The following is a 44,156-nucleotide window of genomic DNA, read 5'->3' as shown; positions in this document are numbered from 1 at the left end:
GATGAACTTCGTTCCACAACATGAACCGCCGTATACCGAACGGTACGTACGGTGGTGTGAGAGGACGGGAGTTAATCACTCCCTCCTACTCGATTCTAACATTTAAAAATTTGGCGGGCTATCTGTACCCCTTCCCTGGCATCTTTGGCGTAGAAGTCTGCCTTTATCATGTCTGCATAGCGCCGGTTCAGCACTGCACCGCCCACCACCACTTTACAGTCCAATTTTGCGGCTTTAAGCTGTTCTATTGTTTCCTTCATACTGGGAATGGTGGTGGTCATCAGCGCGCTTAATCCCACCATTTTGGCCCGGTGTTCCCGGGCGGCCCGCACTATATTTTCCGGTGGTACATCTTTACCCAGGTCTATCACATTGTAACCATAGTTTTCCAACAGCACTTTGACAATATTTTTGCCAATGTCGTGAATATCACCTTTAACAGTGGCCAAAACTATGGTTCCTTTATCCACATCACTGGAATCCAATTCCCGGCGCAGGCGGTTAAAGGCCATCTGCACCACTTCGGCGGACTGCATTAATTGGGGTAAAAAGAATTCGCCCCGCTCATATTTATTGCCCACTTCATCCAGTGCCGGAACCAGCACTTCATCTACCACGTTCATCAGCGTTTTTCCTTCAGCAAGGGCCTGTTCCACCAGCGGTATTACCCCGTCTTTCAGGCCGTTAACTACGGCATGGTACAGGTTCTCAGCCGTATTTTTTGGTGTATCTTTTACCGGCTGCGGGCTGTTTGATTGGCTGCTGAAAGCGGCAACATAGCTTTTAGAATCCACATCCCTTGCGGTTAGCACCTGGGAGGCTTTTATAGTGTCCATCATTTCGGTATCGTGGGGGTTTATAATGGGGGCATCCAGGCCCGCGGCCAATGCCATGGCCAGAAAGGTGCGGTTTAACAGCCTGCGGTTGGGCAGCCCGAAGGAAACATTGCTGACCCCCAGCACCGTGGGAGTGCCCAGGTGTTCCTTTACCAAGCGCACCGCCTTAATTGTTTCCAATACTTCCTGCTGCTGGGCACTGGCGGTGAGCACCAGGCAGTCTATTAAAATATCTTCTCTAGGGATACCGTACTGAACCGCTCTGTTTACAATGCGTTCTGCCACTTTCAGCCTGTCTTCCGCCCTGCTGGGAATGCCGGATTCATCCAGGCACAGTCCCAGCACACAGGCGCCGTAGCGTTTTACCAGCGGCAGGATGGTTTTTAAACTTTCTTCCTTGCCGTTAACCGAGTTCACCAGTGCCTTGCCGTGATAAGCTCTTAAAGCCGCTTCAATGGCCTGTACATCGGTACTGTCTATTTGCAGCGGTACATTAACCACCTTCTGCACCGCGTTAACTGCCTTAACCAGTATGGATGGTTCGTCAATGTCCGGCAGGCCGACATTGACGTCCAACAGGGTGGCTCCTTTTTCCACCTGCTGTACTGCTTCTTGAACCACTTTGGCCAGCAATCCCTGGCGCAGTTCTGCGGACAAGGCTTTTTTACCCGTGGGGTTGATGCGTTCACCAATAATTTGTACCGGCTGGCCGCTGCCGATGATCACTGTGCCGGTGCTGGAGGTGACGTAAGTTTTAGGCCGGTACCGGGGAGCCGGGGGGGTTAATTTTTTAACGGCTTCTTTAATGGCGGTGGTAAACTCGGGGGTGGAGCCGCAGCAGCTGCCCACCAGTGATGCTCCCGCTTCCACCAACCGGGGTGCATATTGGCCCATTTCACCGGCCCCAAGGGGAAACACCGTTTCACTGCCTTTCAACACCGGCAGGCCGGCATTGGGCTGCACCAATAGGGGTATTTTACTTACCTGGTACATTTCGGCAATAACCCGGCGCAGTTCTTCCGGGCCGCCGGAACAGTTGGCGCCCGCTATGTCTGCTCCCATTGACTGCAGTGTGATGATCGCCGTTACCGGGTCTGTGCCCATTAATGTACGGCCGTCCGGTTGAAAGGTCATGGAGCAGATCACCGGTACGGCAGGGGCCGCATCCTTGGCAGCCAGCAGTGCAGCCCGGGCTTCTCCCAAATCGGACATTGTTTCAATACAGATAACATCGGCCCCGGCCTGTACGCCGGCGGTTATTTGTTCTTTAAATACGTCATAGGCCTCTTCAAAGGTAAGGGAACCGCTGGGCTGCATTATTTTGCCTGTGGGTCCCACCGACAGTGCCACCAGGGTGCCCTTTGCACACCCCCTTTTAGCGGCCTTCACTGCGGCGGCGTTTAATTCTGCCACCCTTTCTTCTAACCCAAATTCTGCCAGCTTTATCCTGTTACCGCCGAAGGTATTGGTTTCCACTATATCTGCCCCGGCTTCGGCGTACATCCGGTGAATGTTTTCAATGGCCTCCGGCTGCTCCACGTTAAGCAGTTCCGGGCAGCCTTCGTTTAACAGACCCTGTTTTTGCAGCATGGTGCCCATGGCACCGTCAAAAACCAGTATTTGATTACGGATCATTTCCATTAGCTTTGGCACATTTATCACCCCTGTTTCTGTAAGCACAGTCTGTGGCGCTGCAGTACGCGCATTTGTTTGTTAACCGGGTACCGGTTTCTTTGACGTTAAAGCCAACAATACCGATGATGCTCTTTTGGGGCAGCAGCATGCAGGTTTCTGTTACGGTGATACCTATTCTGCCGGCATCAACGGCGGCGGCCAGTTTTTGATTTGTACTCAGCGGCAGATCACCATAACCGCTGCAAAAACGCCAGGTGATGCGGTAGCCCTGCTTTGCGGCCAGGGCCTTTAGCTTTTCCTGCAGCTGGTCGGCCACCTTTTCCACCGCATCACTGCCCACTGCATCCAAAATGGTGCTTCCGGCATATTCTCCCCGGTTGAAAAGCTCGGTCACTTTGTGCTCCAAGCGGGGGCCGATGGTGGCAGCTACAATACACACTTTACCGCAGTGCTGCAGGTGGCTGACAATGTTCCGGCCGGGCAGCACCAGGTCTGCTTCCGGCAGCTCAACACCGGCGGCATTAATTTTAACCCTGTTGAATATACGGTATGTGCTGTCCGGTTCCAGCAGTGTTATGCCCAGGGAAATATAGTAATCTACTTTTTCCAGCATCGAACTGCTGAGGTTGGTTTGGCCCGGCTTATATCCCAGGTATCTCAACACCTCGTTTTTATCTATGTGCAATGTATTTCACCCTCAAATATTTGCATAAACATACAATTTCCTCAAAACAATAAAAAAATCCTGTTCTTAAGAACGAAAAATTCATTTTACCTTTTAGAAATAATTACCGCTGTACTTTTACAGGATAATAAATTAAGGCGCGAATTTTCGCGCCTTAATTAAATGAGATATATGTGATGGCTTAATGGCCTGCAGCTTTTAACACCGTTTGTTGATGCTTTTTATCTTCCTGATTTGTATTGTGGGTACGGCTGTGCAGGAAATGCAGGTCAAACATGCCGTCAAAATTATTGTCGGGAACGGTATCAAAGGCATGGGGCATACCGGCCATTGATGCGGCGATCTCCCGGCCTTCATAGCTGAGTATCACTGGCCGGGTCAGCCAGGTCCAACTGCCGCCGAAAAGATTCTTCATAATGGCGGTATCCTTGGCGGTTAGCGGTTCACAATCGGCATGGCTGCTGCCGCCGATGCGATAAACCTTAAATGTAATGCCTGTTTCCAGATCCTTAATTACCCCGGTGCTCTGGTGATTAAAATGCCAGTTGGCGTATTCCCAATCCAGCAGTTCGCCGTAACCTTCTTTTTTAGGTGCCTTTGGTGCTTCAATACCGTATACCGGTTTTTGAGAATTAACAGGCACGAATAACGGCATTTCCGGGGTGATAAGATCACCTTTCAATCTATTGGTTTTTATTATCGCTTCGGTTGATGAACCGTACTGCCGGGCAATTGAACCCAGGGTATCCCCGGACTGCACGTAATGCAGGGCCACACCCGGGGGAATATTCCAACCCGCCGGTTCCCCTTCTGAGTGCCGAACCGGTACTTTTAACACCTGACCGGCGTATAAATTGTAATCAGTTAACCGGTTGATTTCCATCAGCTTGTCTACTGTGGTGCCGAACCGCTGGGCGATAAGATACAAACTGTCTCCGGGTGCTGCTGTATATTCTTTATATTCCTTGTCCCCCGTGGGGATAATTAACTGCTGCCCCACCCAAATTTCATCACCGCTGAGGTTGTTGGCAGCTTTCAGTTCGCTTACTGTAATGCCGAAATCCCTGGCGATGAAAAACAAGCTGTCTCCCGGTTTAACGGTATAAACACCGCCGGTTTCCGGCTGCTGCCCCTTATCAACGGGAATTACCAGTTTCTGTCCCACCAGAATTTCATCGCTTTTGAGGTTGTTGGCCTTTTTTAGTTCGCTTACTGTAATGCCGAAATCCCTGGCGATAAAAAACAAGCTGTCTCCCGGTTTAACAGTATAGATAATACCTTTTTCATCACCGGCACCGTCTTCACCGGGTATTATCAACTTCTGCCCCACACCAATTTCTATATCAGATAAATTATTGGCCTCTTTTAACTCATCCACAGTGGTGCCAAATTTAACTGCTATTTTCCACAGGCTGTCCCCCGGCTGCACGGTATATGTTTCACCGGCTTCTGCCATGCTCAACGGGGATAATAAAATTATTGACAAAATAGCGGAAAACAGAGAACCCTTGATAAATCGATGCTGTTTCAACACTGCTGCCCCCTCAAGTTAATTCTCTGGAATAATTCAGTAATATTTATTGGTTAATCAAATGCCGGCTGTTACCACCTCGCTTACAAAAATGAATTATGTTTGTATTATACACTAAAAAAATCCAAATAGGTAGGTTTAAGTGGAAAATGGGATAAATTACCGGGCTGGAGGCGGTGAATTTTGCCGCTGGCCCGGGAAACAATAATTTTAAAGTGCTGAGGAGGGTATTTTTATGCGCATGAAAAGAAACGAGCGTTCCATACTGGCTTATTTTTCTTCCGCGGCAGAGGCGGAGGAAGCAGCCAATGCGTTAAAGGAAATGGGCATTAGTAATGTACAGGTAGACCGGGTTTCCCGTTACGGGGTGGAAAACAACCGGGAAATAAACCAGGCCCTTACCGGGGGGCCTACCCAAACCAGTTTAACTCTGTTTTCATCAGGCCAGACAAGTAAGCTTGACAGCAGCTCGGAAAGGGTTTTGCTGGCCGCTGATCCATCGGTCAGTGGAATAGGTGCTGCTGGTTACGGGGTGGCGGGAGGCAGCAGCTTTCTGGTTACCGCGGTAACCGATGAGCAGCACTTGGATCAAGCCGTCAGTATTGTTAAACGGCACGGCGGTAAAATATAATTTATATGAGGGGGCGGCCCTGCAAATGAAACGACCGAAAAACTTTTCTCAGGCGGTGGAACGTATCAGGGAAAAGGAAGAGGCACCCGTTTTGCAGCCCCGGCAGTTAAGGGTGTGGGCTTCAGGGTATATTGACGGGATGGATGATGCGCTGGAATTGATAGAGCAGGCCGAAGCGGCTTCAGAGGTGAAGCCGGGAAAAAAGCAGAATAAGGAAAGTTAACAAGTTTTAGAGCTGTTGGCAAAAATAGCGTCAACAGCTTTTGTTTTTTGAGATTCTGCTGAAAATATTACCAATTTCGGCAAAATATCCAAAGGAATAATGATGCTCATTGCTTAACATTTTAATTAATTATTTTGTTGGGAAAGGTCTGGGGATAGAGATGAAGTATAAATTTATAGATGTTGTGGATATTTCCAAGTTACAAAACCTGATGGATGAATTTTATAACATTACGGGAATATGCAATGCCGTTTTGGATCCCGGTGGAAATTTTTTAGTTCATTCCCGCTGGCAGGACATTTGCAGTAAATTTCACCGCCGGAACTTTTTTACTGAGAAGAGATGCAGCATTAGTGAAAACATTGATGAAAATTTTTTTATTAATACTGTTAAGTCAGGCCAGCGTTATGTGATGCGTAAATGTTTAAACGGGTTGATGATGATAGCAACACCAATCATCGTTGATGGAAAACACCTGGCCACCATGTTTTTAAGCCAGTTTTTAACCAGCAAACCGGATTTTAAGTACTTCCGGCACCAGGCGGAAAGGTTTGGATTTAATGCAGATGAATATTTAACGGCGTTGACCCGGGTCCCGGTTATTTCAGAAGATGAAATTGGTACCAATTTAAATTTTCTTGTGCAGTTAGCGGAAATGATTTCTGACCTGGGATTAAAACAGATAAAATTAGAACAATCTGAAGAGGCAATGCGCAGGACTAAAGAGAACTTAGAAATTTTAGTTCAAGAACGCACTGCCCAGCTGGCGGAGATAAATAAAAAGCTGCACCGGGACATTGCCCGGCGCAAAAAGGCAGAGGAGGCACTGAAAAAAAGTGAAAAATACCTGCGCCGTATTACTGAAAACATGCTGGATACAGTAAGTGAAAGCGATTTGAATGGTGTTTTTAGATATGTCAGTCCTTCGCACAAAAATGTTTTGGGTTATGAGCAGGAAGAGTTATTGGGCCGTTCAATTTTTGAATTTATACACCAGGAGGATAAAGACAGGGTGCTTTCTGCTTATAGCAGAGCTGTTAGAACTAATTTAGTGGGAAGAGCAGAATATCGCTACAGGCATGCCGATGGTCATTATGTTTGGTTGGAGACCATTGGCAAGGTGATATATGATGAGAAAGGAGAAAAATGCGGGGCGATATTCAGCAGCCGGGATATTACCAGGCGCAAAGAGGCAGAGAAAGCCATTAGACAGTCAGAAGAAAAGTACCGCAACCTGTTTGAAACCATGAAACAGGGTGTTGTCTACTATGATACCGAGGGCAGGGTGATTTCTGCCAATCCCGCTGCTGAGGAGATACTGGGGCTGCCGCTGGAAGAGGTGAAAGGCCGGGTGATTGCTGATTTACCAGTGAAGGCAATCCGTGAAGATGGTTCCTTTATTTCTGCAGAAAATTACCCGGCTGTGATTTCCATGAAGACCGGCAGAGAAATAAAAAATGTGGTAATGGGTTTTTTAAACTCCAAGGGAAGAATACACCGGTGGGCAAATGTTAATGCCGTACCCTGGTTCAGGGAAGGGGAAGACAGGCCCTACCAGGTATATACTACTTTAGAAGACATCACCGAGAGAAAACAGTGGGAAAATGAAATGGCCCGCCTGGATAGATTGAATTTGGTGGGAGAAATGGCGGCGGGAATTGCCCATGAAATTAGAAATCCCATGACCACTGTGCGGGGTTTGCTGCAGGTAATGGCCGGCAAAACAGAGTTTAATGAGTATAAACAGCAGTTTGAACTGATGATAGAAGAACTGGACAGGGCCAATGCCATTATTACCGAGTTTTTATCGGTGGCCAAGAACCGCCCGTTAGAATTAAAAATGCAGAATCTCAACTCCGTTATTAAAGCCATATACCCGCTAATTCAAGCTGATGCCATGGAAACAAACAAGTATGTAACTACAAATTTAAAAAGTATTCCCGATTTGCTGCTAAATGGAAAGGAAATACGTCAATTAGTGCTAAATCTGAGCCGCAACGGCTTGGAATCCATGGACCCCGGGGGTAATTTAAATATAAGTACTTATGTAGAAAATAATGAAGTGGTTTTAGCAGTAAAGGATGAAGGACAGGGAATTGCCCCGGAGATACAGGAAAGGCTGGGTACGCCTTTTTTAACCACTAAAAGCAGGGGAACCGGGCTGGGAATGGTTATCTGCCTAAACATTGCCAACCGTCACAATGCATCTATTGATTTTGAAACCAGTGCAGCGGGAACCACATTTTTTGTCCGGTTTAAGTTAAAAGGGTAGAGTTGTAATATTATTATATATTGGTTAAAATGTTAATATATGTAATATTACAAAATTGGAGGCTTTTACTTTGAAAAAAGTTGTTAGTGTCAGCCTGGGTTCATCCAAACGGGATCATACCGTTACATTGGAGCTGTTGAATGAAAAGTTTATCATTAGCCGGGTGGGCACCGACGGGGATTTTAATAAAGCAGTGGCAAAATTAAAGGAACTGGATGGTAACGTCGATGCCGTTGGACTGGGTGGTATAGATATTTACCTGTATGCCGGCAAAAAGCGCTACATGATACGGGACAGCAGGCCGCTGGTGCGGGCACTGAAAAAAACGCCGGTGGTGGACGGCAGTGGTATAAAAAATACACTGGAAAGAGAAGCTGTTAAACACCTTGTAAACCAGGGTTATTTAAAACCGGGCAGCAGGGTACTTATGACCAGTGCCGTAGACCGCTTTGGTATGGCCGAGGCATTGGAAGAGGCGGGCTGCCATGTCACCTGCGGGGATTTAATTTTTGGCCTGGGAATTCCTTACCCGGTAAAAACGGTGGCCAGGCTGGAGAATATAGCCAATAAGCTGCTGCCGGTAGTAACCAAACTGCCCTTTAATTTTCTGTACCCCACCGGGAAAAAGCAGGACAGGCAGGACCCGGCCAAAGCTGAAAGGTATGCCCGCTATTACCGGGAGGCCGATGTGATCGCCGGTGATTTTCACTTTATTCGCAAGTATTTGCCCCTGAAATTGAACGGGCAGATAATAATTACCAATACCACCACCGGCCAGGATGTTCAGATGCTGGCGCAGCGGGGAGCGGGGATGCTGGTTACCACCACCCCGGAGTTTAACGGTCGTTCCTTTGGTACCAATGTTATCGAAGCCTTACTGGTGGCCATTTTAGAGAAAAAATGGGAGGATATTACTCCCGAAGAATACGGCGTACTGCTGCGGAAGCTTAATTTTCAGCCGCGCATAGTACATTTAAACGAGACAGTATTTAAAACAGAAGGATGGAAATAAAAAATCAGGGCTGTATGCGTACCGCCCTGATTTGTTTTACAGTCCCATGGCTTCAAACATTTCTCTGTCCACCCGGTTGTCCCTTAATAAACCGTGATCTTTGCGGAAGTTAAATACCGCCCGTTCCATGGCGGGTCCGAAGATTCCGTCCACTTTCTGGTTGTAATACCCCTGGCGTTTTAAGTATGCCTGAACCGCTGCCACGTCTGCCCCCTTCTCTCCCACACAGAGAATCCGGTGGGTATGTCCCGGGACGCCAAAGGGATTGCCTATAATATATACCGGGGTGTTTGTGGGCACCCAGGGATATAACTGTTCAACTTTGCTGTTGTGCATTCTGATACAGCCGTGACTGGCGTAACTGCCAATGGAACCGGGTTTGTTGGTACCGTGAATGCCGTACATTCCCCAGTACACGTTAAGCCCCAGCCAGCGGGTGCCGAAACCGGTACCCCAGTTTTTAGCCTTTCTGGAAACTCTCCATATGCCCACCGGGCTGGGAGTATCCGGTGTGCCCACGGCCACATGGAACTGTTTGTAGGGTTCCCCGTTGGCCATTAATGTCAGCGTGCGATTTATTGTGTCCACCACAAGGGCGATATCTCCGTCTGGGGGTGGCGGGGTTTCTTTTACAGCGGGCTGTTCCAGGTGTGAGGCCAGCATTTCCCAGGTGTCACCGGTGACCGTTCCGGTGACATTTAATTTTTGGTCTGCTTGAAAGGCAGATACCGCCTGGGCGGTTTTAAGGCCGTATATCCCATCAATTTTTCCCTTATAATATCCCAACTGCATTAACTCCCGCTGTAATGCTTTTACGTCCGGCCCTGTTAAATATGGCTGCTGTAAAGTTAATATCCTTTCTTTTTGGCAGGTTATCGGGCACAGGTGATATTCACCTGCTTCCGCCGTCGGGGGTAAAAAAAATAACGCTGCTGTACAAATAACAATTAAAAGAATTTTTGTTTTCATCGCCCATCCCTCCAAGTTTAATTATTTCTATTATCCCGGTAGTTTTATGCAGCCTGGCAAAATTAAATAATTATTCCATATAATGTAATATTTGGAACAAAGGGTGCATAAATATCTATATTAGTGGTAAACCGTTAAGTTTTTAGGAGGGGTATGATGTACAGGAAAAGGCAGCGATATTTAATAATTTGGGGGCTGGTTTTAGTTTTAGCCTGTTTGGCCGCCTGCGGCCAGGAAACGGCCGGTGAAGAGAATAATGTAATCGTTACTCCCGTTGATTCCCCGGAGGTGCAGGAACCGGCGGCAAAAGAGGTCGCTGTGCTGCCCGAAGTGATGGACAAAATTCCGGTGGTGCTGTATTTCGCCAACCACCGGGGGTATTTGGTGGCTCAGCAGAGGGAAATACCAAAGGTTGACGGTATTGCCAGAATGACCATGCAGGAACTGGCCAAAGGGCCGGAAGCAGATTGCGGTTTGTTACCCACCCTGCCGCCGGGTACGCAGTTGAAGGATATCAATATCAGGGATGGGGTTTGTATTGTGGATTGGACAAAAGAGCTGAAAGAAAATCACCCCGGCGGCAGCAGCAGTGAACTGTTAACGGTGTATTCCATAGTTAATACTTTAACCCAGTTTTCGACGGTGGATAAAGTGCAGATTTTGGTCGACGGCCGGGTGGTGGAAACGCTGGCCGGGCATGTGGATTTAAGCGTGCCGTTGGAAAGGGAAGATAATTTAATAACCAGTCAGTAAGCTGGTCTATTGTGAAAAATGTTATCTCACTGGGCCCGGCGGCTGCTCACTAAAAAACCTTTGCTCCTGCAGATGGCTGCCGGGGCTTTTCATTTTTTGATGGTGCTGTTTGCGGCATGAAGGTCTATCCTGAAAGGTTCATTTCCATCAATTACCTGTGGTTAAATATGGATGATGCAGGAGGTTTTTGGAACGAAATGTAGAAATATCCCGTCTACATTAGTGAACACATATTTCAGCAGGAGGATGGAAATGCACAATAAGTTTTTGCGGCAGGTGGTCAGGTCTTCGGTGATGATTTTTGCCTTGGGAACCCTTTGTTTGGCCTGGCCTGTAAATATACAGGAATTAGTATTGAAAACGGCGGCTGCGGAGGCTGCTGCTGCTAAAACGGCGGTGGTAACCGGTAAATATGTTAACCTGCGGGGAGGCCCGGGAACAAATTATCCCGTGAAGGGACGGGTGAACAAAGGTGACAAGCTGCCGGTGCTGGGTCAAAAGGGAGACTGGTATAAAGTAAAAAGCGGCGGCCAGGCTGTATGGCTGGCAGGCTGGCTGGTACGGGTGGAAAGTACACCGGTTGTAATTAAAAAGACAGCGGTGGTAACCGCTGCCGGTGTTAACCTGCGGAAAGGGCCGGGAACCAGTTACCCCGTTAGCGGCCGGGTGAACAAGGGGGACAGGCTGCCGGTGATCGGCAAGCAGGGAGGGTGGTGCCAGGTGCGAAAAAGTGATGGCCAGCCTGCCTGGGTAGCGGGATGGCTGGTGCGCATAGAAGGCACCCCGGTGCCTGTTTCCGAAACGGCAAAACCGGCGGAAAACAATGTCAGACAGCGTAAAGAAGTGGTTATCACAGCCACTGATGTAAATATTCGCAGCGGCCCGGGCACCGGTTATAAAATTTTAGACCGGGTTGATGCCGGTGCACGCTACCGGTGGCTGGGCAGTTCCGGCCGGTGGTATAAGTTGGAAATTGATGGCAGTGAAGGCTGGGTGGCCAATTGGCTGGCCAAAATAGAAGAGGTGAAAGTGCCTTCTGGTTCCCTTCCTTCAAGGGGAGATGGCGACAGGGGGAAAACTCCGTCGGCCGGTGACATGGTTAGCTGGCTGCCCAGTGACGAGGAACCTCCGGTGGATGAAAATAAACAAGACACCGATCAGGACAAAGATAAAGACGGCAGCAATTACGAGCTGACCGGTATTGAGGTGGACAAAGAAAAAGATAAAACAGTTATCACGGTGGAAGCCAACACTGTGCTGAAGTACAACAGTTTTATGCTCAATAACCCCAATCGTTTAGTAATAAATTTTGAAGGGGTAAAGCTGGGGGAATTGCCGGAGCTGAAAAAAATCAACTCAGAAACGGTAATAAGGTACCGCACCGGGCAGTTTAGCGAAGACCCGGTGATATCCAGGTTAGTGCTGGATCTGGCCGGCCCCGTTTATTATCGCCTGAACACTTCAGACCACGGCCGGGTGCTGCATATTGAAACTTATCGTACTAATTATGACCAGTTTGTGGAAGGTAAATTGATATTTATTGATCCTGGTCACGGCGGTACTGAACCCGGTACTTTGGGATACAGCCGCAGCATATATGAAAAGGATATTAACCTGGATATAGCGTTAAGACTGGCGGCCATATTAAAGCAGCAGGGTGCGAGGGTAGAAATGAGCCGTGTAAACGATGCCACTGTAGGTTTATACCAGAGAACGGAGATGGCCAATAAAATTAATGCCGATATTTTTATCAGCATTCATTCCAATGCCAATTCCAACCCGGAAATAAGGGGGACAAGCGTATATTTTTATGCCCCCTCCCACAGGGCGGAATTACATGAACAGCTGGCCGACCGCCGGCGTTTGGCGCGGGATATTCAAACCGAACTGGTGCAGCAGCTTAAAATACCGGACAAAGGTGTCAGACAGGACAATCTTGCTGTATTGAGAACCAGCGCCATGCCTTCGGTACTGGTAGAGACAGCCTATTTAAGCAACCCGGAGGAAGAAAGAATGCTGCAGGACAGCAGCTTCCGTCAAAAAGCGGCAGAGGCCATTGCCCGGGGTATTAATGCCTACTTTGCGGGCCGGTGATGAAAAAAATTAAATATTTCTTTTTCAGCAGGGGCTTGATTTTTCAAGCCCTTTTGCAGTATACAGCCGCTCAATAATAGCCGGCATAAAATAAATAATAGTTCCTGTTGTAAAGATTCAATGACATAACTGTTTCAGATACCTTATAATGTGGATAGAAAGCAGGAACATTTTATGGGCTAGAGAAAAAAATAACATATATACAAAGTACAAAATATGCCGCTTTGCTGCCGTGGAGGAGGTTTCCCGTATGGAAAAGAACAAAAAAATTACCATCGTGCTGGGAGTAATAGGAGCGGATGTTCATGCGGTGGGTAACCGGATACTGCATCATGCCTTTAGTGAAGCGGGATTTAATGTGATAAACATTGGAGTGATGGCCTCCCAGGAGGAATTTATCAACGCGGCTGTGGAAACCAGTGCCGATGTCATTGTGGTATCTTCACTGTGCGGACACGGTGAAATTGACTGCCGGGGTTTAAAGGAAAAAACAATAGAGGCTGGATTACATAACGTTAAATTATATGTTGGCGGTAATTTGGTGGTAGGCAAACAGGATTGGAAAGAAATAGAAAAGAAATTTAAAAGGATGGGTTTTGACCGGGTTTATCCCTCCGGCACCATGCCCCAGGAAGTAATTGATGACTTAAATGCTGATTTCAGTTAGAAGGTGTTAATATGAACTTGGCCCTGCTCATTGACTTTGGCAGTACCTATACCAAAGTTGTTACAGTTGATTTAGATAAAGAAACGGTGGCGGCCGCTGCCCTGGCCCGTACCACCGTTGATACTAACATCATGGATGGGTTAATGCAGGCCATGGAAGATATTTATCAAAAATTGGGCTCTAAAAAAACAGAATTTAAATATAAACTGGCCTGCAGCAGTGCAGCGGGCGGCCTGCGTATAGTGGCAGTGGGATTGGTAAAAGACCTGACGGCGGAAGCGGCTAAGCAGGCGGCACTGGGGGCGGGAGCCCGGGTGCTGGGTGTTTATGCTCACAAACTGACCATTAAAGAGATAAACGAAATAGAAAGCGCCGGGCCGGAGATTTTACTGCTGGCCGGTGGAACAGACGGCGGTAATAAAGATGTAATACTGCACAACGCCCGCATGGTGGCGGAAAGTGTACTGGATGCCACCGTTATTGTGGCCGGCAACAAGGCAGCGGCAGAAGACGTGCGGCAGATACTAACCAAGGCCGGTAAAGAGGTGCTGGTTACTGAGAATGTGCTGCCGGAACTGGAAAAGTTAAACGTGATTCCCGCCCGGCGATTAATTCGCCAGGTGTTTTTAGATAAAATTATCGAAGCCAAGGGTTTAAGAAAGGCAGAGCTGTTTGTTGAAAGAATATTAATGCCCACCCCGGCAGCAGTTTTAAATGCCGCCCAGCTGCTGGCCAAAGGTCTGGAAAATGAGACGGGATTGGGCGATCTTTTAGTGGTGGATATTGGCGGGGCCACCACAGACGTACACTCGCTGGCAGAGGGGCTGCCTACCAGGCCGGGAGTTAGTTTCCGGGGGCTGCCCCAGCCCTTTGCCAAGCGTACCGTTGAAGGTGACTTGGGTATGCGGGTGAGTGCAGCGGCATTATATGAGGCAGTGCCCCCGGCGGTGTTTGAAAAATACAGTAATGTACATATTGACCGGGTGAAAAAATATATTGATGATGTGCAGGAAAATTACAGCCTGCTGCCCCGGGATGAGGAAGAAATGAAAATTGAAACGGCTATGGCCGCAAGCTGTGCCGGGTTGGCCGTGGAGCGGCATGTGGGTACACTGGAGGTAGTTTGGACACCTTTTGGTGCCAGTTATATACAGCACGGCAAAGATTTAACCGCTGTTCCCTGTGTTATTGGTACCGGTGGGGTCATTGTCAACCATCCCCACCCGGAGCAAATTTTGCAGGCTGCACTGTTTAGAGAAGAGGAACCTACGTTGTTAAAACCTAAGACCCCCCGGTTAATGGTGGATAAAAACTATATACTGGCGGCCATGGGACTGCTGGCTGAAGTTGAACCGGAAAAATCCTTGCGGATTATGAAAAAATATATAACAACGATAAGGGGAGAAGATTAGGGTGGATGTAGAGCTGGCAAAGGAAAAGATTGACTGGGAGCAGTTTAAACAAATACGCCGGGAAGTATTGATGTCGTGGCCCACCGGGCAGGAAGTGGATTTGGATGAGGCGGTGGAGTATCATAAACAGCTGGCTGCCAACCGCCGTTTTCCGGAACTGCTGCGAGCCGCGAAAGCGGAGGGCAGAACCCTGGCTCAACCCCGCGCCGGTGCAGCTTTGCTTCACGAGCACATTGAGCTGCTGCAGTATTTGGAAAGGGAAGGGGAGGCAGACTGCCTGCCTACCACCATAGACAGTTATACCCGGCAGAACCGGTACAATGAAGCCCAAAAAGGCATAGATGAAAGCCGTATAGAAGGCCGCTCCATGCTCAACGGTTTTCCGGCGGTAAACCACGGCCTGCCGGCCTGCCGGGAAGTGGTTGAAGCGGTGGATGTACCGGTTCAGGTGCGGCACGGCACTCCCGATGCCAGGCTGCTGGCGGAAATAACACTGGCCGGGGGTTTTACCAGTTTTGAAGGGGGCGGAATTTCATGTAATATTCCCTATGCCAAGAATGTGCCGCTGGAACGATCGCTGGCCAATTGGCAGTATGTGGATCGTTTAATTGGGTACTATCAAGAACAGGGTATTACCATTAACCGGGAATCCTTTGGGCCCCTTACCGGAACCCTGGTTCCTCCCTGCATATCTCACAGTGTGGGCATTATTGAAGCCCTTTTGGCAGCGGAGCAGGGGGTTAAAAGCATTACCCTCGGTTATGGCCAGTGCGGCAATTTTATACAAGACGCGGCCGCCGTTATCACCTTAGAAGAACTGGCCCGGGAATACCTGGATAAATTCGGTTATCAAGATATAGAATTATCCACTGTTTTCCACCAGTGGATGGGGGGATTTCCCCAGGATGAGAGTAAAGCCTATGGAGTAATTGGCTGGGGAGCTGTTACCGCTGCTCTGGCAAAAGCTACTAAGGTGATTGTAAAAACCCCCCATGAAGCAATGGGTGTACCTACAAAAGAGGCCAATGCATTGGGAATTAAAGCTACCAAGCAGATACTGAACATGTTAAAGGATCAGAGCCTGCCCGAAAGTGAGGAGTTAAAACAGGAGAAAGATATAATTGTGCAGGAGGTACGGGCTATTGTTGACAGAGTAATTGAATTTGGTGAAAGTAACGTGGCGCTGGGTACGGTGCGGGCTTTTCAAGCCGGTATTTTAGATGTACCCTTTGCCCCCAGCAAAGTTAATTACGGTAAACTGCTGCCCGCCAGGGACAACAACGGGGCAGTGAGACTGCTGGACTTTGGCAATTTACCTTTTACGAAGGAAATAATAGATTTTCACCGGGGAAAAATAGCCCAACGGGGCAGAGAAGAAAACAGGCAGCCCAGTTTCCAAATGGTGATAGACGATATTTATGCCATTGGTAAGGGAATGCTGGTGGGGCGGCCGCGGTAAATTTAAGTTGAAAATAATCAATGTACCGGCCTCCCCGGGGGCATAAATAATACTATTGAGGCCGTTTTATATGCTGAAGAAAATGGTGTTGGCGCTTACCAGGGCGGCACCATTAGTTAATGAAAACCCCCGGCAGCTGCCGGGCTCATTTTAGGATAGATAGGTGTGGTAAGATGCAGAAAGTTGGTATTACCACCACCGTTCCGGTGGAAATTATTTATGCCGCCGGAATGGTACCGGTGGATTTAAACAACATTTTTATTACCGCTGAAAATCCCCAGGCCCTGGTGGAAGAGGCCGAAATGGCCGGCTACCCCCGCAACCTGTGCGCCTGGATAAAAGGGATATATGCCACCGTGCAAAAAAGAGATGATATAAACACTTTAATTGCCGTTACCCAGGGCGACTGCAGCAATACCCATGCCCTGATGGAAACGCTGGAATTATCCGGGGTTAAGGTGATCCCCTTTGCCTACCCCTACGACCGTGATTATGACCTGTTAAAACTGCAAATAGAAAAATTGATGGACGCCTTTGGAGTTAACTGGCGGCAGGTAAATGAAGCCAAAGAGCGGTTGGATGCGGTGCGCCAAAAAGTATGGAAGCTGGATGAGCTTACCTGGCAGCAGGACCGCATCACCGGGTGGGACAACCACCTTTATCAGGTGTCCTGCAGCGATTTTAACGGTGACCCCGAAGGGTTTGCCGGAGAGGTGGATGCATACCTGGCTCAGGTGCCGGAAAAACCAAAACTGAACGCCGAACTGCGTTTGGGTTATATAGGTGTGCCGCCAATAGTGGATGACCTGTATGACTACCTGGAAGAGCGTGGTGCCCGGGTGGTGTATAACGAGACCCAGCGCCAGTTTACCATGCCTTTTGCCACCGATGACATAGTGGAACAATACCGCTTATACTCCTATCCTTACGGCATTTTTTACCGTCTGAAAGACATTGAAGAGCAGACAAAACTGCGTCAGCTGGACGGGATCATACACTATGCCCAGAGCTTTTGTTACCGGCAAATTGAAGATTTAATTATCCGTCAAAAACTGAAGGTGCCGGTATTAACGCTGGAAGGAGATAAACCCAACAAGCTGGATGCCCGTACCAAGATGAGAGTGGATTCTTTTATAGAAATGCTGAGGTGACAACAATGTATGCTGGCATAGACCTGGGCAGCCGTAACGTTAAAGTGGCTTTATTAGATGATAATCGAGAATTTAGTTTACATAAGTTTGATACCGTATCCTTTTACCGGGAGCACGGCCGTTTAGAGGACGGTCAACTGGTGGTAAACCTTTCCGGGCTGGGGTTGGGAAATGTAAATTTAAAGGCGGTGGTGAGCACCGGCTACGGAAGACAAACCATAAATTTAAAGGGAGCCCGGAACATTCCGGAAATTAAGGCCCATGTAACCGGGGCGGTGCATCTCACCGGTTTAGATAACTTTACCCTGCTGGATTTAGGCGGCCAGGACAGCAAGGTGGCCAAGGTGGTAAAGGGACGGATGATAGATTTTGAAACCAATGACCGCTGTGCCGCCAGCACCGGCCGCTATTTGGAAAACATGGCTGCTGTGCTGGACATAGATATGGAAGAATTAAGCCGTTATTACGAAAACCCCGTTGATCTTACTTCCACCTGTGCCATTTTTGGTGAAACGGAATTAATTGGCAAGGTGGTGGAGGGTCACCCGGTGTCTAACCTGGCTGCCGGCGTCAATTACACCATTTTTAAAAGAATAAAGCCCATGTTAATTAAGTTGAGCAGCCCCACGGTGGTATTCACCGGTGGGGTGGCCGGAAACAGCGCGTTAAGACGAATTATTGAACGGGAACTTGACGTGGAAGTGGTGGTACCGAAGCACCCGCAGTATGCCGGGGCCATAGGCTGTGCTGTTACTGCATGGAAAAATAATGAAAAGTGAAGAATAAAAGATGTACTGGTTTGCCGGTGCTAAAACCGGTTCCTTTTTTAGAAAGAAGGTGAATATGGAAAATGCAATTAACGGTATTGGGAAGATACGCTCCCTACCCTGCTCCCGGAGGTGCCTGCTCCGGCTATCTGATACAAAACGGTGAAACAAGCATCATGCTGGAAGCGGGAAACGGCAGCTTTAGCAGGCTGTGTAAACATATAGATTTCCGTTACTTAGCGGCAGTGGTAATTACCCACCTGCATCCAGACCACTATATGGACATATTTTGTTTGCGGCATGCCATTGCCGGGGCCATCCGGGAAAAAAAGCGCCCCGGGCCGCTGGCACTGTTTATGCCCGGCAGCCCGGCGGAGGAGTACCAGCGCTTGGCTCAATATACCGATACATTTATAATCAATAAAATTGAAGATATGCCCACAGTGAATTTAACCGCCGGTGTCCAGGTGCACCGGTGCCGGGTGGGAATGCTGCAGTTGGAATTTGCTCTCAATCGCCATCCGGTACCTGCTTATGCCGTGGGCATCGATTGCGGCCGGGGGCGCATGGTGTTCTCCGGAGATACTTCCCGAACAAAGGAACTGGAGGAGCTGGCCAGGGGGGCGGATTTATTTCTCTGTGAGGCCAGTGGGTTAGATAAAGATGTGGAATTTGTACGCGGCAGCCATCTCACCGCCCGGCAGGCCGGGCAGCTGGCCAAAGATGCCGGGGTGCGTAAGCTGCTTATTACTCACCTTTACCCGGAGTACAATATTAATGAACTGAGTATTCAGGCCGGTGAAGGTTATGGAAAAACGGTTGCCGTGGCTAAAGAAGATGCTAAATACGATATAAAAAATGCTTAAAGTAAGTGTTCGAAGAGGAGCACGAGAGACACGAGAAGTTCAAGGCGGCGAAGGTTTTGAGGAGCTGAGCGTATAGGGGAGGGGTAAATGTGGTTTCCCTGGTACATGAGTACTTGATGCACGCCGTGTACTTTGCCCCCAGGGGTCGCCGCAGGCTGATGGCGTTGGGGTCCAGTATTTCACAGAGATATTTAAGTCCCCTGGACAAATTAATTGGCTTCATCGGCGATGCCGGTGCGGGTAAATCGCTTTTAATCAGGGGGATGTTTCCCGGGTTGGAGTTAACAAACGACGATGACGGTATCAATGTGCGGCCCCTGCCGCTTTTGGAAGACGCCCGCCGGGGTTTTTTCCGCAGCCGTACATATCATGTGGATATGCGTTTTGAAACTGCCTTTACCCAACCCTACGAAATAGCAGAAGCAGTTATGCAGGCCATTAACAGTGAACACCGGGTGGTGGTGGAACACTTTGACCTGCTGTACCCTTACCTAAAGTATAATTCCAGTATACTGCTGGGTATAGGGGAAGAAGTAATTGTTACCCGTCCCAATATCTTCGGCCCGGAACCCCAGGAAATAGTGGATATTGTTTTTGAATCACTTATATACCGCAAAATGGCACACAGTGCGGAAGATATTACCGGGTTCGTACTGCGGGAGATGGGTCTTGAAGAAGCGGTGGAGCATGACGATTTAAAACACGGTTTTGTGCTGGAATTTAACGAAAAGCCAAACATTGATCTGGAAGAAGTGGAAAAACAGGTTAAAGAGATCATCCAAAAGAAAAGGAGTATTCATTATTACGATGATCACCATATAAGGGTGGGGGATAATATAATTAAATGTACCGGTCCGCGGCTGCATGTTAAAAACACCGGTGAAGTGGAAAACTTCAGGCTGGTAAAAGAGTTTAAATGGGACCCGATTAATAAGCTGTATACAATAGCCGGGCTGGTGGGACCGGTAAGAGAAGAGGAAACTCCCGACCATCCCAACCAGTTTCACCTTATTACTGGGGAGAAAAAACGAGCAACAAAAACCAATTTCTAAGGAGGACTAATATCGGTGCAAAGAGTTGACGGCAGAGATGCGGCGCAAATTCGCCCGGTAAGAATCACCAGAAACTATATTAAACACCCGGAAGGTTCGGTGCTGATAGAGATGGGAGATACAAAGGTAATCTGTAATGCCACAGTGGAAGATAAAGTACCGCCTTTTTTGAAAGGAACGGAAAAAGGTTGGCTTACCGCTGAGTATGCCATGCTGCCCAGGGCTACTAATACCCGTAACGTTCGCGAGGCAGCTAAAGGCAGACTAAGTGGAAGAACGATGGAAATTCAGCGCTTGATCGGCCGGGCACTGCGTTCGGTGGTGGATTTGGAAGCGCTGGGCGAAAGAACAATTACCCTGGATTGTGATGTAATACAGGCCGATGGCGGTACGCGCACTGCCTCCATTACCGGGGCCTTCGTGGCACTAATAGATGCTTTGAATCACTTGGTTCAAAAAGGTGACATCAGCTATATTCCGGTTAAAGACTTTGTGGCGGCCATAAGTGTAGGCCGGGTCAACGGGGAAGTGATACTGGACCTTTGTTATGAAGAGGATTCCGCTGCAGAGGTGGATATGAACATTGTAATGACTGGCAGCGGCGAATTTGTAGAAGTGCAGGGAACCGGCGAAGAATATTCCTTTTCCCGCCGGGAGATGGAAAAAATGCTGGATTATGCCGAAGGCGGAATTAAAGAATTGATAGCCATACAAAAACAAGTCCTTGGTGAAGCGGCACGTGAAGTGGGAAAGGTGAGTGTATAAAAGTGTTGGAACTGGTACTGGCCAGCGGCAATAAAGGAAAACTGCAGGAACTGCGGGCCTTACTTGCACCCTATAATATTACGGTGTATTCTCTGGCTGATTACCCGGATATGCCGGAAACGGTGGAAGACGGCAGCACCTTTTTAGAAAACGCTGTTAAAAAGGCCAGGGAAGCGGCGGCCTATACAGGCCTGCCGGCTTTGGCCGATGACTCCGGTCTGGAAGTAGATTATTTAAACGGGCAGCCCGGGGTGTATTCGGCCAGGTTTGCCGGACCTCAAAAAGATGATGCGGCCAACAACAGCAAACTGCTGCGGTTGATGCAAAATGTACCCTGGGAACAGCGCACCGCCGGGTTCCGCTGCGTGATGGCCATTTGCACCCCGCAGGGTGAGGTGTATACCAGCGAAGGTACGTGCCGGGGATATATACTGCAGCAGGCCAGGGGGCAGGGCGGTTTTGGCTATGACCCATTGTTTTATGTACCGGAATATGATAAAACATTTGCTGAACTGGATATGAGTGAAAAGAATAAGATCAGCCACCGGGGTAAAGCCTTGAGAGGAGCGGTGGAAATCCTGGCTAAAATGGCCCAAGAAAAATAAGGAAGAGTGATAAGGTGCGTATTGGTGTATTAAGTGATACTCACGGCAATATGGAAGCGGCCAGGCTGGCAGTTACCAGCATGGGAAAGATTGATTTGCTGCTGCATGCTGGGGATCATTACAGAGACGCTCATCAACTGGCCAAAAGTAAAGAACTGCTGGTGTGTGCCGTGGTGGGAAACTGTGATTGGGACGTGCAGGAACCGGCTGACCTGTTGATAGACGCGGCGGGAAAAAGAATATGGCTGACCCATGGGCATAAATATAGGGTTAAAACATCACATGATGCATTGGTGAAAAAAGCGCTGCAGCACAAAATTGACGTGGTGGTTTACGGCCATACCCACGTGCCGGTGATTGAAGAGCGGCAGGGGATATTAATTTTTAACCCCGGCAGTACAACCCAGCCCAGGGGGCAGCGGGGCCCCACCTACGGGGTAATTGAAATAGATAATCAAGAGATTATTTCCCAGATATTTGATTTGTAAAAAAAATAAACCCTTGTAAAACTATAAATACTGTGTTATTATAATACTGCTGCTTTGGGGGGAATAAAAATTCCCCCTTGACGAAAAAAAAACTTTAAGTTATAATAAATATTGCGCTAAGTTAATAAAACTTTTTCCTGCGGGTGTAGCTCAATGGTAGAGCACCGGCCTTCCAAGCCGGGTACGTGGGTTCGATTCCCATCACCCGCTCCATTTTATTTTTAAGGCTATCATCTTGGTAAAAGGTGATAGCCTTTTTTAGATGTTAATTGTTAAAATTAATGTAGGCCTGGGGGGGTGTGGGCGGATTTAACATAAAGGAGTGAGATGCATGGATGAATATAATCAAAAAATATTCAATGAGGTAGTTAAGTTAAAACCGGTTCTTTGGCAGAACCCGAAAAAAGAAAGCAGTGATAAAGTTCTTGCTGCCTTGGATATCAAATTTGCAGACATTAAAGAGGCGGAAGAAAGGCTGAAACGGTTTGCACCGCTAATAAAAAAACTGTTTCCTGAAACCGGTGACGGCATTATTGAATCTCCCCTGGTGGAAATACCGGCTATGAAAAGGGAGCTGGAAAAGACCGCTGGCAGAAAAATAAAGGGTCAGCTGTATTTAAAATGTGACAGTCACCTGAAAATAGCCGGCTCTATTAAGGCCAGGGGCGGTATTTATGAAGTGTTAAAACAGGCCGAAAAACTGGCGTTAGAAAATGGTTTATTATCAGTGCATGATGATTACGCTAAATTGGCCGGTGAGAAGTTTAAAAAATTCTTTTCCCAGTATAAAATTGTGGTGGGTTCTACGGGTAATTTGGGTTTAAGCATTGGCACAATGGCGACGGCCCTGGGCTTTAAGGTAACTGTACATATGTCCCGGGATGCCAAGGAATGGAAAAAGAAGCTGCTGCGAAGCAGGGGAGCAGAGGTGGTAGAACACAGTGAGGATTACGGTAAAGCCGTTGAAGAGGGCAGAAAGCAATGTCAAGAGGACCCAAGGGCTTACTTTATAGATGATGAAAACTCCCGGGATCTTTTTTTAGGCTACAGTGTTGCAGCTTTAAGACTTGCAGAGCGGTTAAAAGAAAAGGGGATAGTTGTGGATGGGGATAACCCGCTGTATGTTTATCTTCCCTGTGGGGTAGGTGGGGCGCCGGGCGGAATAACCTTCGGTCTTAAACATGTTTTTAGAGATTATGTTCACTGTTACTTTGTAGAGCCCACTCATTCGCCAAGCATGCTGCTGGGTTTGTTAACCGGAAAATATAACCGTATCCATGTCAATGACTGCGGGATTGACAATGTTACAGAGGCCGATGGCCTTGCTGTGGGTTCACCATCAGCCCTTGTTTCCGCCATGGCGGATAAGCTGGTTGACGGTATATATACCATTGAAGACAGTAAATTGTTTAGGCTGTTGGCTGTGCTAAAGGATACCGAGAACATTAAAGTGGAACCTTCCGCTGCTGCCGGCCTTTTGGGGCCGGTGATAGTTGACAGCGGTGAAAATGCGGCTCATATATGTTGGGCTACCGGCGGGCTGCTGCTTCCGGATGAGATATACCGGGATATGTATGCCAAGGGAAAACCTTAAAAGAAAGGGGTTTTCCCCTGGCCCGGGCACGATGCTACCGGTATATTTTAAAAAAGTGATTAGTAGGGCCTACACCCCTGCCCACGGGGAAGGCGTTTTCTATGGCACCGGTGATATATTTCTTGGCTTCGGCAACGGCATTTTCTAAATCTAACCCTTTAGCCAGGTTGGCAGCAATGGCGGAGGAATAGGTACACCCGGTGCCGTGGGTGTTTTTATTTGACAGCCGGCGGGCAGTGAAAGAGCTGAACTTTTTGCCGTCATAAAGCAGGTCCACAGCATCCCCCGGCAGGTGGCCTCCCTTAACCAAGATATTAGAAGCTCCCATTGACTTGATAACCTGGGCTGCTTTTTTCATGTCATCCATTGATTTAACCGTAAAGTTAGCAATAACACCGGCCTCATGCAGGTTGGGGGTAATAACTTTGGCTAAAGGAAATAAAAAGTCAATCAGTGCCTGTCTTGCACTGGGCTGCAGCAGGTGATCCCCGCTTTTGGCCACCATTACCGGGTCCAGCACCACCGGGATGTGGGGGTATTCCTTTAAAACCCGGGCCACTGATTTTATAATCTCAGTACTGGATAACATGCCGATTTTAATGGCGTCAATTTTGATATCTTCCAAAACTGATTTCATCTGCAAAGCGACAAACGATGGCTCTATTTCTGCCACACCTTGAACGCCCGTTGTGTTTTGAGCTGTTACCGCGGTAATTATTGAAGTGCCGTAAACCCCATGGGCAGCAAATGTCTTTAAGTCTGCCTGGATGCCGGCACCGCCCCCGGAGTCGGAACCGGCGATTGTCAGTGCTGCTTTCATAAATTAAACGCCTCCCTTGTAAAGGTAAATAAAAAATTCCCTGCCGTTTTTAAAGCTAAACAGGGAATTATCAAACCACGCTGTTTAGCTTCCCTACGCAGGTGTTAACCTGATCAGGTTCAAAGGGTCGGGAATAATCCCTCTCAGCTTTTTAAGCTCCCCCAGCTAAAACGATACTTTTTCAGTTATATGATTAATTTATATTCGATGACATGGGGTGGTTTCCTTCTGCACTTTACAATATATAGTTATAAGAGGTATACTTATAAAAAATGAATAGTAATGCTGGGGGTGCCCTTGGGGGCTGAGAGGGACTGTGTCCTAACCCTTTGAACCTGTTTGGGTAATGCCAACGTAGGGAAGCATTGTTTTCTGGTGATGATTGTTAATTATGCTTACCTTTGTTGGGTAGGCATTTCTTTTTTAGGAGGTGTGGCGGTGACAGTAAAAGTAAACGGTAAAGAAGAGGTTTTGGAAAAGGAAATTTCCCTTTTACAGTTTCTGCAGTCCAAAAATATAGACCTCGATGTGGTGGTGGTGGAATATAATTATGACATTGTACAGCGGGATAAATGGGGGGAAATTACCTTAAAAGAAGGGGACAACTTGGAAGTGCTGCAATTCGTAGGGGGAGGTTAAAATTATGACGGATAAACTAATTATTGGCGGTAAAGAAATTACCAATCGCTTTTTTACCGGTACGGGGAAACATGCCAACAATGCCATTATTCCTCAACTGGTTAATGAATCGGGGATAGAAGTTATAACGGTGGCGCTGCGCCGGGTGGATTTAACTTCTCCCCAGGAAAATATTTTAAATTACATACCAAAGAGATGTATTTTACTGCCCAACACATCCGGGGCCAGAAATGCCGAAGAGGCGGTGCGCATTGCCAAACTGGCCCGGGCTTGTGGTTGCGGTAATTGGGTAAAAATTGAAGTTATTTCCGATAACAAGTATTTACTGCCGGATAACTATGAAACGGCAAAAGCCACCGAAATGCTGGTGAAAGAAGGCTTTGTGGTGCTGCCTTATGTCAGCCCGGATTTAATGGTGGCTAAGGACCTGGAAAATGCCGGTGCCGCTGCGGTAATGCCCCTGGGAGCGCCCATCGGTACCAACCGCGGTTTGCAAACCAGGGAATTGATTCGGATATTAATTGATGAGATTAACTTGCCCATTATTGTAGATGCAGGCATCGGCCGGCCGTCGGAAGCGGCTGAAGCAATGGAGATGGGGGCGGCGGCAGTGCTGGCCAATACTGCGGTGGCCACCGCCAGGGACCCTGTGACCATGGCCAAAGCCTTCAGCATGGCTGTGGAGGCAGGGCGCAAAGCCTACCTGGCCGGCCTGGGCCCGGTTAAGGTGGAGGCGGAAGCAAGCTCACCCCTCACCGGTTTTCTAGATTAAAGGGGGGATATAAAATCAGTTTTTACCAAGTTTACAGCCGGATAAAAAATTTTAACTTTGAAAATTACTGGCACAGCGTTACTGACAATGACATATTAAGAATACTGGCCAAAGACAGGATAAATGATATGGATTTTCTGGCTCTCCTGTCTCCAAAAGCGGCAGCCTACCTGGAGCCCATGGCTCAAAAGGCTCACCGCCTGACTGTACAGCATTTTGGGCACACAATACTGCTTTACACCCCGATGTATTTATCAAACTACTGCACCAACCGCTGTGTTTACTGTAGTTTTAGTGCTGATCACCGGGTGGTGCGAAAAAAATTAACACTGGAACAGGTGGAGAAAGAGGCCCAAAGCATTGCGGCAACAGGACTGAAACATATTTTGATTTTAACAGGGGAGTCACCGGAATACAGCCCCGTATCTTACATTGCAAATTGTGTACAGGTATTAAAAGAATATTTTCATTCCATATCCATAGAAATATACCCGTTGAGCACCGAAGACTATGCCCGGTTAATTGGTGCCGGGGTGGACGGCCTCACTATATACCAGGAGGTATATGACGAAGAAACCTATCGCCAGCTGCACCCCCGGGGGCCCAAGAGGAACTACCGTTTTCGCCTGGATGCGCCGGAGCGGGGCTGCCAGGCGAAAATGCGCGGGGTAAACATAGGTGCGTTGCTGGGATTGGAAGACTGGCGCAAAGAAGCCTTTTTCACCGGCATGCATGCCAATTACCTGCAAAACAAGTATTTAGATACAGAAATCAGTGTATCCATCCCCAGGATAAGGCCAAATGCCGGTGGCTTTACCCCCCGTTTTGATGTTACAGACCGCCATTTGGTACAAATAATCCTGGCCCTGCGCTTATTTATGCCCCGGGTGGGCATAACCATTTCCACCAGGGAAAGGGCCGAACTGCGCAATCACCTGGTAAAATTGGGCATAACCAAGATGTCTGCCGGTGTGAGCACCGAAGTGGGCGGCCATTACAACAGAGAAGAAAGTTCCGGCACCGGCCAGTTTGAAATTTCTGATCAACGTGGGGTGGATGAAATAAGAGCGATGCTGCTGGAAATGGGCTACCAGCCGGTATTTAAGGACTGGCAGTCCCTGGACGGGGAGAATTGATGGTGAGCAGTTTTAAAGAGGCTTTAAATAAATACCTGGGGCCGGAAAACTTAAAAAAAATTCAAAGCGTTAAAGTGGGTATTGCCGGGGCGGGGGGGTTGGGCTCCAACTGTGCCCAGCACCTTGTACGTTCCGGTTTTAGCAATTTTGTACTGGCTGATTTTGACGTGGTGGATTATTCTAATCTAAACCGCCAGTTTTATTTTTCAAACCAGGTGGGGCAGTTAAAAGTGCTGGCCTTAGAGGCCAATTTAAAGCAGATCAATCCCGGTATTGATGTGATTGCTGTAGCAGAAAAGCTGGATCAAAGCAGCATTAAACAGGTTTTTGCAGACTGTCATGTGGTGGTGGAAGCCTTTGATGATGCCAGCTGCAAGCGAATGCTAGTGGAAGCATTCATATATACGGATAAGCTGCTGGTTGCTGCCTCCGGTATAGCGGGTTGGGGAAAAAGTGACGATATTAAGGTACGGCGGGTAAAAGATAATTTTTATATTGTGGGTGACATGGTTTCTGCAGTAAGGGAGGACTGCCCCCCTATGTCACCCAGGGTAAATATTGTGGCGGCAAAACAAGCGGATGTGGTTTTAAGCTGGGTGCTGAAATAAAGGATGCCCGCCGGCATGGCATATGGTTATCATTAAGGATGAAATTAGTGGCTGACAAGGAGGTGTAACTTTGTTAAACACAGACATTTACGCCATTACTGCTGAAGAATACTCCCTGGGTCGTTCCAATATCGAAGTGGTGCGGCAGTTAATAGAGGCCGGGGTAAAAATAATTCAATACCGGGAAAAGGAGAAAAAAAAGTTATACAAATTTCGGGAATGCCGGGAGATAAGAGAAATGACCAAGGCCGCGGGAGTTACATTTATAGTAAATGACGATATAGACCTGGCACTGGCAGTGGGAGCGGACGGGGTGCATGTTGGCCAGGAAGACTTGCCGGTGGAGCAAGTGCGCCGGTTGGTTGGTAAAGAAATGATAATCGGCTTATCCACCCACTCGCCGGAGCAGGCCCGGGAAGCAGTAAAGTGTGGAGCGGATTACATTGGAGTGGGCCCGATATTTGCCACCAGCACTAAAAAAGATGTGTGTGCCCCGGTAGGACTGGAATACCTGGAATATGTGGTCCAAAACATAAACCTTCCCTTTGTGGCCATTGGTGGAATTAAAGAACACAACATATTAGAAGTTTATAATAAGGGGGCCACCTGTATGGCCATGGTTACCGAAATAGTTGGGGCAGAGGATATCCCGGCAAAGATTAAATCCATTAGAGAAAAATTGGCGGGATACCCCCGTAAAGAGAACGTGCCTTATTAATATTTAAAAGCCAAGGTTAACCATTGACCTTGGCTTTTAAATTAATCTATATGATGGTCTTGGCTGCTGTGTTTCAATTTGTTTAACCATTCTTCCTTGTATAGAATTACATTGGGCTGTTCTTTATCTTCACCTTCACGCACATCAATAACTCCCTGGGATTCCAAACGGCTTAAAGCCTGGTTAATTTCAAACTCAGAATACCCCAATTCTTTTCCCATATCCTTTGCCGGGTATATTAGCATACCATCTGGTGTAGATTTATCGGCGACAAATATTAAAACGTTGCGCGAGATTTCATCTAGTTTTGCCAGCACAGCTGCTGATTTTAACACCTTTTACACCTCCGATGGGTATGAGTAAAGGGCGCATTTCTGAATCCATATTTTAGCGGCTTTGACTTTATTATTACCTTAATTTACTGCCCAAACACCTTTTATGGATTGGTAAAATATAAATTAAAATAAAATAATTATGCGGCATTCATTAATGAAAAAATTCCCGCAAATTTTTGGCAGAGACTATTTGTAATATGTAGTTGACATAAAGATATTTTTTTGCTAATATTTTATATGCGTTGGTGATCAATTGAATACTTGTCCCGGTAGCTCAGTTGGATAGAGCAACGGACTTCTAATCCGTAGGTCGAGGGTTCGAATCCTTCCCGGGACGCCACGAATATCAAGGGTTCCAGTAAGACTGCTGGAACCCTTTTGTTATGAAATGCCACTAAATTGCCACTATAGGCTTTTACCAAACAAACTATTGTCTATTTGTTTTGCAGCTTTTTCCTGGAGACTTGGCGCGCTGGCCCCCTAATTTTGGACACGTACGGTTTATCCCCCTATGGGCTTCCTTGGAGCTGGTGTATTCTTTGAGATAACTTCTTCGTACTTAATGCTGCACCAGAGGCGCTCTGTAAAGATGTTATCAATGGCCCTGCCTTTCCCGTCCATGCTGATGCGGATACCGGCTTTTTTTAGAAGCTTTAATATATTGCGGGCTGGTAAGCTGGCTTCCCTGGTCGCTGTTCATAATCTCCGGCTTGGTTCAGGCCAGGGCAAATGCCGGCAATTCCCATTTCGCGCATGTGGCGTTAAACTGCTTTACGGTCGATAATAAAACCTTCCCGGCAAAGCAAGCTGGACAGTGATGCACCTTAAACGTAAAAAGGATATTGTGTATATGTTTCATTAATGCGGTGCTTGATGGTGATTTCTTATAGTGGCGGTTTTACCGGTTTGTAATAAAGGCTCGAACGGTTAAATTCCAGCAGCTCTGCCTGGGTTTTGATGGGGATGTCAGGGTTGTCCCACTCGACCAGGGCCGCGCGCTCAGCCCTGGTCAGACCAGAGACCAGATTTTTTCAGCCAGGAAAGTTGTATTGTCAGTCGCCCAACTTCAGCATATTCCTTCATGGCTTCAATTCTCTTTTCTTGATCTGAAAACAGCTGGGACAGCCTTTCAACGGTTTCTTTCTTCCAGCGTCTTAGCTGTGTAGTGTAAATTCCATATTCTGAAGATGTTTCGGAAATTGATTTTTCCTCTTTAAGAATTTCCAGTACAATTTTGCTTTTGAATTGGTGAGTGGTGCTTACGAACAGATATTTCTATCTTAAAACCCCCTGATTTCGTGTCTAAAATCTTGGATCCATTAAGAAAGCGGTGTTTGTCTTCAGTCTGAATTAGTATATTAGTTATTAATCTCGACAATTTTAAAACCAATTACCTTAAAATCAAATTCTTTTCCTATAACAAGATTTTCGTACATTTCTGTTTTATCAACATCAATATAATAAATATAATCGAATCCATTATCAGTCATAGTAATACGATATTTATTAAGTTCTTCATCCCAATTCTTACTTTTTACAATACCTTTTAAGTATCTACCTGACTTTTCTTCTTCTTTTGACTGCCTGCATACGTTAATGGCAAGTATAGTAATAAATAATATTCCCAGGCTTAAATATACAAACGTCTTAATTTCTAAATAATCCATAATTCCTCCTCAAGTAAATGTTTTACCTTAACATGCTGTGGTTTATGACCACACTGTTGGACTGTAAGGACCGCATGAGCACGACCACCGGCCTGGAAGTACGGGTGCCATTCTGCGACCACCGGTTGGTAGAATACGTGTGGAACATACCCTGGCAGATGAAAAACTGGAATGGGCAGGAAAAGGGTATCCTGCGCAGAGCACTGGCCGGTGTACTGCCCGAGGGCATACTAAATCGTCGCAAAAGCCCCTACCCCAAAACACACAACCCCCATTACCTGGCTGCGGTGCGCAATTGGTTAGTTAATACGTATTCTGGAAGACCCAGCATCCCCGCTGCTGCCGCTGGTTAACGCCAATGCCCTCCGTTCCCTCACCCGGGTAGAAGGAGACACTTTTAAACGGCCATGGTTCGGCCAACTGATGACCGGGCCCCAGCTGTTTGCCTACCTGTGCCAAATTGACACCTGGCTGAGGGAGTATAAAGTGGAAATTTGTTAAACCGGCCACAAATTAACACTAATAACCTGTCATATACCGCTGTTTCAAGATGTATAAATTAAAACAGATTAAATGCGCCACCAAGGGCAGGTCCCACCTGCCCGGTGGTTATTTTTTCTCAGTACAAACTTTACCAAAGGAGGTTTGGTTGTGGGCAAAGGCAAATTAAAAAAGGTATTTCCCGGCGGTAACACCTGCAGCGGCTTCTATTCTTACTATGACTATATTATTGAACCGGACGCTACCCGCATTTTGGTAATCAAAGGGGGCCCGGGGGTAGGCAAATCAACACTAATGCGCTGGATCGGCGAACAAATGCTGGAACGGGGTTACGACGTGGAATTTCACTGCTGTTCCTCCGATAATAACTCTTTAGATGGAATTATGATTCCGACCATAAAAGTAGCCATGCTGGATGGAACGGCACCGCACATAGTAGATCCTAAAAATCCCGGTGTGGTAGACGAAATTATTCATTTAGGAGATTACTGGAATGAGCCCAAATTACGCGAATCAAAGAAAGAGGTGTTAGCCTCCAATGCCAGGGTGGGCAGATTGTTTAAAACAGCTTACAGTCAGCTGGCAGAAGCTAAAATTATAAAGGATGAGCTGGACAGCTACTATGATGAAGCCATCAACTACGCCCAGGTAAACGGCATTATTCATGAAATTGCCAAATCTATTATTAGCAAAGCAGAAATTCAATTTGATCGCAAGCCTAAAGACCGCCACCTGTTTGCCACCGCCTTTACTCCTAAAGGACAGGACCACCACCTGGACACTATCCTGCAGGATGTTGAAAAATTGTACTTCATCACCGGTGCAGCCAGTGCTGCCGGTTCCTACATCGTAGAAACAGTAGCTGACGCCATACACATGCATGGATTAGACACCGAAGTGTACCATTGTGCTATGGAACCGGAAAAGGTGGACCTGGTGGTCATCCCTGCCATGAACACTGCAGTGCTTAAAGATGTTCCCGGTATAAACTTTAAGCCCCAAGAAGTGACAAATATTAAAAAGATTAAAATGTTCAACTTAGACAAATTCATAAACCAAAACATTCTGGCAGTTTACGCAAAAGAAATCAAGTGCTGCAGTGAAAGGCTGCACTCAGCCATCTGCCGGGCACTGGGCTGCATCGCCGCCGCTAAAGAAGAACACGATGCAATGGAAAAATACTACATCCCGGCCATGGATTTTGATGCCATTAACGCCAAACGGGATGAAATTTTACAAAGAATATTAAAGTATGCTGAAGAGTTCAAGTAAGCACCATTGGTTGATAAAGGCACCCAGCAGAACGGGTGCCTTGATTATTAATCTGCTTGCCGGACTATTTCCCGCACGATGTTGTAACTTTCATCCTGTGCCGGGATAAAACCTTCAATGGACGAGCTTGCTAAAGCCTCTTGCCCGGCCTTAGTGTTGGATAAATTCAGCAGACCTCGCTGCAGTTTGCTAATTATTTTAGATTCCAACCCCGGGCGGGCTGCAATACAATCTTTGGGTATGGGTTCTGTTTCTGCCAGGTAAATCAACCTGTCAACATCCAAACCGCGCTGCTTGGCATCCTCAATGGCTTCGGAGTATGTTGCCCCTGCAGCTACCGCACCGGATAATACAGCATCAATGACCCGGCTGTGGGTTCCCAAGAATATGCTCTCTCCAAGATCACTGTCCGGATCCAAACCGGCCCGGCGCAGCATCAAACGCGGGTAGGCATAACCTGATGCCGACTTGGGATCAACAAAGGCCATACGCTTGCCCTTCAGTTCCGGCAGCGAAGTGATGCCGGTGTCACCGGTGGTAATAATATACCCTTTATAAGAAGCTGCACCATTAACAACAGGGGTAGCCAAGGGAATTATCTTTTCCTTGGCAGAAGCGTTAACATAAGCCAGCGGTGAAAACCAGCCCACATCCACAATACCGTCAATCAGACTGTCGGCTAAAGCATTGTAATCCGCCGCTATCAGTACCCGGGGCCGGCAGCCGATGGTGGTACAGAGGGCAGTGATAACCGGCAGGTAAAGGCGGCGGATATTTTCCGGACTTAAAGCAGGATTAATGCCAAATATGAGTTCATCCGGCTGTTTAAAGAAGGCCGACTGTTTCTGCAGAGTATAAATGTTAGTACTCAGTTGATTGGCCAATGTCAGCAGGTACTGATGATGCCTTTCTTGATCTTCAACCAAACCTACAATTTCCTGCATACCACCGGTGAGAGAAGAAAAAATATCCGCCAGCTTTTCTGTTGTTTCTGCCTGCTGGGCCGTGGATTGAAACAACTCCTCATTCAAACCGGTAATTTCCTCAAAGGTAGAAACAATGGCAGTGAGGATATCTACACCTGCCCGAACATTTTTTTCCACAGCATTTAATTGTTTGGAACTCTCTTCCGCCCCCGAAGCCACGCTATTAATGCCCTTTGTAATGTCCTCTGCCGTTTTCTGAATCCTTTGCGCAGAAAGGGCGCTCTTATCCGCCAGCTTACGCACCTCTTCCGCTACAACAGAAAACCCTTTACCGGCCAACCCGGCCCGGGCCGCCTCAATGGCTGCATTCAGCGCCAGCAGGTTGGTTTGACGGGCAATGTCTCTCACTTCATTGACAAAATCAGAAATATATTCAGATAATTCCCTTAATTTAACGGCTGAGTCAGCATAAGCCATCACATCTTCTGCAATCTGCGCCAGGCTGGCTTTTGCCTCATTCATTGTTTCTTTGCCCCTTTGAGCCTGGGGAAGTCTAGACGAGCACACATCGGATACCCGCCGTGCCCGTTCTTCCAGCTCCCTGGCCAAACCTGTCAGTTCCTGGAGTCCTGCCGAGCCATCCATCAGTTCCCGGGTGTTTTTTTCAACATTTTTTACCAAACTTTTCGCAGCCTCTGCGTTTTCCTGCACCGTCCAGTTAATCTGATGGGCGTCAAAACTCAATTTTTCCGCCAGGGGTAAAGGATTGTACTGTTCTATACTCTTTGAAGCTGCCCGCCCGTTCCATACAGGTTTCGTTTTCAGCCCCAGCATTTATCAACCACCTCCATAGCAAATTTACAGTAAATCTACGTCACATCCGGTATAATTTAGTGTAGACTCGTTACCCTGCTGTTCTGGAACAGTACCCGGCCGAATTGTAAACAAAAACAAAGATAACCCCAATAGGCAGTTCTTATAATCTACCTCACCGTGGTTATCTCCGTTTCTCCTAACCAGACATCAAGTTTTATGATGTATTTTGTATCCAAAAATAAAAAGCTTTCTATTTCACCGGTTAAAAAATAACGGCCTATAAGTTATATTCCCTGGGGAATATTCTACTATAAGCCGTCTCCTTTTCTCCAAATTGCTATCAATTTTTATTATGTATTCATTTCAATAAATTTCTAAATATTCCTGCTGCATCAATAAAAATATTTAAAAATTCTTACACATACCCCCCTTGGAAGAAATGATCTGAAGTGACCCCTGTCAAGCAGACAGGAATAAAAAAGCACAGTTAAGCAACCTGAGTCCTATATTCATAAGGACTCAGGTTGTTCAATTTCTTTTGGAAGCGTTGGTGGTTATAAAAACAAATATATTTGTGTACCGCATCCTTCACCTCTTCGGCTGTGCAGAAAGAGTACAGATTGAAACGTTCTGCCTTGAAATGGCTGAAGAAGTTTTCCATGCAGGCATTGTCCAAACAGTTTCCTTAAATACCAGATTTTTATTGCAAACAGAACATTTGTTTGCTATTATTTTTATAAATTATTTTATATGTAATATTGGCAATAGTAGTTATTAAATATAAAATGTGTCTTAGGAGATGATTTTTTATGGCAGTTGTCAAAAGCTTGGATAAAGCAGATGAACCTTGGGGAAATTTAACAACAGTAGTTGTAGATAGCGGCTTGCTTTTAAATGAGAAGTCATATCAACGAGTTATTAATGCACTTAATAATATGCGAGGAATTTTTAATAAGGTTTTATTTTTATACCATAATTTAGAAGAAAAGGCTGGTATTGGAAATATTTCTTCGCTTAAAGATATTAATTTTGATTGTAAATTTTCAAAAGATAGGATAAATGATTCTTCAATAATTTTAAAAGATTACTTTTACGGTAAGAATCCTTCATTGGTAGACAAGTTAGATGCTGGCAAGAAAATTTTGTATCTAGGGGAAAGACGTAGCAAATTTATTGATACCTTTACTCCACCAAAAGGATTAGCTTGTCATAAATTTTATAAAGTTGTATTGGGAACTGGATGTCCATTTAATTGTTCTTATTGTTTTTTACAGCTTACTTTTAGAATGACCCCCTATGTAAGACAGTACTTGAATTTAGAATCATTATTTAAAGAAATAGATAGTATAGATAAAATTGGAAAGCCTGTTTTATTAAACTCTGGAGAATTATCTGATTCTCTAGCTGTTGACCCTATTGTTAAATCAGTAGAAGAAGTGATAGACAAAATATCTAATACGTGTAATGTTAGCTTATTACTGGTTAGTAAAGGGACAAATGTTAATCATTTACCAGATATTAAAAATAACAAGGTGATTATTTCAGCCAGCTTAACAACTCCAATTAATGCTGCAGTTTTTGAAGATAGAACAGCGGATCCATATTCCAGAATTGATGCTCTTGCTAGGGCTAAAGCTAAAGGGTATAGAATAAGATGTCGAATAGACCCAATTATTACATATAGTGATAATTGGGAAGAAGAGTACTCAGAATTAATAGATTATTTATTTGATATGGTTGAGCCAGAAGTTATAACTTTGGGTCAACTGCGTTTTTATCCAATGCTGCTGCAGTTTATTAAAAAACGTCATCCTAAAGCAGGTGAATACTTTTTAAACGCAACCAGAGAAATGGGCGGGGGGGGGCGCTGCCGTACAGAGTTTGAAAGTCGGGCTAAAGTATATAAAAAAATAATTAATCTAATTAGAAAAAAAAATAAAGAACCACTAATGGTGGCTCCTTGTAAAGAAGAGTATAGAATGTGTAATAGATTACAGATACCTTTCAAGGGCTGTAATTGTATATAGTTAAATAAACTTAATTATTGTTCCGCGAGGATATTGCCCAGGCCTTCTTTTTTTATTTTTAGTAAAGACCTGTATTTCAGGAGGATTACTTTTTTCCATTTCTCTAAGTATAGGCTTTTTAAAATGGGTTTCTCTAAATGGCGTGTTGACTACAATAAAATTTTCTATTTTCTCAATTGGTACAGTTTTGCCTTTAAAATTATCAACTAGTTGTCTTTTTAATTGGTAATAATCAGGTTCAGGCTTAAATAGTGTTAATTGGTTTTTATCAGTATAATCTGAATAAGTGTATCCACTTAAGGGATCAACTTTCCACATAGCTTCTTTCATCTTTTTTAATCCAGAATAACTGTTAGTACCAAAGAAAAGATAATATTTAGTTGTGTTCTTTTTATTCTTCATTTCAAAAGATCGCACATAATTTATATTAGCTAGATTTTTTAACTGGTTTAAATATAAGTCGTGTAATTGCTGTTTCCTGATTTTACTATCAGATATTTTGCATATATTCCTCCATTCACTAGTTCCAAAGACGGAATCATAATATTTTGCTTGATGATCAACTTTTAAAAATCTGTTAGCTTCCTCATACATAAAGTTAATCAATACTTCACACTTTGGAAATTTCATTATTCTTTTAACCATATCCATTGTGGGTTCTACATAACTAAACGGGTCAAGAAAAGCAAACGTTGGCATCGATTTGTTGCGGTTTTCAAAATTTTTTAACACCTTAGTTATTATATCACCACAAGATCCGCAGACTGTTCTAATTTTTACATTAGGTAGATCATTATATCTAGAGGTTATAGACTGTAAGTGGTGATGCTTTTTTGGATCCTTTTCAATAAATAAGCAATTAATTTGACAATTTAAATTGGCATTATGATGCTTTATGGTTTCAAGAAAGTGAACTGGAGAACCTGGTTCGCCATTCAAATACTCGCCAGGGCCGGCAAAGGCATCAATATATAAAATTTGATTTGATATTCTTGACATAATGGGTAACCATGCCTTCATGTACTGTACAAGTATATCGTGCTTGGCTTTAGTATGTTCCTCCAGTTTCCACAAAACATCAAATTTTTTAGCTACCACGAACAAGTCACTCCTTAGTTTTGAAATGAAACTTATATATTTCACAAGATGCATATGACTATAATTTGGTTGCTGAGCATAATATTCTTGAAAGGTAAGTGAACTACCCGGTCCTTCGCTTTACGAAAGGCCCGGGTTTCCCGCCGCAAACTAAGTACAGTCCCCAAGCTGACGCCGTGTGCCCCACGGCCTAAATCACTAACCTGCCCAACCTTAATCCTTCTCGAGGAATATTCCTGGCAGCATTTACATCACGGGGCTTTGCCCGGTGCGCCTTATATCCCCGGGGGCTTTGGCACGTTTGGTGAATTTTTGTAAAAGGTATGAAATAGAATCGGGACGACAATTTATGAAACTAACTTCTTTTCGTGAAGCTCGACCTGGGTTAGATAACCAGTTGTGTGATCCAACTATTGCATATTTTCCATCTATTATAAGTATTTTTGCATGATTTGGAGCATTGTATATAAGTTTTGATTTTAGAATTTTATAAAGTTGTAAAATAGCCTTGGAAGCTTTATCCCTATATGGAGATGGATAATCTCTTTTTAGTAATTTTTGTAAAAATAAACTATCAGTTAAATCACCTTGTTTATAATTTGGCAATTTGTTATACCCAAAATGAATTTGTATATCAAGATTTTCATTTGCTTTTATTGCTAACTGTTTTAAAAAATGTGTATTAACGACATCACTTGTAATCCATGGTGAAGAAATAAATAATGATTTTTCAAAGTGGCAAAGTACAAATTTTATTAATTTGTTATGATTTTCTGGTGATAATACAACACCTTTTGGAAAATTGGTTTCCAAGTATTTACCGATAGTGTCAGTGCTGTCTTTAAGCTCATCTTTTAATAACGAGCATAATAATTCCATATCTTCATCTGATAAACTATTTGCTTCAGGGCTATATAAACTAAAGACTTTACCTTTTTTACGGATAATATTGTATACTTTACTTAGTTCATTATTTGAATTGGCTATTTCTTCTAAATTACCAACTAAAATAAATTGTTTTTTAGCCCGGGATAGAGCAACATTTAGCATATTTGGCAAGCTGCCAATAAAATTAACTAAAGTACCTTGTTTTTCCACTGAATCAAATACCGTGGAAAAAATTATACAATCACATTCTTGGCCCTGAAAGCGGTGAACAGTACCAGATTTTATTCCAGCTTGCTTTCCTAGTTTTTCAGAATGTTTGCGAAATGGAGTAATAGCTGCAATATTGCTACCAAAACCGTTTTTATGTTTAGATATGTAAGAAACAATACGTGAACATACATCTAATTCATATTGATTATAATGACTATAAGGATATTTTTTTCCACGAACATCAATTGCAACTAAATTACTACCAAATGGCTTATTATGGTCATCTTTTGTGCAGATTATTAAATTATTTGCATAAACATGTTCGTTACTGTAGGTCATAATATTTGGTTCACAACGTCTATGTTCTTGTAATATTATTCCCATATATTTGGAATTAAGTTTTTCTCCAAAATTTGAACTTGCATTAACATAATCTTGTGCAGATTTTGATAAGAGGCAGATATTGTTTTTACGAACAGGATCAATATCATTAAATTCTTCCAGTAAATCTTTTTGAAGAGGTCTAATTGGCTCGATTTGAAAAATATCCCCAACAACTACTGCTTTACGCCCTCTAAACATGGGACCGCACAAATAATGGGGCATAATTTGCCCAGCTTCATCTACAAGCAAAAGATCAAACATATTAGGTATTAGCTGTTTGAAATTACTATAATTTTTTTTAAAAGAATGAAGGGTACAGGTTACTACTGGGAAACATAAAAACAAAGTTTCCCATAATGCAAGTATTTTTAATTTAGTAGTTTTATTGTAATTTTCTTCGGAATTATATAAAGCATTAAACCATCCATTTTCTTTATTTTTATTTTGGATAATTTCTTTTAAATTGGTAATAATGTATTTTTTATTAAGCAAGATAAATTGTTCAATCAACCTAATAGCAGCTTTAAATAAATCATACCGTAGATTAAATATAATTTTTGTGTTAGCCAATGAATACCAATTTATACCCCAAGGATTGTAATTTTCTTCGATTTTTACTTTAACCTTACTAGTATAATTTTTTAATTTTTCTTTGTAAGTAACTATTAAATTAGTTAACTCCATAATATCTTTTTGCAGTCTCTTTTTATGTTCTTTTTTTTCCGTTTCTTGTTGTTGGTATTTATTTAATTTTTCTTTAGATTTTTCAAAGAAAGTATAATTTTGTTGCAATTCCTTATTTATGGAAGAATGGTATTCTGTTTGTGTAATAATTTTATTATATAAAAGATCTTTTTTTTTCTTAGATTCTTGAATAACATCCTCAATATAACGCATACTTGGATACCTGGATGAAAGTTTCCACCAAGATAAAAACAATAACCGTAAAGGTCCCCATTTATTTAATCTACGGAGCTTTTCATATGCTAAATAAAGCGTTTTTAGGTTTTCTTCTTCACGTTGAAGAAATTTTTTAAAATTTTCAATCATTACTTTATTATTACTCAATAATTTTCTAAGGTTGTTAATTTCTTCTTCGTATGTCTCTACATTTTTTTGTTCATTTTGTACAGTTTCAGAAAGTTGTTTTATTTCATTAGTAATAATAAGAAGCATTTGATTTAATTTTTCTAATATTTTTTCGGGTACAGTTGTATGAATACTATATTTATTGCTTAGAGCTTTTGTTTTGCTTAATATAATAGTTCTATCTTGATACAAAGAATCAAATTTTTCTTTTATTTCAGATAGTTTTAAGTTTAATTCTTCAAAATTTTTATAAACTTGCTGTGCTTCATTTGGATCATATTCCGTACACTCTAAACCTTTGATTAGTTCTTTATATAATACTCGAAACTGCTCAAAATTATCAGATTTACCCATACGAGCACAAAAAGTGCCATTAAATTTATCATTGTTAATAAAAGTTTTACAAAAATCAATCTCTTTAGAAATTTCCTCACCGATATTATCAATAGCTGTATTATTGGTACTTGTAAGTACTATAGAATAATGATTTTGCCCTCCTAATGGAGAAATATAAATATCACGGCCTTGAACTTTTTTATTTTTCCAAGACTTATCCCAGCATTTATAAATAAGGCGAGCTTTTTCCGTTATTTCGTTAGCTATAATCTCTTTAAGAAGTGTTGTTTTGCCTGTACCTGGGGGACCACTTACAGCTATTAACTCGGAATTATTAACTGTACTAATAACACACCATTGTTTAAAGTTGACAGGATATTTGTTTGTATAACTTCCAGTATGAAAATAAGGTTTTAACTTATTTGGTTTAAATTCCTTTGGATTATGTGTATAACCTAAATACCTACTTAGTAAAGGTGGAATGGTATTTTCTCTATAAAAGTAACGTTTAATTGAATGGATTTCTTCTTTAAAAATAGGTTCATAAATTTCTTTTAACTCATCAATTGTCACAAATATATTTTCGGTTTTTACCCAATTTTCATACTTGCTAAATTTATGACAAATATTGTTACCAAGGGAAAACTCTTTATTTATACTGTCTTCAATTAAATTTATAATTTCTGTGATTGACTGATTTTGAAAAGAATTAAGTGTTATATAAAATGATTTTAGTTTCTCACCATATATTTGCTCTAAGGATACAGATTCAACGTTCAGCATCCAAGCAATAATAACTTTTAATGCACTATAATTAACAATATATTTCTTAACAATAATATCATTATTGTTGATTTCGCAGTGAAAAGTTACAATTGGTATTTTGATAATCTTAGATTTACCTTTATTATTCTCGATTATTGGATAACAGATAATACATTTACTTAATAGTAATAATTCGGTTGATAATTTAACAACTTTATCCTGTTCATCTTGGGGTATTTTGAATTTATCTAATAATTGTCTAAGTGCTTTAATATCTTGAGATATAAATACATTATTAAGTGTTTCTATAATATTTTGTTTTTGCTGTAAAGTTATCTTGCTTTTGTTTGTTTTCTTATAAACGTTAGTAATTTCTTTTTCTAGTACTTCAATGGATTTTTTTTTAATAAATTCTTTAAGATTAGTAATATCATTTAAAGAACGAAGAGGTTTATCAGAACCTTCGGTATGATTTTTTAAATTACTTTCATAGTAACGACATTGATTTTCGTAGCTAATGAAATAATCTAATACGTGTGGTAGTTCTTTATGCATGTTATACACCTCATGAATTTTTATTATCTGACCAACGTTTTTGCTAATTCCAATGGCAATTCATGTCAAGCTTCCCCTGAAAAATTAATTTTTTATTTTATTGTGGGATTATCCCTGTTCTTCGTAACTAAAGACGGGAAATTTCCAGCGATTACTCTTTGATGCGTTGTCTACTTGGTGCTCGGAATTGTTCAGGCTTTCCGTTAATTAATTCCAGCTCATAGCGGCGGCGATCTAATACTTCCAAAAATCCCATGATGTGTTGATTGTGCACATGTAGCTTTCCATCTTTTTCGAAGACTTCAACTCCAGTTCGCAGGCAAATATCTTTCAAATTTTGATAACTGATGTTTCGTGTGTCTTGTGCCGTACGGATTGATGCTAGGTAACGGGCTGCACGCGGATGATTGGCAGCGTATGTTTGAATATCGCTAAAATCTACAAAGTCAAGATCTTTTTGCAATGACGCAATGTTCTTTGGTACTGCTTCTAATACTGCCTGTTGTAACTGACCTGCAAATTCAAAAGCTGCTGGTCTTAAAATATGAATATAATTATTGTCAATGAGTACATCAAAATCTGCATCAAGCTTAAACACATTGAGATTGCTTTGATTTTAGGCGTCAGCCGCAGGGCGGAGGGGATGGCCCGCCGGCGCGCCCGGGACTAAAACCAAGCAGAAAAGGACGCCCAGCAACAAGACCTAAAGTTAAGATAACTGAAAAAATAGAAAAAATGTTTTACGGATGTTAGGTAGGGGGTATTCACCTAGAGAAGCGGCTGTGAAACACGGAATCACAAAGAGGTATGTAATTAAAATATATATGAAATACCGGCCCAGGACGTGGCCGAAAATGGATAATAAACTAAATAACGCTCAAAGGGAAATGTTTTCAATATGGCAGAGTAGGGTTACCTCAATTATTGGTGAAAAAGTGACTCTGCTGGAACTTGAGAACCTTTAGATATTGACTTGAGTAAAAATGTTTGGGCTCTTTTCCAAGTACTATATATTTGTGATTATTGCTATACAGATACAAATCTTCAAAGCAATGGTTATCCTTAGTTTTAATGGTAACTTTATAATAAGTCCTTGAATAAACTTTGGAAAAAAGAATATAGCTAAATAAATGAAAATTAAAGCAATAAAGAGAAAGAAAATCTCGAGATTAGAAGGTTGTTCTTTGAAAGCTTCTGCACATAGTATACCATTTATTATTTTTCAATTTAAGAGATTTTTAGGGCTTGAAGTATAAATTAAATTCAGTAACACTAATAGAGAAAATAAAGTTCCTGCAATGGTATTTGGGACATAGTAATAATCATAATTAGCTAGTAGGTTGAAAATTGAGTCATACGTTATAAGAAAATAGGATAGTATTAATGTAAATATTGCTAAGAAGAATACTACTTTAATATACTCTAAAATATTATCAGCTATTTTTTCTCTTTAGATATAAATAATTTTTCCACTTCAAGTAGTCCAAGTGTTGATATAAATATTTTGAAAAGTCCGGTCATTGCGCCAATAAGAGGAATAATGTAAGTAAGATCCGGATGCCATGATACAGGATGTTTATAGTAAAAAGCAACTGGAATCAGATGAAAGAGAAAAGAAAAACTTACAAAAACAAATTGGCTCGTTGAACAAAGAAAAAGAGCGTGTTTTTACTGCTTTTCGGCGCGGTATATTAAAAATGGATGACTTTGAAAAGGTAATGAAAGAAATAAAAGGTAAAATTAATTCGGCGAAAACCAGACTGGCTGAGATAGAAAAATCAGAGGTATCACAAAAATAGCTGGAACAAAGAGTGGAAGAATTGAAAAATTTGGCCCAAGAAGTACTTGGCTGTATTGATGATCTGGATCAGGAGGACAAGAAACATTTGGTGATCCTTTTAATAGGCCGGATAATAATTAGTGAAAACGAGGTGCTTATTAAAGCCAAAATACCTCAGTGATTTTTTTCATAGAATGTTTAAAAAGAGTGTCAACATGTTGTTATATAATGGTTAGAAAATAGTTAATAACTATCGAAGAATAGGAATATTTTGTACTCGAAAGTGCTGGAAATATAGTTTCCATAATGGTTATAATGTTCTTAGGAGTGATTACCTATGAATATAATAGAAAAATGAAGGCGGTGATAGTGTGGTTGGCTTAGAAGATAATAACATCAGCACTGCAATTAATGAGTTTTGCACTAAAATTAAATCCTTATTGAAAGATAATATAATTGAAATTCGCTTGTTTGGATCAGTTGCTAAAGGAACTGCAACTTCGGAGTCAGACATTGATATTTTAGTTATATTAAAAAAAGAAGATGCAGCAACAGAAGAAATAATCCTAGATACAACTGTTGATATGAATTTAAAGTATAATGTTGTTATTGCAGCTACTACAATTACGGAAAAAGACTATTCTTACCCTCCATTCCAAGACACTCTTTTTTATAAAAATATTCAAAAGGAAGGATTACCTTTATGAACCGAGACTTGGTAATGTGGCGGTTAAACAAAGCAAGGGAAACCTTTAAGGAAGGTGAAGAACTTTTATTATTGGGACATTATTCTGGTGCGATTAACAGGTTCTATTATACAACTTTTCATGCAATGAGGGCGGTACTTGCTACAGAAGGACTAGATTCTGCTAAGCATAGTGGTGTAATTGTTCTTTTTAACCTGCACTTTGTTAAAACGGGTAAAATAAGTAAAAATGCAAGTAAAACAGTTTCTAACTTATTTAAACTAAGAAATGAATCAGATTACTTAGATTTTAAAGTATTCAGTTTTCAGCAGGCCTAAACGGCTAAGGAATCTGTTCGTTTACTAATTGACGAAGTTAAGAACTTTATAGGTTAAGGGAATTAGTTGAGTTAGAGCATACCAAAAAAATTTCAAGTATGGGAACAACGCCATGCGGCGTTGTTCCCATACTTGAAATTTTTTATATAAACACTTAAGGCTACTAACAGTAGTTGTTAATAGCCTTATCATTCAATCAACTTCCTTTTAATAAGGGAGTGTAAATTATTTTGTGTAAATGGGTAATTCCGTTGAATAATGGTTAACCTTATAATGGCTCTTACCCTCTGGGAGGATAGGGCTCTGCTGGAGAGCAACCCGAG

42 protein-coding genes, 2 tRNA genes, 2 pseudogenes and 2 riboswitches are annotated in these 44,156 nt (G+C 43.7%); of the genes and pseudogenes, 32 read left to right on the top strand and 14 right to left on the bottom strand.

Features of this window, described 5'->3' with window-relative positions; genetic code table 11:
- Positions 1 to 95: 95 nt before the first annotated feature.
- From JOC37_RS09160 to JOC37_RS09150, 3 genes are all read right to left on the bottom strand, one after another.
- A complete protein-coding gene (locus JOC37_RS09160; RefSeq protein WP_204618231.1) occupies positions 96 to 2,477 on the bottom strand; it encodes a homocysteine S-methyltransferase family protein in 2,382 nt (793 codons plus the stop codon).
- Positions 2,461 to 3,156 carry a vitamin B12 dependent-methionine synthase activation domain-containing protein gene (locus JOC37_RS09155; RefSeq protein WP_204618220.1) on the bottom strand — a complete coding sequence of 232 codons (696 nt, stop codon included), beginning with the start codon at positions 3,154 to 3,156 and terminating at the stop codon, positions 2,461 to 2,463. The genes JOC37_RS09160 and JOC37_RS09155 overlap by 17 nt, the downstream gene beginning before the upstream one ends.
- Before the next feature lie 181 nt (positions 3,157 to 3,337).
- Positions 3,338 to 4,687, bottom strand: coding sequence for a muramidase family protein (locus JOC37_RS09150; protein WP_204618218.1), 1,350 nt, complete (start codon positions 4,685 to 4,687; stop codon positions 3,338 to 3,340).
- A 235-nt stretch (positions 4,688 to 4,922) separates the two neighbouring features.
- Here JOC37_RS09150 and JOC37_RS09145 point away from each other — a divergent pair, with 235 nt between their 5' ends.
- From JOC37_RS09145 to JOC37_RS09130, 4 genes are all read left to right on the top strand, one after another.
- A complete protein-coding gene (locus tag JOC37_RS09145; protein WP_204618216.1) occupies positions 4,923 to 5,318 on the top strand; it encodes a hypothetical protein in 396 nt (131 codons plus the stop codon).
- 25 nt (positions 5,319 to 5,343) lie between these two features.
- Positions 5,344 to 5,541, top strand: coding sequence for a hypothetical protein (locus JOC37_RS09140; protein WP_204618214.1), 198 nt, complete (start codon positions 5,344 to 5,346; stop codon positions 5,539 to 5,541).
- Between the two features lie 160 nt (positions 5,542 to 5,701).
- On the top strand, positions 5,702 to 7,813 hold the full coding sequence (locus JOC37_RS09135; protein WP_204618212.1) for a PAS domain S-box protein: 2,112 nt from the start codon (positions 5,702 to 5,704) through the stop codon (positions 7,811 to 7,813).
- A gap of 70 nt (positions 7,814 to 7,883) precedes the next feature.
- The gene (locus JOC37_RS09130) at positions 7,884 to 8,825 is read left to right on the top strand and encodes a quinate 5-dehydrogenase (protein ID WP_204618210.1); all 942 of its coding nucleotides are present in this window, start codon (positions 7,884 to 7,886) and stop codon (positions 8,823 to 8,825) included.
- A 36-nt stretch (positions 8,826 to 8,861) separates the two neighbouring features.
- Here JOC37_RS09130 and JOC37_RS09125 read toward each other — a convergent pair whose 3' ends face one another.
- Positions 8,862 to 9,794: a L,D-transpeptidase family protein gene (locus tag JOC37_RS09125; protein ID WP_204618208.1), complete on the bottom strand. Its 933-nt coding sequence runs from the start codon at positions 9,792 to 9,794 to the stop codon at positions 8,862 to 8,864.
- A 156-nt stretch (positions 9,795 to 9,950) separates the two neighbouring features.
- Between JOC37_RS09125 and JOC37_RS09120 the strand changes: the two genes are divergently transcribed.
- The 15 genes from JOC37_RS09120 to JOC37_RS09050 all read left to right on the top strand — a co-directional run bounded on the left by JOC37_RS09120 (position 9,951) and on the right by JOC37_RS09050 (position 23,467).
- Positions 9,951 to 10,547 carry a GerMN domain-containing protein gene (locus JOC37_RS09120; RefSeq protein ID WP_204618206.1) on the top strand — a complete coding sequence of 199 codons (597 nt, stop codon included), beginning with the start codon at positions 9,951 to 9,953 and terminating at the stop codon, positions 10,545 to 10,547.
- Between the two features lie 252 nt (positions 10,548 to 10,799).
- The gene (locus JOC37_RS09115) at positions 10,800 to 12,641 is read left to right on the top strand and encodes an N-acetylmuramoyl-L-alanine amidase (RefSeq protein WP_204618205.1); all 1,842 of its coding nucleotides are present in this window, start codon (positions 10,800 to 10,802) and stop codon (positions 12,639 to 12,641) included.
- A 250-nt stretch (positions 12,642 to 12,891) separates the two neighbouring features.
- Positions 12,892 to 13,308, top strand: coding sequence for a methylaspartate mutase subunit S (gene glmS / locus JOC37_RS09110; RefSeq protein ID WP_204618203.1), 417 nt, complete (start codon positions 12,892 to 12,894; stop codon positions 13,306 to 13,308).
- Between the two features lie 11 nt (positions 13,309 to 13,319).
- On the top strand, positions 13,320 to 14,720 hold the full coding sequence (gene glmL / locus JOC37_RS09105; RefSeq protein ID WP_204618202.1) for a methylaspartate mutase accessory protein GlmL: 1,401 nt from the start codon (positions 13,320 to 13,322) through the stop codon (positions 14,718 to 14,720).
- A 1-nt stretch (position 14,721) separates the two neighbouring features.
- Complete coding sequence (locus tag JOC37_RS09100) at positions 14,722 to 16,179, top strand: methylaspartate mutase subunit E (protein WP_204618199.1); 1,458 nt, start codon at positions 14,722 to 14,724, stop codon at positions 16,177 to 16,179.
- Between the two features lie 42 nt (positions 16,180 to 16,221).
- Positions 16,222 to 16,299, top strand: coding sequence for a hypothetical protein (locus JOC37_RS13300; RefSeq protein WP_204618230.1), 78 nt, complete (start codon positions 16,222 to 16,224; stop codon positions 16,297 to 16,299).
- 53 nt (positions 16,300 to 16,352) lie between these two features.
- Positions 16,353 to 17,330 (top strand): 2-hydroxyacyl-CoA dehydratase family protein, encoded by a 978-nt coding sequence (locus JOC37_RS09090; protein WP_204618198.1) that lies wholly within the window; start codon positions 16,353 to 16,355, stop codon positions 17,328 to 17,330.
- 5 nt (positions 17,331 to 17,335) lie between these two features.
- Positions 17,336 to 18,109: an acyl-CoA dehydratase activase gene (locus JOC37_RS09085; protein ID WP_204618196.1), complete on the top strand. Its 774-nt coding sequence runs from the start codon at positions 17,336 to 17,338 to the stop codon at positions 18,107 to 18,109.
- Between the two features lie 71 nt (positions 18,110 to 18,180).
- Positions 18,181 to 18,963, top strand: coding sequence for an MBL fold metallo-hydrolase (locus tag JOC37_RS09080; RefSeq protein ID WP_204618194.1), 783 nt, complete (start codon positions 18,181 to 18,183; stop codon positions 18,961 to 18,963).
- A gap of 116 nt (positions 18,964 to 19,079) precedes the next feature.
- Positions 19,080 to 20,015 (top strand): alanine--tRNA ligase, encoded by a 936-nt coding sequence (locus JOC37_RS09075; protein WP_204618228.1) that lies wholly within the window; start codon positions 19,080 to 19,082, stop codon positions 20,013 to 20,015.
- 15 nt (positions 20,016 to 20,030) lie between these two features.
- Positions 20,031 to 20,780: a ribonuclease PH gene (gene rph, locus JOC37_RS09070; RefSeq protein ID WP_204618192.1), complete on the top strand. Its 750-nt coding sequence runs from the start codon at positions 20,031 to 20,033 to the stop codon at positions 20,778 to 20,780.
- A gap of 5 nt (positions 20,781 to 20,785) precedes the next feature.
- Positions 20,786 to 21,385, top strand: a complete 600-nt coding sequence (locus JOC37_RS09065) for an XTP/dITP diphosphatase (RefSeq protein ID WP_204618226.1) — start codon at positions 20,786 to 20,788, stop codon at positions 21,383 to 21,385.
- Positions 21,386 to 21,399: 14 nt separating this feature from the next.
- The gene (locus JOC37_RS09060) at positions 21,400 to 21,873 is read left to right on the top strand and encodes a YfcE family phosphodiesterase (protein WP_204618190.1); all 474 of its coding nucleotides are present in this window, start codon (positions 21,400 to 21,402) and stop codon (positions 21,871 to 21,873) included.
- Positions 21,874 to 22,012: 139 nt separating this feature from the next.
- Positions 22,013 to 22,086: transfer RNA gene (locus JOC37_RS09055), tRNA-Gly, on the top strand.
- A gap of 118 nt (positions 22,087 to 22,204) precedes the next feature.
- Positions 22,205 to 23,467, top strand: a complete 1,263-nt coding sequence (locus JOC37_RS09050; protein WP_204618188.1) for a D-serine ammonia-lyase — start codon at positions 22,205 to 22,207, stop codon at positions 23,465 to 23,467.
- A 34-nt stretch (positions 23,468 to 23,501) separates the two neighbouring features.
- Here the strand turns inward: JOC37_RS09050 and thiD are convergent, their stop codons facing one another.
- Complete coding sequence (gene thiD / locus JOC37_RS09045) at positions 23,502 to 24,287, bottom strand: bifunctional hydroxymethylpyrimidine kinase/phosphomethylpyrimidine kinase (RefSeq protein ID WP_204618187.1); 786 nt, start codon at positions 24,285 to 24,287, stop codon at positions 23,502 to 23,504.
- A gap of 73 nt (positions 24,288 to 24,360) precedes the next feature.
- Positions 24,361 to 24,460, bottom strand: a riboswitch (TPP riboswitch).
- A 104-nt stretch (positions 24,461 to 24,564) separates the two neighbouring features.
- Positions 24,565 to 24,665, top strand: a riboswitch (TPP riboswitch).
- Positions 24,666 to 24,725: 60 nt separating this feature from the next.
- Here thiD and thiS point away from each other — a divergent pair.
- The 5 genes from thiS to thiE all read left to right on the top strand — a co-directional run bounded on the left by thiS (position 24,726) and on the right by thiE (position 28,160).
- Positions 24,726 to 24,926: a sulfur carrier protein ThiS gene (gene thiS / locus JOC37_RS13480; protein WP_204618185.1), complete on the top strand. Its 201-nt coding sequence runs from the start codon at positions 24,726 to 24,728 to the stop codon at positions 24,924 to 24,926.
- Positions 24,927 to 24,930: 4 nt separating this feature from the next.
- Positions 24,931 to 25,698 carry a thiazole synthase gene (locus JOC37_RS09035; RefSeq protein ID WP_204618183.1) on the top strand — a complete coding sequence of 256 codons (768 nt, stop codon included), beginning with the start codon at positions 24,931 to 24,933 and terminating at the stop codon, positions 25,696 to 25,698.
- Positions 25,699 to 25,712: 14 nt separating this feature from the next.
- A complete protein-coding gene (gene thiH, locus JOC37_RS09030) occupies positions 25,713 to 26,834 on the top strand; it encodes a 2-iminoacetate synthase ThiH (protein WP_204618224.1) in 1,122 nt (373 codons plus the stop codon).
- Positions 26,834 to 27,442 carry a sulfur carrier protein ThiS adenylyltransferase ThiF gene (thiF, locus tag JOC37_RS09025; RefSeq protein WP_207754966.1) on the top strand — a complete coding sequence of 203 codons (609 nt, stop codon included), beginning with the start codon at positions 26,834 to 26,836 and terminating at the stop codon, positions 27,440 to 27,442. The genes thiH and thiF overlap by 1 nt, the downstream gene beginning before the upstream one ends.
- Before the next feature lie 70 nt (positions 27,443 to 27,512).
- Positions 27,513 to 28,160, top strand: a complete 648-nt coding sequence (gene thiE / locus JOC37_RS09020; protein ID WP_204618179.1) for a thiamine phosphate synthase — start codon at positions 27,513 to 27,515, stop codon at positions 28,158 to 28,160.
- A 41-nt stretch (positions 28,161 to 28,201) separates the two neighbouring features.
- Here the strand turns inward: thiE and JOC37_RS09015 are convergent, their stop codons facing one another.
- The gene (locus JOC37_RS09015) at positions 28,202 to 28,495 is read right to left on the bottom strand and encodes a MarR family transcriptional regulator (protein ID WP_204618177.1); all 294 of its coding nucleotides are present in this window, start codon (positions 28,493 to 28,495) and stop codon (positions 28,202 to 28,204) included.
- Between the two features lie 263 nt (positions 28,496 to 28,758).
- Here JOC37_RS09015 and JOC37_RS09010 point away from each other — a divergent pair.
- Positions 28,759 to 28,835: transfer RNA gene (locus JOC37_RS09010), tRNA-Arg, on the top strand.
- Between the two features lie 156 nt (positions 28,836 to 28,991).
- On the opposite strand, the pseudogene JOC37_RS13290 reads toward JOC37_RS09010, so the two are convergent.
- The 3 genes and pseudogenes from JOC37_RS13290 to JOC37_RS09000 all read right to left on the bottom strand — a co-directional run.
- A pseudogene (locus JOC37_RS13290) lies at positions 28,992 to 29,207 on the bottom strand (IS3 family transposase); the annotation flags it as partial.
- A 287-nt stretch (positions 29,208 to 29,494) separates the two neighbouring features.
- On the bottom strand, positions 29,495 to 29,764 hold the full coding sequence (locus tag JOC37_RS13710; protein WP_204618222.1) for a transposase: 270 nt from the start codon (positions 29,762 to 29,764) through the stop codon (positions 29,495 to 29,497).
- A gap of 89 nt (positions 29,765 to 29,853) precedes the next feature.
- Entirely contained in the window at positions 29,854 to 30,162 is a 309-nt protein-coding gene (locus tag JOC37_RS09000) for a hypothetical protein (RefSeq protein ID WP_204618175.1), read from the bottom strand.
- Positions 30,163 to 30,179: 17 nt separating this feature from the next.
- Between JOC37_RS09000 and JOC37_RS08995 the strand changes: the two are divergent.
- Both JOC37_RS08995 and JOC37_RS08990 read left to right on the top strand, forming a co-directional pair.
- Positions 30,180 to 30,663, top strand: a pseudogene (locus tag JOC37_RS08995) (asparagine synthase-related protein); the annotation flags it as partial.
- A 150-nt stretch (positions 30,664 to 30,813) separates the two neighbouring features.
- Positions 30,814 to 31,935, top strand: a complete 1,122-nt coding sequence (locus JOC37_RS08990) for a P-loop domain-containing protein (RefSeq protein ID WP_204618173.1) — start codon at positions 30,814 to 30,816, stop codon at positions 31,933 to 31,935.
- A 47-nt stretch (positions 31,936 to 31,982) separates the two neighbouring features.
- Here JOC37_RS08990 and phnD read toward each other — a convergent pair whose 3' ends face one another.
- Together phnD and JOC37_RS13705 are read right to left on the bottom strand one after the other, a co-directional pair.
- A complete protein-coding gene (gene phnD / locus JOC37_RS08985; RefSeq protein WP_204618171.1) occupies positions 31,983 to 33,695 on the bottom strand; it encodes a phosphate/phosphite/phosphonate ABC transporter substrate-binding protein in 1,713 nt (570 codons plus the stop codon).
- Positions 33,696 to 34,164: 469 nt separating this feature from the next.
- The gene (locus tag JOC37_RS13705; RefSeq protein WP_420797289.1) at positions 34,165 to 34,338 is read right to left on the bottom strand and encodes an IS3 family transposase; all 174 of its coding nucleotides are present in this window, start codon (positions 34,336 to 34,338) and stop codon (positions 34,165 to 34,167) included.
- 148 nt (positions 34,339 to 34,486) lie between these two features.
- Between JOC37_RS13705 and JOC37_RS08975 the strand changes: the two genes are divergently transcribed.
- Positions 34,487 to 35,704, top strand: coding sequence for an SPL family radical SAM protein (locus JOC37_RS08975; protein WP_204618167.1), 1,218 nt, complete (start codon positions 34,487 to 34,489; stop codon positions 35,702 to 35,704).
- Here JOC37_RS08975 and JOC37_RS08970 read toward each other — a convergent pair whose 3' ends face one another.
- From JOC37_RS08970 to JOC37_RS08960, 3 genes are all read right to left on the bottom strand, one after another.
- Complete coding sequence (locus JOC37_RS08970; protein ID WP_204618166.1) at positions 35,705 to 36,802, bottom strand: three-Cys-motif partner protein TcmP; 1,098 nt, start codon at positions 36,800 to 36,802, stop codon at positions 35,705 to 35,707.
- A gap of 246 nt (positions 36,803 to 37,048) precedes the next feature.
- The gene (locus JOC37_RS08965; RefSeq protein ID WP_204618164.1) at positions 37,049 to 41,029 is read right to left on the bottom strand and encodes an AAA domain-containing protein; all 3,981 of its coding nucleotides are present in this window, start codon (positions 41,027 to 41,029) and stop codon (positions 37,049 to 37,051) included.
- 151 nt (positions 41,030 to 41,180) lie between these two features.
- Positions 41,181 to 41,627 (bottom strand): Kiwa anti-phage protein KwaB-like domain-containing protein, encoded by a 447-nt coding sequence (locus JOC37_RS08960; RefSeq protein ID WP_204618162.1) that lies wholly within the window; start codon positions 41,625 to 41,627, stop codon positions 41,181 to 41,183.
- A 964-nt stretch (positions 41,628 to 42,591) separates the two neighbouring features.
- On the opposite strand from JOC37_RS08960, the gene JOC37_RS08955 reads away from it, so the two are divergent.
- The 4 genes from JOC37_RS08955 to JOC37_RS08940 all read left to right on the top strand — a co-directional run bounded on the left by JOC37_RS08955 (position 42,592) and on the right by JOC37_RS08940 (position 43,833).
- On the top strand, positions 42,592 to 42,828 hold the full coding sequence (locus tag JOC37_RS08955; RefSeq protein WP_204618160.1) for a hypothetical protein: 237 nt from the start codon (positions 42,592 to 42,594) through the stop codon (positions 42,826 to 42,828).
- A gap of 12 nt (positions 42,829 to 42,840) precedes the next feature.
- Positions 42,841 to 42,990, top strand: a complete 150-nt coding sequence (locus JOC37_RS08950; RefSeq protein WP_204618158.1) for a hypothetical protein — start codon at positions 42,841 to 42,843, stop codon at positions 42,988 to 42,990.
- A gap of 190 nt (positions 42,991 to 43,180) precedes the next feature.
- Positions 43,181 to 43,516, top strand: coding sequence for a nucleotidyltransferase domain-containing protein (locus tag JOC37_RS08945; protein ID WP_204618156.1), 336 nt, complete (start codon positions 43,181 to 43,183; stop codon positions 43,514 to 43,516).
- Positions 43,513 to 43,833: a HEPN domain-containing protein gene (locus JOC37_RS08940; protein ID WP_204618154.1), complete on the top strand. Its 321-nt coding sequence runs from the start codon at positions 43,513 to 43,515 to the stop codon at positions 43,831 to 43,833. Before JOC37_RS08945 ends, JOC37_RS08940 begins: the two co-directional genes overlap by 4 nt.
- The last annotated feature ends 323 nt before the right edge of the window (positions 43,834 to 44,156 follow it).

This window comes from Desulforadius tongensis (assembly GCF_016907915.1).
Lineage (GTDB): Bacteria > Bacillota > Desulfotomaculia > Desulfotomaculales > Desulfohalotomaculaceae > Desulforadius > Desulforadius tongensis.
The sequence above is the reverse complement of the archived record's forward strand: the minus strand, read 5'-3'. Positions and strand labels throughout refer to the sequence as shown.

Coding starts and splice junctions, on each gene's coding strand:
- JOC37_RS09090 (WP_204618198.1), top strand. CDS start 16,353: ATGCAGAAAGTTGGTATTACCACCACCGTTCCGGTGGAAATTATTTAT.
- JOC37_RS13705 (WP_420797289.1), bottom strand. CDS start 34,338: ATGGAAAACTTCTTCAGCCATTTCAAGGCAGAACGTTTCAATCTGTAC.
- JOC37_RS09085 (WP_204618196.1), top strand. CDS start 17,336: ATGTATGCTGGCATAGACCTGGGCAGCCGTAACGTTAAAGTGGCTTTA.
- JOC37_RS09035 (WP_204618183.1), top strand. CDS start 24,931: ATGACGGATAAACTAATTATTGGCGGTAAAGAAATTACCAATCGCTTT.
- JOC37_RS09145 (WP_204618216.1), top strand. CDS start 4,923: ATGCGCATGAAAAGAAACGAGCGTTCCATACTGGCTTATTTTTCTTCC.
- JOC37_RS08975 (WP_204618167.1), top strand. CDS start 34,487: ATGGCAGTTGTCAAAAGCTTGGATAAAGCAGATGAACCTTGGGGAAAT.
- JOC37_RS09135 (WP_204618212.1), top strand. CDS start 5,702: ATGAAGTATAAATTTATAGATGTTGTGGATATTTCCAAGTTACAAAAC.
- JOC37_RS09075 (WP_204618228.1), top strand. CDS start 19,080: ATGCACGCCGTGTACTTTGCCCCCAGGGGTCGCCGCAGGCTGATGGCG.
- JOC37_RS09160 (WP_204618231.1), bottom strand. CDS start 2,477: ATGGAAATGATCCGTAATCAAATACTGGTTTTTGACGGTGCCATGGGC.
- glmL (WP_204618202.1), top strand. CDS start 13,320: ATGAACTTGGCCCTGCTCATTGACTTTGGCAGTACCTATACCAAAGTT.
- glmS (WP_204618203.1), top strand. CDS start 12,892: ATGGAAAAGAACAAAAAAATTACCATCGTGCTGGGAGTAATAGGAGCG.
- JOC37_RS09000 (WP_204618175.1), bottom strand. CDS start 30,162: ATGGATTATTTAGAAATTAAGACGTTTGTATATTTAAGCCTGGGAATA.
- thiD (WP_204618187.1), bottom strand. CDS start 24,287: ATGAAAGCAGCACTGACAATCGCCGGTTCCGACTCCGGGGGCGGTGCC.
- JOC37_RS08955 (WP_204618160.1), top strand. CDS start 42,592: ATGATACAGGATGTTTATAGTAAAAAGCAACTGGAATCAGATGAAAGA.
- JOC37_RS09120 (WP_204618206.1), top strand. CDS start 9,951: ATGTACAGGAAAAGGCAGCGATATTTAATAATTTGGGGGCTGGTTTTA.
- JOC37_RS09050 (WP_204618188.1), top strand. CDS start 22,205: ATGGATGAATATAATCAAAAAATATTCAATGAGGTAGTTAAGTTAAAA.
- thiF (WP_207754966.1), top strand. CDS start 26,834: ATGGTGAGCAGTTTTAAAGAGGCTTTAAATAAATACCTGGGGCCGGAA.
- JOC37_RS09140 (WP_204618214.1), top strand. CDS start 5,344: ATGAAACGACCGAAAAACTTTTCTCAGGCGGTGGAACGTATCAGGGAA.
- phnD (WP_204618171.1), bottom strand. CDS start 33,695: ATGCTGGGGCTGAAAACGAAACCTGTATGGAACGGGCGGGCAGCTTCA.
- JOC37_RS09080 (WP_204618194.1), top strand. CDS start 18,181: ATGCAATTAACGGTATTGGGAAGATACGCTCCCTACCCTGCTCCCGGA.
- JOC37_RS09115 (WP_204618205.1), top strand. CDS start 10,800: ATGCACAATAAGTTTTTGCGGCAGGTGGTCAGGTCTTCGGTGATGATT.
- JOC37_RS09125 (WP_204618208.1), bottom strand. CDS start 9,794: ATGAAAACAAAAATTCTTTTAATTGTTATTTGTACAGCAGCGTTATTT.
- JOC37_RS08965 (WP_204618164.1), bottom strand. CDS start 41,029: ATGCATAAAGAACTACCACACGTATTAGATTATTTCATTAGCTACGAA.
- JOC37_RS08940 (WP_204618154.1), top strand. CDS start 43,513: ATGAACCGAGACTTGGTAATGTGGCGGTTAAACAAAGCAAGGGAAACC.